This window comes from Streptomyces sp. NPDC039424, from assembly GCF_055639495.1.
Genome location: NZ_JBVKAI010000001.1, coordinates 984396 through 1041217, shown reverse-complemented (window position 1 = coordinate 1041217; position 56822 = coordinate 984396). Strand labels below are relative to the sequence as shown.

Genomic DNA, 56822 nt, shown 5'->3' with positions numbered 1-56822 from the left:
GCGGGCCCCAATCTGGGTTTCGTGCCTGGCCCGTCGTCGGTATGTCGGGCCATACCGATGGCGTACAAGGCCCCACCGCCCGGTTGCCCCACCCTTTCACACCCCTCCTAGACTGATCCTCCAGCACAGGTGGCTCAACGCTCGAAAGGCGCCCCCGTGTCCATCGGCAACTCTCCCGAAGACGAGCGTCCGTTCCCAGACGAGTCCCAGGAAGCCCGTACCTCCGTCGGCCGCGCCCTCAAACAGGCCCGTATCACCGCCGGGCTCACCGTCGACGACGTCAGCACCGCCACCCGGGTCCGCATCGCCATCGTGCACGCCATCGAGGCGGACGACTTCGGCCCCTGCGGCGGCGACGTCTACGCCCGCGGCCACATCCGGACCCTGGCCAAGGCCGTGCACCTCGATCCCGCCCCGCTGATCGCGCAGTACGACGCCGAGCACGGAGGGCGCCCCGCGCCGACCCCGGCCGCCCCCCTCTTCGAGGCGGAACGTATCCGCCCCGAGCGGCGCGGACCCAACTGGACCGCGGCCATGGTCGCCGCGATCGTCGCCGTGATCGGCTTCGTCGGGTTCACGGTCGTCAAGGGCGGCGACTCCGGCAACGACGCGAAGGCCCAGGTCGCCGAGGGGTCCACATCCACCACCGGCAAGCCCGCCTCGCCCACCCCCAAGAAGGACAAGCCCGCCGACCAGAAGGCCGAGCCGTCCGACAGCGCCATCGCCGCAGCACCCCAGGACAAGGTGACCGTCCAGGTCAGCGCCGTGAACGGGCGCAGCTGGATCTCCGCCAAGGACCACAATGGGCGCATGCTCTTCGACGGACTCCTGAAGAAGGGCGACTCCAAGACCTTCCAGGACAGCTCGAAGATCAATCTCATCCTGGGCGACGCCGGTGCCATCCAGCTCTACGTCAACGGCAAGAAGATCGAGGACGACTTCCAGCCCGGCTCCGTGGAACGGCTGACGTACACCAAGGGCGACCCCGAGGTGGGCTAGCGGCCACTGGGCACAAGCGGCCCGAAGGGGCGTCACCGTACGGGGTTGGCCAAGATCGGCCAACCCCGTCGACGTGGGGTGTCAGCGGGACGAAGTAGTCTTGAGCCCATGCCTGAACGCCGTACCGTCGCACTCGTCACTCTTGGCTGCGCCCGTAACGAGGTGGACTCGGAGGAGCTCGCAGGCCGTTTGGAGGCGGACGGCTGGAATCTCGTCGAGGACGCCGCGGACGCCGATGTCGCCGTGGTCAACACCTGTGGCTTCGTCGAGGCCGCCAAGAAGGACTCCGTGGACGCCCTCCTGGAAGCCAACGATCTCAAGGGGCACGGCAGAACCCAGGCCGTCGTGGCGGTGGGCTGCATGGCCGAGCGGTACGGCAAGGAGCTCGCCGAGGCCCTTCCCGAGGCCGACGGCGTGCTCGGCTTCGACGACTACACGGACATCTCCGACCGCCTGCAGACCATCCTGAGCGGCGGGATCCACGCCGCCCACACCCCGCGCGACCGGCGCAAGCTGCTGCCGATCAGCCCGGCCGAGCGGCAGTCCGCGACCGACGTGGCCCTGCCCGGGCACGGCGCCCCGACGGACCTTCCCGAGGGCCTGGCCCCGCAGTCGGGCCCCCGCGCGCCCCTGCGCCGCCGTCTGGACGGCTCGCCGGTCGCCTCGGTGAAGCTCGCCTCCGGCTGCGACCGGCGCTGCTCCTTCTGCGCCATCCCGTCCTTCCGCGGCTCCTTCATCTCGCGCCGCCCGAGCGACGTGCTGAACGAGACGCGCTGGCTGGCCGAGCAGGGCGTCAAGGAGATCATGCTGGTCTCCGAGAACAACACCTCCTACGGCAAGGACCTGGGCGACATCCGCCTGCTGGAGTCCCTGCTGCCCGAGCTGGCGGAGGTCGACGGCGTCGAGCGGGTCCGGGTGAGCTACCTCCAGCCGGCCGAGATGCGCCCCGGCCTGATCGACGTGCTGACCGCCACCCCGAAGGTCGTCCCGTACTTCGACCTGTCCTTCCAGCACTCCGCGCCCGGCGTGCTGCGCGCGATGCGGCGCTTCGGCGACACCGACCGCTTCCTGGAACTGCTCGACACCATCCGCGGCAAGGCCCCGCAGGCCGGCGTGCGCTCGAACTTCATCGTGGGCTTCCCCGGCGAGTCCGAGGCCGACCTGGCCGAGCTGGAGCGCTTCCTGAACGGCGCGCGCCTGGACGCCATCGGCGTTTTCGGCTACTCCGACGAGGAGGGCACGGAGGCGGCGACCTACGAGAACAAGCTCGATGAGGACGTCGTCGCCGAGCGGCTGGCGCACATCTCCCGGCTCGCCGAGGAACTGGTCTCGCAGCGGGCCGAGGAGCGCGTCGGTGAGACCGTGCACGTCCTCGTGGAGTCCGTGGACGATGAGGAGGGCGTGTACGGCCGTGCGGCGCACCAGGCCCCGGAGACGGACGGCCAGGTGCTGCTCACGAGCGGCGCGGGCCTGAGCGTCGGTCGTATGGTCGAGGCGAAGGTGGTCGGTACGGAAGGTGTCGACCTGGTGGCCGAGCCGCTCGAGGGCTCGCTCGCGTGTAGTGAGGAGGCGGGCAGATGACCGGAGTCCCGGCATCCGCCGCGGGCGGTTCCTCCGGCGCGCAGGGCGCCGCGGGCTCCGCCGGTGCTTCCGGTGCGGTGGGCGCTTCCGGGGCGGCGGCTGGTTCGGGATCCGGCTCCGCTTCCCGCGGGTCCGCTTCCGGTGACGGTTCCAGGCCGGCGCGGGGCGCGAAGCTGGCGGCAGCGGCCGTCAACCAGGCCAGCGTCTGGAACGTCGCCAATCTGCTGACCATGCTCCGGCTGCTGCTGGTGCCCGGCTTCGTGGCGCTGATGCTGGCCGACGGCGGGTACGACCCGGCGTGGCGCTCGCTCGCCTGGGCGGCCTTCGCCGTCGCCATGATCACCGACCTGTTCGACGGTCATCTGGCGCGTACGTACAACCTCGTCACCGACTTCGGGAAGATCGCCGACCCCATAGCCGACAAGGCGATCATGGGGGCGGCGCTGATCTGCCTCTCCTCGCTGGGCGATCTGCCGTGGTGGGTCACGGCCGTCATCCTCGGCCGGGAACTCGGGATCACACTGCTGCGTTTTCTGGTCATCCGGTACGGCGTCATTCCGGCGAGCCGGGGCGGCAAGCTGAAGACGCTCACCCAGGGCGTGGCCGTGGGGATGTACGTGCTGGCGCTGACGGGGTGGCTGGCGACCCTGAGGTTCTGGGTGATGGCGCTGGCGGTCGTTCTGACCGTGGTGACCGGTCTCGACTATGTGAGACAGGCCATTGTGCTGCGCCGACAGGGAATCGCCGAGCGACGGGCAGCGTTGGAGGAGACGGAAGCGTGAGTTCCACGGCCACTGAAGTGGTGCGACTACTGACGGTGACGGGTGAGACGCTCGCCGTCGCCGAGTCGCTCACCGGTGGCCTGGTCGCGGCGGAGATCACGACCGTTCCCGGGGCGTCCAAGGTGTTCCGGGGTTCGGTCACCGCCTACGCCACCGACCTCAAGCATGAGCTGCTGGGTGTCGACTCCGCGTTGCTGGCCCGGTGCGGGGCGGTGGACGCGCAGGTCGCGGCCCAGATGGCGGCCGGAGTCCGCAAGGCGCTGGGCGCCGACTGGGGACTCGCGACGACCGGAGTCGCGGGTCCGGACCCGCAGGACGGCCACCCCGTCGGGACGGTCTTCGTGGCCGTGGACGGGCCGTTCGGGACCGATTCCGGTTCCGCCGGTGGCGGAAAAGTCGCGGCTCTGAGGTTGAACGGCGACCGTGCGGAAATTCGTATGGAGAGTGTACGGAGCGTACTCGCACTGCTTCACGAGCGGCTTGCGAGCGAACAGACCGGGAATGAGCGGGCACAGGATACGGAACGGAACGGGGGGTTTTGATGTTTGCAGCCCTGAGTGAACACGACATCGCTCCCCGCACGGCCGCGGCGCAAGGCGGTACGGTGGGGCGAGAAGGATGCGGCTACGCGGTCCGAGGAGGGAGCCACCGATGATTCTGCTCCGTCGCCTGCTGGGTGACGTGCTGCGTCGGCAGCGCCAGCGCCAGGGCCGTACTCTGCGCGAAGTCTCCTCGTCCGCCCGAGTCTCGCTCGGCTATCTCTCCGAGGTGGAGCGGGGGCAGAAGGAGGCTTCCTCCGAGCTGCTCTCCGCCATCTGCGACGCGCTGGACGTACGGATGTCCGAGCTCATGCGGGAAGTGAGCGACGAGCTCGCCCTCGCCGAGCTGGCCCAGTCTGCTGCGGCCACCGAGCCCGTACCCACGCCGGTTCGCCCGATGCTGGGTTCCGTGTCGGTGACCGGTGTGCCACCGGAACGGGTGACCATCAAGGCGCCCGCCGAGGCGGTGGATGTCGTCGCCGCCTGACGCGACACGTGTGGGGCCCCGGCCGGGGCCGCCTTCGGGGAGACCCCGAGGAGCCCCGGCCGGGGCCTTCGTGCTTCCGCCTCCGTTTGCCGGTGCCCGGTGGCGCGGTCATGGTGGAGGGACGTGACGGGGCCGATGCATGGGAGGCTGCGCATGTCCGTCGTGAAGAGTCCATTGCCCGAGACGGCACTGAAGACCGTCTCGGGGGCGCTGCAGGGCGCCCTCGTGGACCTGCTGGACCTCTCGCTGGTCGCCAAGCAGATCCACTGGAACATCGTCGGCCCCAGGTTCCGCTCCATCCACCTCCAGCTCGACGAGGTGGTCGACACCGCCCGGACCTACTCCGACACCGTCGCGGAACGGGCCTCGACCCTGGGCGTCCCGCCCGACGGGCGGGCGGCGACCGTGGCCGCCGACAGCGGTATCGGGGCCGCTCCCTCGGGCTGGGTCAAGGACACGGACGCGGTGCGGGTGCTCGTGGACGCGCTGGGCGCGGTGATCATACGGATGCGGGAGCGGGTCGGGGCGACCGGGGACGCGGATCCGGTGTCCCAGGACATCTTCATCGCCATCACGGCGGATCTCGAGAAGCACCACTGGATGTTCCAGGCCGAGAACGCGTGAGCGTCGCGTCAGTGAGCTGTGGTGCGCCTCCTCAGCGGGTTCGGCGGCGTTCCGGCGTCCGGCTGGAGGTGGCGGGCCATGGTGGGGCGGATAGTGCGCTGGGGGGTCGTGCTGGCGTTCGGGACGGTGTGGTGGTGGGCCGTGCTGCGGGTCGCCGTGGGTGACGGAGGCGTACTGGAGGGGGCCGTCGCCGCCGGGGGCTGGGGGCTGAGTCTGCTGCCGGTGCACTGTGTGCCGAAGGCGCGGGCGGTGGGAGCCGTGGCCGTGGGGCGCTGGGTGGGCGCCTGGCGGGCGGGAGACGTCACCAGGGCATCGCCACACCGCCGTTGGGACGCAGGATCTGGCCCGTCGTGAAGGACGACGCGTCCGACGCCAGGTGCAGCACGGCGTGCGCGATGTCTTCGGCCTCGCCGACCCGGCCCAGCGGGGACATCCGGGCCATCAGGGACTCGGTGTGTGCCTGGGCCGCGTGGTCGTGGCGGTCGGTCATCGGTGTGCGGATCCAGCCGGGGGCGACCGCGTTGACGCGGATGCCGTGCCGGCCGACCTCGGTGGCCAGCGTCTTGGTCAGCTGCACCACGGCCGCCTTCGCGGCGCCGTAGCAGAGCAGCCCCGGTCCGCCGGTGTCGATCGCGCCCGAGGCCATGGTGATGATGCTGCCCCGGATGTTCCGGGCGAGCATCAGCCGGGCCGCCTCCTGGCAGGCGTACAGCACGCCCTTGAAGTTGACGTCCAGCACCCGGTCGAGGTCCTCGTCCCGGGTCTCCAGGACCGGGCTGCTGTGCATGATCCCGGCGACCGCCGCCATCACGTCCAGTCGCTCGCAGGAGCGGACCGCCTGCGCGAGCCGGGCGCGGTCGGTGACGTCGAGGGGGTGGACGCGGGCGGTGCCGCCACGTTCCTCGACGAGGGCCGCCGTCTCGTGCAGGCCCCGCGCGTCCCGGTCGGCGCAGTGCACCGTCGCACCCGCCTCGGCCAGCAGGACGGCCGAGGCCCGGCCGATGCCACTGGCGGCGCCGGTGACGAATGCGGTGCGTCCGGTGAGGTCGTACGCCTTGACGGGCATGCAGCGACGGTACGAGCGTTTCTGACGGGCCGTCAATTGGTCGTACGGGGGCGGATCCGCTGCTCCTGCGGGGAGCCCGGCGCCGGTGCGGGGCCCGGCTGGCAGGCCGGGCACCAGTAGGTGGGACGCTCGCGGGAGCCGTCGCCCTGGTCGGCCACCCGGACCGGGGTGTGGCAGCGCAGGCACGGGCGGGGCGCCCGGCCGTACACGAACAGATCCTGGCCGCGGTGGCCGGTGGTGCTGCGCAGCGGGCGGTCGCGGTTGGTCTCCAGCAGCTTCTTGGCGAGCGCGGGCAGCTTCGCGGCGCGGTCGGCGGGCAGGGCGCCCACGGGCAGCCACGGGCTGGCGCCGAGCAGAAAGCAGAGCTCGCACTTGTAGACGTTGCCGATGCCGGCCAGATTGCGCTGGTCGAGGAGGGCCTCGCCGAGCGGGCGGGCCGGGTCCGCGAGGAGGTTGGCGAGGGCGCGGTCCGGGTCCCAGTCCGGGCCGAGCAGATCGGGGCCGAGGTGGCCCACGGCGCGGTGTTCGTCGGTGGTGCGCAGGAGTTCGAGCACGGGGAGGCGGTAGCCGACGGCGGTGCGGTCCTCGGTGCCGAGGATCGCGCGGATCTGGTGGGCGGGGCCGCCGGTCCAGCGCCGACCGGGCTCGTACACCTTCCAGGAGCCGTCCATCCGCAGATGCGAGTGGAGCGTCAGGCCGCCCTCGATCCGGGTGAGCAGATGCTTGCCGCGCGGGGTGACGTCCAGGACCGTACGGCCGGTGAGGTCGGCCGTGGCGAACCGGGGCACCCGGAGGTCGCTGCGGGTCAGCACCCTGCCCGCGAGGGCGCCGTGCAGCCGCCTCGCGGTCTGCCAGACCGTGTCACCTTCGGGCATGCGTCAAGGGTGACACGGCGCCGTGAACCGCGGCGGACGGCGCTGTGCACCCGCGGATCATGCTCTGAGCCGCAGGCCGCGCGGGGTGGCGATGAATCCCGCTCCTTCCAGGAGGGCGCCGATGGGGGAGGTGAGGGCCGAGGCGCCGTTGACGCGCTCCACCGTGACCGTGCCGAGGGTGCCCGCGCGGGCCGCCGCCGCCAAGGCGTCCGCCGCGGCGCGCAGGCGGGGATCGTCGCTCGCCTCGGCGTCCGGCGCGGAGGGCCAGGCCAGCAGTGTCTTGCCGCCGCGTTCCATGTAGAGCGTCAGCTCGCCGTCGACGAGCACCACCAGCGACCCCGCCTTCCGGCCCGGCTTGTGCCCCGCCCCGGCCGGCGGCTCGGGCCAGGACAGGGCCGCGCCGTAGGCGTTCGCCGGGTCGGCGGCGGCCAGCACGACCGCCCGGGAGTCGGGAGCCGAGGGGGTACGGGTACGCGGCGTGCCGTAGCCGGATCCGTACGGGGAGGCGGGGCCGCTGCGGGGGCCGCCGTAGCCGGGCGAGGAGAAGTCGGCGGCGATGTCCCGGGGGGAGACGTAGTCGCCCGGGGCGGCGGGGTGGTCGGCCGGCCAGTCGAGGTCGGCGGTGAAGTCGGCGATGCCATGTTCGCCGTCGCCCTGGCCGAAGGGGTCGGGGAGTCCCGGGTGGCCGTCGGGCGCGCCGAAGGGCTGGGATCCGGCGCCGCCGAAGCCCGGGCCGGGCAGGCCGTCGCCCCGGTCGCGGGCGTTGGACACCGCTCGCAGGCGGTCCACGGCTCCGTCCATCGCGAACTGCGCGGCGCCGAGCCCCTCCACCACGTACCCACGCCGGGCCTGGCCGGTCTCCTCGAACGCGGACAGGACGCGGTACACGGCCGAGAAACCGCCCTCGACGCCCTCCGCGGCGACCGCGCCCCGGGTGACCACGCCGTGCCGGTCGAGGAGGGTGCGGGCCAGGGCGTGGGCGCGCACCGTCTGGTCCGCCTCGCGCCCGGGGAGCAGGGACCAGCGTCCCGCGACGGTCGGCGGCCCGCTGCGGGAGGCGGAGCGGGCGGCGGCCGTCAGGGAGCCGTAGCGCCCGCGGGGGACGGCGCGCTTGGCGCGGTGGGCCGTGGAACCGGCGGTGCGGCCGGACCCCAGCAGGGAGCGCATCGGGGCGAGGGTGTCGTTGGTGAGCCGTCCGGACCAGGCCAGGTCCCAGACGGCGTCGGCCAGTTGGGGATCGGTGACGTCGGGGTGGGTGGTGGCGCGCACCTGGTCGGCGATCTGACGGAAGAACAGGCCGTACCCCCCGGAGAGGGTGTCCATGACGGACTGGTGCAGGGCGGTCGGCTCCAGCGGGTGCGGTGGCGGCAGAAGCAGCGGGGCCGCGTCCGCCAGATAGAGGGAGACCCAGCCGTCCTTGCCGGGCAGCGCGCCCGCGCCCGCCCACACCACCTCACCGGCGGCGGTGAGCTCGTCCAGCATCGACGGGGTGTAGTTGGCCACCCGCGACGGCAGGACCAGCTTCTCCAGGGCGGACGCGGGCACGGACGCGCCCTGCAACTGCTCGACGGCACGCACCAGTCCGTCGACGCCACGCAGGCCGTGGCCCTTGCCGATGTGCTGCCACTGCGGCAGGAACTGCGCCAGCGCGGCCGGCGGCACCGGCTCCAGCTCGTGCCGCAGGGCGGCCAGCGACCGGCGGCGCAGACGGCGCAGGACCGTCGCGTCGCACCACTCCTGGCCGATGCCCGCCGGGTGGAACTCCCCTTGGACGACACGCCCGTTCGCGGCCAGCCGCTGCAACGCGCCCTCCGTGACCGCCACGCCCAGGCCGAAGCGGGCCGCCGCCGTGGCCGAGGTGAACGGGCCGTGGGTGCGGGCGTAGCGGGCGAGCAGGTCGCCGAGCGGGTCCTTGACCGGTTCGGTGAAGGCCTCGGGGACGCCGACCGGCAGCGCCGTGCCGAGGGCGTCGCGCAGGCGGCCCGCGTCCTCGATCGCCGCCCAGTGGTCGGCGCCGGCGATCCGGACCTGGATGGCACGGCGGGCCCCGGCCAGCTCCCGCGCCCACTGCGGTTCGGCGCCCCGCTCGGCCAGCTCGGCGTCGGTGAGCGGCCCGAGCACGCGCAGCACGTCCGCGACGCCTTCGACGTCCTTGACACGGCGGTCCTCGGAGAGCCACTGCAGCTCCCGCTCCAGCTCGGTCAGCACCTCCGCGTCGAGCAGTTCGCGCAGTTCCGCCTGGCCCAGCAGCTCGGCCAGCAGCCGTGAGTCCAGCGACAGGGCCGCGGCGCGGCGCTCGGCCAGCGGTGAGTCGCCCTCGTACAGGAACTGCGCGACGTACCCGAAGAGGAGGGAGCGGGCGAACGGGGAGGGCTCCGGTGTGGTGACCTCGACCAGGCGCACCTTGCGGGACTCGATGTCGCCCATCAGCTCGACGAGCCCGGGGACGTCGAAGACGTCCTGGAGGCATTCGCGGACCGCCTCCAGCACGATCGGGAAGGAGCCGAACTCGCTCGCGACCTGCAGCAGTTGGGCGGCGCGCTGGCGCTGCTGCCACAGCGGGGTGCGCTTGCCGGGGTTGCGGCGCGGCAGCAGCAGGGCGCGCGCGGCGCATTCGCGGAACCGGGACGCGAACAGCGCCGAGCCGCCGACCTGGTCGGTGACGACCTGGTCGACCTCGCCCTTGTCGAAGGCGACGTCCGCCGCACCGACGGGCGCCTGGTCGGCGTCGTACTCCGTGCCCGGCGAAGTGCCGGTCTTCACGGGTTCCTGGTCGAGCAGCTCCAGGCCCATCAGATCGGCGTCCGGCAGGCGCAGCACGATGCCGTCGTCGGCGTGCATGACCTGCGCGTCCATGCCGTACCGCTCGGACAGGCGGGAGCCGAGCGCCAGCGCCCACGGGGCGTGCACCTGGGCACCGAAGGGGGAGTGCACGACCACGCGCCAGTCGCCGAGCTCGTCGCGGAAGCGCTCCACGACGATCGTGCGGTCGTCCGGGACGTGGCCGCAGGCCTCACGCTGCTCGTCCAGGTACGACAGGACGTTGTCCGCCGCCCACGCGTCGAGGCCGGCCGCCAGGAGCCTGAGCCGGGCGTCGTCCTTGGGCAGCGAGCCGACCTCGCGCAGGAAGGCGCCCACCGCGCGGCCCAGTTCGAGCGGGCGGCCGAGCTGGTCGCCCTTCCAGAAGGGCAGCCTGCCCGGTACGCCCGGCGCGGGGGAGACCAGGACGCGGTCGCGGGTGATGTCCTCGATGCGCCAGGAGCTCGTGCCGAGCGTGAAGACGTCACCGACCCGGGACTCGTAGACCATCTCCTCGTCGAGTTCGCCGACCCGGCCGCCGCCCTTCTTGGGGTCGGAACCGGCGAGGAAGACCCCGAAGAGCCCGCGGTCGGGAATCGTGCCCCCGGAGGTCACGGCGAGGCGCTGGGCGCCCGGCCGGCCGGTGATCGTGCCGGTCACCCGGTCCCACACCACGCGCGGGCGCAGCTCGGCGAAGGCGTCGGACGGATAGCGGCCCGCGAGCATGTCCAGGACGGCCGTGAACGCGGACTCGGGCAGTGAGGCGAAGGGGGCGGCGCGGCGGACCGCGGCGAGCAGGTCGTCGAACTGCCAGCTGTCCAGCGCCGTCATCGCGACCACCTGCTGGGCGAGGACGTCCAGGGGGTTGGCCGGGACCTTCAGGGACTCGATCGAGCCGGAGCGCATCCGCTCGGTGACCACGGCGGCCTGGACGAGGTCGCCCCGGTACTTGGGGAAGACCACGCCGGTGGAGACCGCGCCCACCTGGTGCCCCGCGCGGCCGACGCGCTGGAGGCCGGAGGCCACGGAGGGCGGCGACTCGACCTGGACGACGAGGTCCACGGCGCCCATGTCGATGCCCAGTTCGAGGCTGGAGGTGGCGACCACGGCCGGGAGGCGGCCCGCTTTGAGGTCCTCCTCGACCAGGGCGCGCTGTTCCTTGGAGACCGAGCCGTGGTGGGCGCGGGCGATGACCGGGGGCGCGCCGTGGGCCGCGCCGGAGCCGCCCATCAGCTCGGCCGGCGAGTGGTGCTCGTCCAGGGGTTCGCCGGTCGCCCGCTCGTACGCGATCTCGTTGAGCCGGTTGCACAGGCGCTCCGCGAGCCGGCGGGAGTTGGCGAACACGATCGTGGAGCGGTGGGCCTGCACCAGGTCGGTGATCCGCTCCTCGACGTGCGGCCAGATCGACGGCCGCTCCGCGCCCTCGCCGCCTTCGGCGACCGGGGAGCCGCCCAGCTCGCCCAGGTCCTCGACCGGGACGACGACGGAGAGGTCGAACTCCTTGCCGGACTCCGGCTGGACGATCTCCACCTTGCGGCGCGGCGAGAGGTAACGGGCCACCTCGTCGACCGGGCGGACGGTCGCGGACAGGCCGATGCGGCGGGCCGGCCTCGGCAGCAGTTCGTCCAGGCGCTCCAGGGAGAGCGCGAGATGCGCGCCGCGCTTGGTGCCCGCCACCGCGTGCACCTCGTCCAAAATCACCGTCTCCACGCCGGTCAGCGCGTCCCGCGTGGCCGACGTCAGCATCAGGAACAGGGACTCCGGGGTAGTGATCAGGATGTCCGGCGGGCGGGTGGACAGGGCGCGGCGCTCGGCGGCCGGGGTGTCGCCGGAGCGGATGCCGACCTTGACCTCCGGCTCGGGCAGGCCCAGGCGCACGGACTCCTGGCGGATGCCGGTAAGGGGGCTGCGCAGATTGCGCTCCACGTCGACCGCGAGGGCCTTCAGCGGTGACACGTACAGCACACGGCAGCGCTTCTTCGGGTCGGCCGGAGGAGGTGCCGAGGCGAGCTGGTCCAGGGCGGCGAGGAACGCGGCCAGCGTCTTGCCGGAGCCGGTCGGGGCGACCACCAGCACGTCCGAGCCCTCCCGGATGGCCTGCCACGCGCCCGCCTGGGCCGCGGTGGGCGCGGAGAAGGCCCCCGTGAACCAGCCGCGGGTCGCGGGGGAGAAGCCGTCGAGGGCTCGGTGTGCGGAACTGACCATGCGTCCATCCTGCACCTCGCCTCTGACAATCGCGCTGACCTGGGCAAACGCGGGTCCCGTCGCGACCGGCACGGGGGTGCGGCGGTCGTGGCGGAGAATGGGCGTATGGCGGGATCGGGCGAGCTGGCGCGGCACTGGCGGTACGCGGAGCTGCCCGGTGTCGACCTGCTGCGGGCCCGGTACATCCGCAAGGCCTTCGTGCGGCACACCCACGAGAACTTCGTGATCGCGGCCATCGCCGACGGCGTCGAGGTCTTCCACCACCGAGGGGCCGACCAGTACGCCGGTGCGGGAGCCCTCGCGCTGGTCAATCCGGACACGCCGCACACGGGGCGGGCGGGGGTCCCGGAGGGGTGGCGGTACGGGGCGGTCTACCCGTCGCCCGAGGTGGTGGCCCAGATCGCGGCCGAGACGACGGCGATCCGGGGCACGCCCGGTTTCGTCAGCCCCGTGCTGGACGACCCGTACACCGTCCGCCTGGTCCACCAGGTGCTGCGCGCCGCCGAGGAGGGCAACGCGCTGGCCGCCGACACGCTGCTGCGGGTCGCGGTGACGCGGCTGCTGCGGCTGAACGGCGGGCCGGTGCCCCGCCGCGAGGTGCGGACGGCCGGGGACCGGATCGCGGCACGCGCGCGTGCCGTCCTGGAGGAGCGGATGGTCGATCCACCGACCCTGGAGCGGCTGGCCACCGAGCTCGGCACCAGCCCCTTCGCGCTGCTGCGGGCGTTCCGCGACGCCTACGGCATGCCGCCGCACGCCTGGCTGACCGACGCCCGGGTGCGCCGGGCCCGGCGTCTGCTCGACGGGGGGACCGTGCCCGCCGAGGCCGCCCTCGCCGTCGGATTCGCCGACCAGCCGCACCTCAACCGCCACTTCGCCCGGATCGTCGGCGTGCCACCGGGGGCGTACCAGCGGGAGCGCAAGAACGTACAAGACCTGTCGTAGCCGCTGCTCGTACCGTCCGTCGTGTGGAAGAACGTGTGGAAGAACGTGTGGAAGAGCCAGTGGAAGAGCGCGTGGAAGAACGCGTGGAAGAACAGACAGCTCCCGCAGACAGGGAAACCGACGGGCGCGGGAAGCCGGATGCCGCCGTCGTACGGGACGCCCTGGGGGTCGGGGTCGCCGTCGGACTGTCCGGGTTCGCCTTCGGGGTGACCTCGGCCGGCAGCGGGCTCGGACTGGCACAGACCTGTGCGCTCAGCCTCCTGGTGTTCACGGGCGCCTCCCAGTTCGCCCTGGTGGGGGCGCTCGCGGCAGGAGGCAACCCGTTCACGGCGGCTGCGGGCGCCTTCTTCCTGGGCGTGCGCAACGCCTTCTACGGGCTGCGTCTGTCGCAGCTGCTGGCCCTCCCGCGCGCGGTGCGGCCGTTCGCCGCCCAGTGGGTGATCGACGAGACCACGGCGGTGGCGCTGGCCCAGCCGACGCGGCGCGGCGCCCGCCTCGGGTTCACCGTCACCGGCCTCACCCTCTACCTGCTGTGGAACCTCACCACGCTGCTCGGCGCGCTGGGCGCCGAGGCCATCGGGGACACCGACGCCTGGGGCCTGGACGCGGCCGGGCCCGCCGTCTTCCTGGCGCTGCTCGCCCCCATGGTGCGGACCACCACCGAGCGGGCGGTCGCCGCGCTGGCGGTGCTCCTCGGACTCGGCCTGCTGCCCGTCCTGCCCGCCGGCGTCCCCGTACTGGTGGCCGCGCTCGCGGCACCGGCCGTCCTGTGGGCCCAGGGCCGCCGCAAGGGACGTACCCACGACGAAGCACCGCGGGAGAACCGTTGAACACCTGGATCGCGATCGGTGCCACCGCCCTCGGCTGCTACGCCGTCAAGCTCGCCGGGCTGCTCGTGCCCGCGAGCGCCCTCGAACGGCCGCTGGTGAGGCGGCTCGCGGCGCTGCTGCCCGTCGCCCTCCTGGCCGCCCTCACGGCCCAGCAGACGTTCGCGGACGGGCACGCGCTCGTGCTGGACGCACGGGCGGCGGGGCTCGCGGCGGCCGCCGCGGCGCTGCTGCTGAGGGCTCCGTTCCTGCTGGTCGTGGCGGCGGCCGTGGTGGTGACGGCCGGAATACGGGCCATGGGCGGGTGAACGGGACGCGGGTCAGCCCACGAAGCGGCCGTACGCCCTGAGCGTGCGCAGGGCGTCGATCGTCACCATGGGGCGCGCCTCCAGGGCGGTGCCCGGCGCCCACTGGCGCCACCGGACGGGCCAGCCGCCGTCCTCCCGCTGGGCGGCGGCGAGGAAGTCCAGGGAACGGGCCATCTCGTCGTCGGTGAACCACGCGCGCGCGAGGGACTGCGGGGTCCTGGCGAAGTCGTGCGGGAAGTGGTGCTCGCCCGGGGCGTAGCCCGGCGCCACCGGGTAGTCCTCGAGGTGCTCAGGGTCCAGTGCGGCGAGCCGGTGCTCGCGCACCAGGCGTCCGAGGCGGTCGGCGGCGGCCCGCGCGCGCGAGCGGTCGGGTGCCGCCTCCAGGAAGGCCAGGGCGGCCTCGATCTCGTAGGGGTGCGACTTCTCCAGGGACTCCACCGCCTGCCAGCAGAAGTCGGTGGCCCGGAACAGCCAGGCGTGCCACACGCCATTGCGGTGCAGCAGGCCCACCACCGGACCGGTGGCCAGCAGCTCGCTGGGCGGGTCGTCGACGATCGGAATGAACGGGGCCGCCGGATAGCCGCGCTGGCTGGGGTGGATGGCGGGCAGCGCGCCGTCCGCCGTGGAGACGGAGGTCAGATAGCGGCACACCCGCTCCACCCGCTGCCCGCCGCACCGCCCGATGGCATCCAGGACACGCAGCGCGTGGCCGGTGTGCAGCGGCTGGCTGACCGGGCCGCGCAGATCGGGCTCCAGCGCGTGGCCGTACCCGCCGTCCTCGTTGCGGTAGGCCTCCAGCGCCGTCTCCACCGGATCGGCGCCGCCGTTCAGGAAGTGGTACGCGAAGAGACGCTGTTCCAGCACGCGCGCGGTGAGCCAGACGAAGTGCTCGGCGCGGAAGAGCGGGGAGCGCGCCGGGGGCGTCGGGGGGAGTGGGGAAGCTCCTGTTTCGGGCATGCGTCAGACCGTAGGACGGAAAGCGGTCTCGGCAAGCGGTCCCCGGCGGGGCCCACCCCCAGGGGCGGGATACTGGAGTCATGCGGTTGACGGTCTTCTGGGAGCGGATGGCGGATCACTTCGGTCCGGGGTACGCCGACACCTTCGCGCGCGACCATGTGATGTCGGAACTCGGCGGGCGCACGGTGCACCAGGCGCTGGCGGAGGGCTGGGACGCCAAGGACGTGTGGCGCGTGGTCTGCGCCGTCATGAACGTTCCGGGGGAAAGGCACTGATCCGTCACGAAGACCGCAGGGTGGCGGCCGGTTGTCGGTGGCGTGGGCGAGACTTGCACCGTGGCACCCACTGACGACACAGGGCAGACCGCCCAGCACGCATCCCCGTTCGGTACGACGCCGCCCGCCCGGCCCCCGGCCGAGGGCGCCGCCGGGCCGGGCTCCCGCATGCCGCGCTGGCTGCCTCGCGCCATGGTGCTCGCGCTCGCGCTCGTCGCCGCCTTCCAGCTGGGAAGCTGGGCCTTCCACCAGCTGACCAACCTGCTGATCAACATACTCATCGCGTTCTTCCTGGCCCTCGCCATAGAACCCGCGGTGAGCCGGATGGCCGCCCGCGGCATGCGCCGGGGACTCGCCACCTTCCTGGTCTTCCTCGGCCTGATGATCGTGACCGCGGGGTTCGTCACGCTGCTCGGCTCGATGCTCGCGGGCCAGATCATCAAGATGGTCGAGGGATTCCCGCAGTACCTCGACTCGGTCATCCACTGGATCAACCAGACGTTCCACACCGATCTCAGACGGGTCGACGTCCAGGAGGGCCTGCTCCACTCCGACTGGCTGCGCAAGTACGCGCAGAACAGCGCGGCCGGCGTGCTCGACGTGTCCGCCCAGGTGCTCGGCGGCCTGTTCCAGCTGCTGACGGTCACGCTGTTCTCGTTCTACTTCGCCGCGGACGGTCCGCGGCTGCGGCGGACCATCTGCTCGGTGCTGCCGCCCGCCCGCCAGGCCGAGGTGCTGCGCGCCTGGGAGATAGCCGTCGACAAGACCGGCGGCTATCTGTACTCGCGCGGCCTGATGGCGCTCATATCCGGGATCGCGCACTACATCCTGCTGCAGGCCCTGGGCGTGCCGTACGCGCCCGTGCTCGGCGTCTGGGTGGGACTGGTCTCGCAGTTCATCCCCACCATCGGCACCTATCTCGCGGGCGCGCTGCCCATGCTGATCGCGTTCACCGTCGACCCCTGGTACGCGCTGTGGGTGCTGGTGTTCGTCGTGATCTACCAGCAGTTCGAGAACTACATGCTGCAGCCCAAGCTGACCTCGAAGACCGTCGACATCCACCCGGCCGTCGCCTTCGGCTCGGTCATCGCGGGCACCGCACTGCTCGGCGCCGTCGGCGCACTGGTCGCCATCCCCGCCGTCGCCACCCTCCAGGCCTTCCTGGGCGCCTATGTGAAGCGGTACGCCGTCACGGACGACCCCCGCGTTCACGGGCACCGCAGACGCGGGTCGGGCGGACCGGGCCCCCTCACGCGTGCGCGGCGGCTGTGGACGCGGCGACCGGAGACGGCATCCGGGGCGGAGGCGGGGCAGCCCGGTCCGGAGGTCGCCGAGGAGAGTGGCGGCTCTTCCGGCGGGCGGAGCGGGTAGCACGGCCCGTAGGCCGGATACGTCCCTCAGTACGTGAGGACCGCCCACACCCCCGCCCCGGCCACGGCGGCCGCGTAGCAGCCCACCGCCGCTGTCACGGCCCGTCGCCGGACCCGCTCGCTCCAGGAGGTGCGGGACAGCAGCCAGGCCAGCGCCGGAAGGACCAGGACGGCGTGCAGGCTCACGCCGTGCAGCGGCTTGAGCGGGGCCGTCGAGTGGTAGGCCGCCTCCTGGTGACCGGTGCGGGCCAGCACCACACCGCGCGCGATCATCGCCGCGCCCGAGGCCAGCGCCACGAGCAGGATCGCGAACCCGGACCGCACCGCGAGCGGCATTCCGGCGGGGCCCGTCGGCCGGTGACGGAAGGACGCGACCGCGAAGACGGTGAGCAGCGCCACGAGGACACCGCCGCCCACCGCGAGCGTCATGGACACCGCCGTGTCGAACGGGGTCTCCATGTCGAGGTGCGAGGGGACCCGGCGCCAGGCCTGGAGGGTGATGCCGCCGACCTCCACCACGCAGTCGGCGGCGAACACGACGAGCAGGACGGTGCGCAGCCGGGGGCCGACGCGCAGGTAGGACGTGACCCAGGTGACCGCGATCAGCGTCGCTCCGAAGGAGAGCCCGAAGGTGACGGGCTTGCGCCAGGAGACGGGACCCTCCCAGGGGCCGCGTCGACCGCGAACACCAGCAGGTGCGCGAGTCCGGAGAGGACGAGGATCGCACCGGTCGCGTGACAGAGGCGTTCGGCGGAGCGCGGATTCTTCATGCCCCAAGGCTCTCTGGGGCGCCCCGAGTGGTCGTCGTCCGGCCGGAGGCACCCCTCGTACGCCGTGGGGAGTAGCGGTGTCCCTGCCGTGGGCGCGCTTGACACGAAAATCGAACATCTATTCTTATGGAGGCTCAGGCAAGGCTCCAGGCGGGTATTTCGACACGGTTTGGGCGGAGAAGTGCCCGAGTTATCCACAGGCTGGGCCGGCGTCGGGGCGCATTGTCAGTGGCAGGCGTTAGCGTCTTTGACGTGAAGCGATCGACTCAAGCAAATCGGGTGGAACCCATGGCAGGAACCGACCGCGAGAAGGCGCTCGACGCCGCGCTCGCACAGATTGAACGGCAATTCGGCAAGGGCGCGGTCATGCGCATGGGCGAGCGGCCGAACGAGCCCATCGAGGTCATCCCGACCGGGTCGACCGCGCTCGACGTCGCCCTCGGCGTCGGCGGCCTGCCGCGCGGCCGAGTGGTGGAGGTGTACGGCCCGGAGTCCTCCGGTAAGACCACCCTGACCCTGCACGCGGTGGCGAACGCGCAGAAGGCCGGCGGCCAGGTGGCCTTCGTGGACGCGGAGCACGCCCTCGACCCCGAGTACGCGCGCAAGCTCGGCGTGGACATCGACAACCTGATCCTGTCCCAGCCGGACAACGGCGAGCAGGCCCTGGAGATCGTGGACATGCTGGTCCGCTCCGGCGCCCTCGACCTGATCGTCATCGACTCCGTCGCGGCGCTCGTCCCGCGTGCCGAGATCGAGGGCGAGATGGGCGACAGCCACGTCGGTCTGCAGGCCCGTCTGATGAGCCAGGCCCTGCGGAAGATCACCAGCGCGCTCAACCAGTCCAAGACCACGGCGATCTTCATCAACCAGCTCCGCGAGAAGATCGGCGTGATGTTCGGCTCCCCGGAGACCACGACCGGTGGCCGCGCGCTGAAGTTCTACGCCTCGGTGCGTATCGACATCCGCCGCATCGAGACCCTGAAGGACGGCACGGAGGCGGTCGGCAACCGCACCCGCTGCAAGGTCGTCAAGAACAAGGTCGCGCCGCCCTTCAAGCAGGCCGAGTTCGACATCCTCTACGGCCAGGGCATCAGCCGCGAGGGCGGCCTGATCGACATGGGCGTCGAGCACGGCTTCGTCCGCAAGGCCGGCGCCTGGTACACGTACGAGGGCGACCAGCTCGGCCAGGGCAAGGAGAACGCGCGCAACTTCCTGAAGGACAACCCCGACCTGGCCAACGAGATCGAGAAGAAGATCAAGGAGAAGCTGGGCGTGGGCGTGCGGCCGGAGGAGCCCGCCGCCGAGCCGAGCGCGGACGCGACGGCCGGTGCCGCCACGGACGACGCCGCCAAGACGGTGCCCGCCGCGGCGGCCACCAAGGCCACCAAGCCCAAGGCCGCCGCCGCCAAGAGCTGACCCGTGACACGACGAACCGACTGGGCCGAATACGAGTACGCCTCCCCCGGTGTCCCACGGGGGAGGGGCGCCGGGGGCGACACGGGCTCCGCCCCGGACGGTGACGACGGGTACGGGGGCGACCGGGTCCAGGAGAGCCACGGCTCGCGTGGCGCCGGGACCCGCGGTGGTCGCGGGCGCCGTCGGCGCGGCTTCGGGGAGCCGTCCGCGTCCAGGGAAGACGAAGGCGCCCCTTCCTCGTCGAGGGCCGAGCGGGGGGAGTCTTCAGGGGACCCGGTTGAGCGGGCGCGGGCGATCTGTCTGCGCCTGCTCACCGGGACCCCGCGCACCCGCAAGCAGCTCGCGGACGCCCTGCGCAAGCGGGAGATCCCGGACGACGTGGCGGAGGAGGTGCTGTCGCGGTTCGAGGAGGTCGGGCTGATCGACGACGGCGCATTCGCGGACGCCTGGGTGGAGTCCCGGCACCACGGCCGCGGGCTGGCCAGGCGCGCGCTCGTCCAGGAACTGCGGACCAAGGGCGTCGACCCGACGCTGATCGACGACGCGGTCGCCCAGCTCGACTCCGAGCAGGAGGAGGCCACGGCCCGCGAGCTCGTCGCGCGCAAGCTGCGGGCCACCCGCGGCCTCGACCGCGACAAGCGCATCCGACGCCTCGCCGGCATGCTCGCCCGCAAGGGATACCCCGAGGGCATGGCCCTCCGGGTGGTCCGACAGGCAATGGAGGAGGAGGGCGAGGACACGGAGTTCCTCGAGGGCGGGGGATTCTGACCGTCCGCGGCCCGGCTCCCGCCGCGGTCCCCGCAGGCGCCGGCCGGAAGCGGCGTTACGGACCGAGCGCGGGCGGCGACAGCAGCGCCACGCCGTGCGAGTGGTTGCCTCGGCGCTGACGGAGGCCCGTCCATCTGCTCGTTCGCGGCGACGCTCGCGGTCACCCCGGCCACACGGACCGACCGCCACGGGGGTCACGGCACCACCGGCAACCCCGCCGCCTTCCACGCCTGGAACCCGCCGACCAGGTCGGTGGCCCGATGCAGCCCCAGCTGGTGCAGGGAGGCGGCGGCCAGGCTGGACGCGTAGCCCTCGTTGCAGATCACCACGATGTTCAGGTCGTGGCCGGTCGCCTCGGGGACGCGGTGGCTGCCTCGTGGGTCGAGGCGCCACTCGAGCTCGTTGCGCTCGATGACCAGGGCGCCGGGAATCACGCCGTCCCGGTCGCGCAGGGCGGCGTACCGGATGTCGACCAGCAGCGCCTCACCCGCCTGCGCCGCCTCGTACGCCTCCCGTGCCTCGATCCGCCGGTAACCCGAGCGCACCCGCTCCAGCAACTCGTCGATGCCCGGCGGCTGTTCGACCGCGCCGCTCACTGCCAGTCCTCCGGGCGCTCGACCTGCTCCAGTCGCAGCACCTGGCCGGTCCGGCTGTAGCGGCGGATCTGCGGCAGCGGCGGGTAGTAGGCGTGGACGGAGATCGCGTGCCGCTCGGACTCGTTGAACACCTCGTGGACGTGGTGGTGGCCGAAGGAGCGGCCCTTGCCGGCCGGCAGCCGCCGCTCGCGGTCCACGCCGTCGGTGAGCTCCAGGGTCTTCCAGCCGTCGGTGGGCAGCCGGGCGGCGAGCGAGTTCTCGGTCAGCTCGCCGGACGCGGTCAGGAACGCGCCGACCGAGTCGGCGTGGTCGTGCCAGCCGGTGCCGGTGCCCGGCGGCCAGCCGATCAGCCAGGCCTCGCTGCCGCCGGGGCCTTCGAGCCGCACCCAGGTGCGGCCCTCCGGGTCGAGCGGGAGCGAGGCGATGAGATCCGCGTCGGCGGCCGTACGCCGTACGAAGTCGAGGAGGTCCGCCTGCGTGGGTGCCGAAACGGCCGCGGACACGGAGGAAGAGACAGACACGTGCACCGTCCTGAGGAGCGTTCGCCGAAGGGGCGCCCGAGGACGCCCGGAGAGAAAGGGGATGCGAATTCAGCAGGACGGACGACACACGCAGCCCGCATAGCGGACGAGGTCCATATGGACCCTCCGCCACAGGCGCACATCGGTGTCGGTCACGATCCGGAGTACACCATGGCGGTCCACACCGGTCAACTCTGAGTCACTATGTGGACCACAGTGTGACTGTAGGTACGCTCAACGCACGCCAAAGCCGGCCTCGGCCTGCGCCCCCGCAGTGGCTTCCGCCTCCGCTTCCGCTTCCGCCTCCGGGCCGCCCACCGTCGCCTCCGCCGCCGCGTACAGGTCGGCCGCGCGGACCCCGCTCAGCGCGGTGACCAGATGGCCGTCGGGGCGCACGAGCAGCACGCTGTGCGCCGGCGCGCCCGGATAGCTCTCGGCGACCAGCAGCTCGGCGGGGTGCGGCAGCGCGGCCACCGCGGCCGCGAGACGGGGCATGACCCCGGCGGTCACCCAGTGCTTGCGGTCCCACACGCCCGTACCCGGCGCGATCAGCACGACCAGCAGCGCGCCGCGGCCGAGCCGGTCCCGGAGCCGGACGAACGAGCCGTCCTCGGCCGTGACCCGTACGTCGCTCACCTGGGCGCCGGGCGGGGTGTCGACGGGGACCTCGCCCTCGAGGTGCCGGGGTGCGAGCGGCGAGTCGGCGTACGCCCCGGGCGCCCCGAGCGGTCCGCGCCCCAGATGACCGTCCGTGAGCAGCGCGTCGTGTCCCCGGGCCGTGCCGGGGACGTACGCGCGCAGCCCACCGCCGCCGCGCAGCACCGGCAGCACCTGGTCGGCGGCGCGCAGCCGGGCGGCGATCACCCCGCGCCGCTCGGCCTGATAGCTGTCGAGCAGCGGCTCGTGCGGGCCGTGGTGCCAGACCCGGGCCAGCTTCCAGGCTAGGTTGTCGGCGTCCCGGAGCCCCTCGTCCAGGCCCTGCGTGCCCAGCGCGCCGAGCAGATGGGCCGCGTCCCCGGCGAGGAAGACCCGGCCGACGCGCCACCGGCGGGCCAGCCGGTGGTGCACCGTGTGGACTCCGGTGTCGAGCAGTTCGTACGGCGGGGTGGTGCCGTCGGTCCAGCCCGCGAGGGTCTCGCGGACACGGGCCACCAGCAGCTCGGGCGTGACCAGGTCCTTGCCCGGTGGCAGCAGCCAGTCCAGGCGCCACACCCCGTCCGGGAGGGGGCGGGCGGTCACCTCCCCGGCCGAGGGCCCGGACGTCCGCCATGGCGGCATCCGATGGAGCAACGCCCGGCCGGGCCGCGGAAGTTCCGCGCGCAGCGCGGCGACGGCGTGTCGCTCCACCGCCGTACGTCCCGGGAAGCGGATGTCCTGAAGCTTGCGCACCGTCGAGCGCGGGCCGTCGCAGCCGACCAGGTAACTGCCGCGCCACCAGGTGCCACCGGGGTCCCGGGTGTGCGCGGTGACGCCGGAGCGTTCCTGCTCGATGGCGTCGAGGCGGCTGTCCACGGCGACGTTGACGAGCGGCTCGCGGGCGAGGGCGGCGCGCAGCGCGCCGGTCAGCACGTGCTGGGCGAGGTGCAGCGGGGCGGGCCCGGCGCCGGCGTTCCGGGAGTCGGGGTCCTCCGTGCCCGCCGTGTCCTCCGCGTCCGTCGCGTACCCGGCCGGGAGGTCGAAGTCGATATCGCGCATCACCTGCTTGCGCCGCAGAGACCGCCATCCGGCCCAGTGGACACCCAGCTCGCCGAGCGGGGCGCCGGTCAGCCGCTCCATCAGCGCGGCGGTGTCCTCGCGCAGCACGACGGTGCGTGCGAGGCGTGGTTCGTCCTTGCCCGGTCCCTCGTCGAGGACGACGGACGGCACCTCCTGGCGGGCCAGCGCCAGGGCGAGCGTGAGCCCGACGGGCCCCGCTCCGACGATGATCACCGGATCCACGACGTGGCGCCCCCTGCCCGCGACTGTGCCCTGACGGGCCTAGGTGAACAGGATGGTGGAGCGGGGTGCACGATCACAGAACGTATGCAACCCATTGGCGGTGTTTGCGTCAAGCGACCGGAGGCAGTGGCGATCATGCCACTGCCTCCGGCGGGGTAGTCCTACTGTCCGACAATCCGTCAGGGAGCCTTCCGCAGGTCCTCGTGCTCACCGGGGGCGGCCAGTTCGGCGACCGCGTCGGCCCCGACCACCGCGCCCGTGGACTTCTTGCCGCGCCGCAGCCGGCCCTCCAGCCAGCTCGCGAAGCTCGTGAGAGAGAAGTTGAGCACCAAGAAGATCACGGCCACGACGGTGAAGGAGGCGATGGTGTTGGCGCCGTAGTAGCCGCTCATCGTGCTGGCTGAGGCCAGCAGCTCGGGGAAGGTGAGGACCGCGCCGCCCAGAGCCGTGTCCTTCACGATCACCACGAGCTGGCTGACGATCGCCGGGAGCATCGCGGTGACCGCCTGCGGCAGCAGGATGAGCCGCATCACCTGGTTCTTGCGCAGCCCGATGGCCATCGCGGCCTCGGACTGGCCCTTGGGCAGCGAGAGGATGCCCGCCCGGACGATCTCCGCGAGCACCGACGCGTTGTACAGCACGAGGCCCGTGACGACTGCATACAGTGGACGGTCGTCCGAACTGACGTTGGTGTAGTCGGCGTACAGGGCGTTCCCGAAGATCATCAGGACCAGCACCGGGATCGCCCGGAAGAACTCGACCACGACCGAGGCCGGAACCCGGATCCAGACGTGGTCCGAGAGCCGGGCTATGCCGAAGACGGCACCCAGCGGCAGCGCGATGACCACGGAGAGCACCGCGGCCTTCAGCGTGTTCTGCAGGCCGGGCCAGATGTAGGTGGAATAGGCCTCGCTGCCGAAGAAGGGCTTCCACAGCACCCACTCCAGCTGTCCCTTGTCGGAGAGGGCGCTGAAGACCCACCACAGGACGGCCGCGAAGCCGACCAGGAAGCCCGCCGTGTACAGGACGTTGCGCCGCTTGGCGCTGGGGCCCTGGGCGTCGTACAGGACCGAGCTCATCGCTTCACCGCCACCTTCTTGCCCACCCAGCCGAGGATCAGACCGGTCGGCAGCGTCAGGCAGCAGAAGCCGAACGCGAAGATCCCGGAGATCAGCAGCAGCTGCGCCTCCTTGTCGACCATGTCCTTCATCAGGTGCGCCGCCTCCAGCACGCCGATCGCGGCGGCCACCGTCGTGTTCTTCGTCAGCGCGATCAGGACGTTGGTCAGCGGACCGACGGCCGCCCGGAAGGCCTGCGGCAGCACGACCAGCCCGAGTACCTGTGTGAAGCTCAGGCCGATGGCCCGGGCCGCCTCCGCCTGCCCGACCGGGACGGTGTTGATGCCCGAGCGCAGCGCCTCGCACACGAAGGCCGAGGTGTAGACGATCAGACCGAGCACGGACAGCCGGAAGTTGATCGTGCTGAAGTCGCTCGCGCCGAGGTTGACGCCCAGCGTCTGACTCAGGCCGAGCGAGGTGAACAGAATGATCACCGTGAGCGGGATGTTCCGCACGATGTTCACGTAGGCGGTTCCGAAACCGCGCATCAGCGGCACCGGGCCCACCCGCATGGCGGCCAGCACGGTGCCCCAGATCAGGGAGCCCACGGCGGACAGCAACGCCAGCTGCACCGTCGTCCAGAAGGCTCCCAGCAGGTCGTAACCTTCAAGAAAGTCGAACACGATCTCCCGCGCTTCCGCGTGTAGGGATGCCCCGGTGCGCCGCCGCCGGACGGCGCACCGGTGGGCGCTGCCTCAGCTCTTGATGTCGCCGATCTTCGGAGCGGGCTCGTTCTTGTAGCCGGCCGGGCCGAAGTTCTTGTCCACGGCCTTCTGCCAGGCACCGTCGGAGACCATCTCCTCCAGCGCCTTGTTGATCTTGGCCTTGAGGTCGCTGCCCTTCTTGACGCCGATGCCGTAGTTCTCGTTGGTCATCTTCAGGCCGCCGAGCTTGAACTTGCCCTTGAACTGCGCCTGCGAGGCGTAACCGGCGAGGATCGAGTCGTCGGTGGTCAGGGCGTCGATGGCCTTGTTCTGCAGACCGGTCAGGCACGCGGAGTAGGTCGGGTACTCCTGCAGCTGGGCCTTGGGCGCCAGCTTGTCGTGGACGTTCTGCGCCGACGTGGAGCCGGTCACGGAACAGAGCTTCTTCTTGTTGAGGTCCGAAGGCGACTTGATGCTGTTGTCGTCCGCGCGGACCAGTACGTCCTGGTGGGCCAGCAGGTACGGGCCGGCGAAGTCGACCAGCTTCTGGCGCTCCGGGGTGATCGAGTAGGAGGCGGCGATGAAGTCGACGTCACCGCGCTTGAGCATGGTCTCGCGGTCGGCGCTCTTCGACTCCTTCCACTCGATCTGGTCCGCGCTGTAGCCGAGCTTCTTGGCCACGTACGTGGCCACGTCGACGTCGAAGCCCGCGTAACCCTGCGGCGTCTTCTGGCCGATGCCGGGCTGGTCGAACTTGATGCCGATGGTGATCGTCTTGCCGCCGCCCGAGGAACCGCTGTCGTCCTTCTTGTTCGAGTCGCACGCGGTGGCGGCCACGGCGAGGGCGAGCACGGCGGCCGAGGCAGCGGTGACCTTGCGGAGCTTCATGGTGAACATCCTTTGTCCGGTGTGGAGATGCGGCCCCGTGGGCCGGTGAAGCAGGTCGTGGAGGGCGCGACGGGCGCCGTCAGTGATGCAGGATCTTCGACAGGAAGTCCTTGGCGCGGTCGCTGCGCGGATTGCTGAAGAACTGCTCGGGCGCAGCCTGTTCGACGATGCGACCGTCCGCCATGAAGACCACGCGGTTTGCAGCCGATCGTGCGAAACCCATCTCATGGGTGACGACGATCATCGTCATGCCGTCCCGGGCGAGCTGCTGCATGACCTCGAGGACCTCGTTGATCATCTCGGGGTCGAGGGCCGACGTCGGCTCGTCGAAGAGCATGACCTTGGGGCCCATCGCCAGTGCCCGGGCGATCGCGACGCGCTGCTGCTGGCCGCCGGAGAGCTGCGCGGGGTACTTGTCGGCCTGGGTGCCCACGCCGACCCGGTCGAGCAGGGCGCGGGCCTTGTCCTCGGCCTGCTTCTTGTCGGTCTTGCGAACCTTGATCTGGCCCAGCATCACGTTCTCGAGCACGGTCTTGTGCGCGAAGAGGTTGAAGGACTGGAACACCATGCCGACGTCCGCCCGCAGCCGGGCCAGCTCCTTGCCCTCCTGGGGCAGCGGCTTGCCGTCGATCGTGATGGCGCCCGAGTCGATGGTCTCCAGACGGTTGATGGTGCGGCACAGGGTGGACTTGCCGGACCCGGAGGGTCCGATGACCACGACGACCTCGCCGCGAGTGATCGTCAGATCGATGTCCTGGAGTACGTGCAACGCGCCGAAGTGCTTGTTGACGCTCTTCAGGACGACCAGATCGCCGGTCGCGGCCGAGTCTTCCTTGGCCACCGATACTTCGGTCATCGCTTTCGGGCTCCGTCCTCCTCGGTTTCGGAGGAATGTAGTAACCCCGCATGACCAGCGTCATTACATCTGAGGGGAATCTGAGCATCACGATCCGATAGCAATCGGACACGTGTCGTAGCAGTTGTCGCCCACCCGCGTATCGGCCGGGTAACGGAAGCCGCGGGCAACCGGAACCCTCTTGACGCGGTTGTCGTCCATCAGCGTGACTGCCATGGTGCACGCGCGCGTGCACACGTTTTTCACAAGCCGAGAGTACGACCGTTCGAACCGGAGGGGGCCGGGATGAGACTGCTGCTCGTCGAGGACGACAACCACGTGGCCGCCGCCCTGTCCGCGGTCCTCAAGCGGCACGGGTTCGACGTCACCCACGCGCGCAGCGGCGAGGAGGCACTCCAGGCCCTCGTCCCCGAGGGCGCCGGCTTCGGCGTCGTCCTGCTCGACCTGGGCCTGCCCGACCAGGACGGCTACGAGGTCTGCGGCAAGATCCGCAAGCGCACCAGCACGCCGGTGATCATGGTCACGGCGCGCTCCGACGTCCGCTCCCGCATCCACGGGCTGAACCTCGGCGCCGACGACTACGTGGTGAAGCCGTACGACACCGGGGAACTGCTCGCCCGGATCCACGCCGTCAGCCGGCGCACCGTCCCCGAGGACGCCGGGCCGGGCGGCGAGAGCGCCCTGCGGCTCGGGCCCGTACACATCGAGCTGCCCACCCGCCAGGTCAGCGTCGACGGTTCGGTTGTCCAACTGACCCGCAAGGAGTTCGACCTCCTCGCGCTGCTCGCCCAGCGTCCCGGAGTGGTCTTCCGGCGGGAACAGATCATCAGCGAGGTGTGGCAGACCAGTTGGGAGGGCACGGGACGCACCCTGGAGGTGCACGTCGCCTCCCTGCGCGCCAAGCTGCGCATGCCCGCGCTGATCGAGACCGTACGCGGCGTCGGCTACCGCCTCGTCGCCCCGGCCGCCTAGCGGGGACGGGTGCGCACACGGCTCCTTCCGCTGCTCATCGTCCTGATGGCGGCCGTACTGCTCGCGCTGGGCTTTCCGCTCGCCGTCAGCGTGGCCGCGGCCCAGCAGCAGCGCGTGGTCGTCGACCGGATCGACGACACGGCCCGCTTCGGGGCGCTCGCCCAGTTCGTCACCGACGGGCCCAGTGGATCCCGCCGTACGACCAAGGACGAGCGCCAGGAGACCCTCCGCCGCGAACTCGCCAGCTACTACGGGGTCTACGGCATCCGCGCGGGCGTCTTCTACCGCAACGGCGCTGCGATGGCCAACGCGCCCGACGACTGGATCCTGCCGCCGAAGGGCGAGATGCGGGACGCGTTCCAGGAGGCGCTGCTCAGCCGGCGCAGCCACGACCCGCGGCAGGTGTGGCCCTGGCAGCGCACCCGCCTCCTGGTCGCCTCCCCGGTGATCCGGGACGGCGACGTGGTGGCGGTCGTGATCACCGACTCGCCCACCGGCGCCATGCGCTCGCGGACCCTGCACGGCTGGCTGCTGATCGGCGCCGGCGAGGCCGCCGCGATGCTGCTGGCCGTGGGCGCCGCGCTGCGGCTGACCGGCTGGGTGCTCAGGCCCGTACGGATCCTCGACGCCACCACTCACGACATCGCCACCGGGCGCCTGAAGTCCCGGGTCGCGGTGGCCGGGGGACCGCCGGAACTCAGACGGCTGGCCCGGTCGTTCAACGAGATGGCGGACAACGTCGAGGACGTGCTGGAGCAGCAGCGCGCCTTCGTCGCGGACGCCTCGCACCAGCTGCGCAACCCCCTCTCGGCGCTGCTGCTGCGCATCGAACTGCTCGCCCTCGAACTGCCCGAGGACAACGAGGAGATCGCCTCGGTCCGCACCGAGGGCAAGCGCCTGGCGCAGGTCCTCGACGACCTGCTCGACCTGGCGCTGGCCGAGCACGCCGAGGCGGACGTCCGGCTGACCGACATCGGCCTGCTGGCCGCCGAGCGGGTGGCAGCCTGGTCACCGGCCGCCGAGGCCAAGGGCGTCCGGCTGACCGGCGACTGCCCGGCGACCACCGGGTGGGCCGACCCGATCACCCTGTCCAGCGCGCTGGACGCGGTGATCGACAACGCGGTGAAGTTCACCCCTGAGGGGGGCACGGTCGAGCTGACCGTCACCTCGAACGGCGACACCTCGACGGTCGTGGTCACCGACACCGGCCCCGGCCTCACCGACGAGGAACTCGCCCGCGTCGGCGACCGCTTCTGGCGCAGCGCCCACCACCAGAACGTCAAGGGCTCCGGCCTGGGCCTGTCCATCACCCGCGCCCTCCTCACGGCGGCCGGCGGCTCGATCACGTACGCCCACCACGAGCCGCGGGGCCTGAGGGTCACGGTGACGGTGCCGAGGACCGGGTCCGCGCTGGACCCGGTCGACTACGGCTTCACCGACCGGTAGTAGCGCCGCGCGCCCTCGTGGAGGGTGAGGGGATCGGTGTAGATCGCCGTCCGCAGGTCGACGAGCTGGGCGGAGTGGACATGGGCCCCGATGCCGTCACGGCTCTTGATCACGGTGCGGGTGATCCACTCGGTGAGCCGGGGATCCATGTCCTTGCGGGTCATCAGCAGGTTGGACACGGCGATCGTCGCCACGGTGCGGCCCTGCTGGACGGCAGGGTAGGCCGACTCGGGCATGTTGGTCGCCCGGTAGTACCGGGCGGCGTCCCCCTGGGCGTGCAGCCTGGTGACCAGGTCGCCCTCGATCGGGATGAACCGGAAGGCGAACTTCTGGGCCAGGTCGGCCAGCCCGTTCGTGGGCAGCCCGCCCGACCAGAAGAACGCGTCGATACCGCCGTGCCGCAGCCGGTCGGGTCCGGTGTCGATGCCGTCGGACATCGGGGTGATGTCCTTCCCGGGGTCGATCCCCGCCGCTTCGAGCACCCGTCCGGCGATCAGCCGCACACCCGACTTCGGCAGCCCTATGGCCACCCGCTTGTGCCGCAGGTCCGACACGGTCTTGATGTCCGAGTCGCGCGGCACGACGAGCTGCACGTAGTCGTCGTAGAGCCGCGCCACGCCCCGCAGCTGCCGTGCGCCGCCGCGGTCGCCGAGCTCGTACGTCTCCACCGCGTCGGCCGCCGCGATGGTGAAGTCGGCCTTCCCGGTCGCCACGCGCCGTACGTTCTCCTGCGAACCGGCGCTGTTCAGCAGCTTCACCTTCAGGCCCGGCATGTCCTTGCCGAGCTCGTTGCGCAGCCGCTCGCCGTAGTCCTGGTAGACGCCCAGGGGCGTGCCGGTGCTGAAGGTGATCGTCCCGCCCGGCGGCTCCTCGCCCAGGGGCAGCAGCCACCACAGCAGCAGCCCGAAGAACACGAAGCCGGCGACCGCGCCCTGGAGGGCCCGGCGCCTGCCGATACGGGGGAACAGCTTTGGCATGCGCGCGATCCTGCCAGGCCGTCCGCGGTGCTGACCAGGGCGGGGCGCTCGGCGGGGACTGTCAGAGGCGGCCGTTACAGTCGCCGTATGAGCTCTTCGCCCGCCGACCTCGTCCGTGAGTTCCACCTCGCCTTCGGCCTCGACGCCCGCAGTACGCCGACGGAGGTGGCCCCCGAACTGGCCGCACACCGGGGGGAACTGCTCGCCGAGGAGGCCTCCGAGGTCGCCGAGGTGGCGGTCACCGGCCCGCTGGACCGGCTCGCGCACGAACTGGCCGACGTGGTCTACGTGGCGTACGGCACGGCGCTGGTGCACGGGATCGACCTCGACGCGGTGCTCGCCGAGATCCACCGCTCCAACATGAGCAAGCTGGGGCCCGAGGGGCAGATAGCCCGCCGGGCCGACGGCAAGGTCCTCAAGGGCGAGCACTACCGGGCGCCGGACGTGTCGGCGGTGCTGCGCCGCCAGGGCTGGCTGCCCGGCGGCGCCTGAGGTCCTATGGAGCCGCGGCGCCCGCCAGTGTCCACTCGCGGTGCAGCGAGCCCAGCGGGACGCTCTTCTGGAGAACGGGGGTACCGAAGATCGACAACTGGATCCGCAGGGTCCCGGACAGGTCCACGCCGCCGTACACACCCCATGTGCCGTCCGTCTGCGCGCCGGCCGTGCCGGTCGAGGCGGTGACCGTCCCCGAGGCCTCGCCGCGCAGGTACGGCGCCAGGTCGGCGGTGACGCCCACGGTGCCGTAGAGCCCGACGGAGGCCTCCGCGCCGAGCGCCGCCTTGACGCTTCCCGCGGTGGTCAACGAAGCCCGCACCGGCGTTCCGGTCATGTCGGAGGCGCTGACCGGGGTCCACCCCTGGCCGGCGCCGAAGGTGCCGCCCGCTTTGAAGTCGCCCTTCAGGCTCTGCTCCACGTCGACGGTGATCCGTCCGTCGCCGCTGATCTGGAAGTAGCAGGTCAGGTCGAGGTTGACGACGACCGGGACCGGACCGACCTGGAGGACGGGGTCGGCGTGCAGTTTCGCGAAGGGAATCCGCAGCGGTGTGGCGGAGGCGGCGGCGCGGCCCTTGACGGACCAGCCCGAGGTCCAGTCGCCGGAGACGCCCAGGTACGCGCTGCCCGGCGCGGCGTCGGTGCCCGTGCCGCCGTACCGGAAGTCGACCTGCGGGGCGACCTGTACGAAGCCGGACACCGAGGCCGCGGCCGACACCGGGGCACCCTCGGGCGTCGGCACGTCGGCGGAGACGTCGAGCCGCAGGCTGCCGAGCGGCACCGTGGCTCCCTTGGGGCCGACGTGCACGTCACCGGCCTTGGACCAGGAGACCTTGACGTCGGGCAGCAGCTTGTCGACGGCGAAGGAGGCGGGGTCGACCGGCACGGTGCCCTTGGCCGTGTCGTCGCCGAGCAGGGCGTTGAGCTGGGCGGGCTCGGTCTGCACCTCGGTGCCCCGGTCGGTCTCGCCGATCACCTTGGTGACCTTGGCCAGGAGCCCGTGCGGCGCACCGGGTGCGGGAGCGCTCGCGATGACGTCACCGACGGCGGTGCCGCCCGGGGACGCGGAGGGGCCCGCGGAAGGCGAACTCGCGCCCTTGCCGGGCGAGATGACGGCCCGTCGGGTCTTGGTGTCGTACGAACTGACGGCGAGCGTGGTCTTGTGGGCCCGCCTGCCCGAACCGGCGGGGCCCGCCGAGGCGGTCGCGGTGGCCGCGGGGGCGGCGGCGACGGTGAGCGAGCGGTCCGCCGCGGCGGTGGTGGTGCTGTTGGAATCACGGGCCGCCCGGTCGGTAGCGGCGGCGGGCTGTTCGGCCCGTGGCGCGGGCGAGGCGCAGCCGGCGGCGAGGAGGAGGGCGGTCACGGCGAAGGCGGGCAGGAGGGCATGGGCGCGCCCCGTGCGTCTGCGCAAGATCGGTCCTTCAGGGGGTGGGGGGTGGCAGGGAGCACCGGCGGACGCTGGCCCACGGGCCTACTGGCCGGTAACTCGGTGACGGCTCATGAGCATGCCAGGCCGCAGTCACCGGATCCGCCCATTCCGGCCACTTCCCAACGTGACCTGACACACGGCGAGTTCAGGCCAGCGCACGACGTCCCCGCGTGAGCCGTTCCGCCCGCAACCGCCTGCTCGACCTCACGATCGAACAGAGCACCGGATCACCATTGCCCTGTATCCCGCGTGCCTGGCGGACACCTCGCAGGCTCCCCACGCGGACGAGCCGTGACGCGGCCCTCGGTGCGATGCCGCCGGAAGCTCCGGGCCGGGGCTCTCCCGGGACCGCCTACCCTTGTCGCATGAGCAGCAACGACCGGAGCCAGGCAGTGGGCGTCAAGACATACGAGGTTCGCACCTACGGGTGCCAGATGAACGTCCACGATTCCGAGCGATTGTCCGGACTGCTCGAAGAGGCCGGTTACGTGCGCGCGCCCGAAGGGGCGGACGGGGACGCGGACGTCGTCGTCTTCAACACCTGCGCGGTTCGTGAGAACGCCGACAACCGGCTGTACGGCAACCTGGGCCGGCTCGCGCCGAAGAAGGCCACACGACCCGGGATGCAGATCGCGGTCGGCGGCTGCCTGGCGCAGAAGGACCGGGACACCATCGTGAAGAGGGCGCCCTGGGTGGACGTCGTCTTCGGCACGCACAACATCGGCAAGCTGCCCGTCCTGCTGGAACGCGCCCGCGTGCAGGAGGAGGCGCAGGTCGAGATCGCCGAGTCGCTGGAGGCGTTCCCCTCCACGCTGCCGACCCGGCGCGAGAGCGCGTACGCGGCCTGGGTCTCCATCTCCGTCGGCTGCAACAACACCTGCACCTTCTGCATCGTCCCGGCGCTGCGCGGCAAGGAGAAGGACCGCCGTCCCGGCGACATCCTCGCCGAGGTCGAGGCCCTGGTCGCCGAGGGCGTCTCCGAGATCACCCTGCTCGGCCAGAACGTCAACGCCTACGGCTCCGACATCGGCGACCGCGAGGCCTTCAGCAAGCTCCTGCGGGCCTGCGGGAACATCGAGGGCCTGGAGCGCGTGCGCTTCACCTCCCCGCACCCGCGCGACTTCACCGACGACGTCATCGCCGCCATGGCCGAGACGCCGAACGTGATGCCGCAGCTCCACATGCCGATGCAGTCCGGCTCGGACACGGTCCTGAAGGCGATGCGCCGCTCCTACCGCCAGGAGCGCTACCTCGGGATCATCGAGAAGGTCCGCGCCGCCATCCCGCACGCCGCGATCACCACCGACATCATCGTGGGCTTCCCCGGCGAGACCGAGGAGGACTTCGAGCAGACGCTGCACGCCGTCCGCGAGGCACGGTTCGCGCAGGCGTTCACCTTCCAGTACTCCAAGCGCCCCGGCACCCCGGCCGCCACCATGGACGACCAGATCCCCAAGGAGGTCGTCCAGGCGCGGTACGAGCGTCTCGTCGCCCTCCAGGAGGACATCTCCTGGGCGGAGAACAAGAAGCAGGTCGGCCGCACGCTGGAGCTCATGGTCGCCGAGGGCGAGGGCCGCAAGGACGGCGCCACCCACCGCCTCTCCGGCCGCGCTCCCGACAACCGCCTGGTCCACTTCACCAAGCCGGAGCAGCAGGTGCGCCCCGGCGACGTGGTCACGGTCGAGGTGACGTACGCCGCCCCGCACCACCTGCTCGCCGAGGGCCCCGTCCTCGCCGTGCGCCCCACGCGCGCGGGCGACGCCTGGGAGAAGCGCAACGCCGCCGAGGCCGCCAAGCCGGCGGGCGTGATGCTCGGTCTGCCGAAGATCGGCGTGCCGGCCCCGCTGCCGGTCGCGACGAGCGGCTGCGGCTGCGACTGACGTCCCGCGGTGAGGGGGCGCGGGGCGGGGGAGTCACGGTCGGCGCGCCCCCGGCGTTACCCTGCCGATCATGCTTGTCGCCGCCGCAGTCTGCCCCTGCCCGCCGCTGCTCGTGCCCGACCTCGCCGCGGGCGCCGCGCACGAGCTGGACGCCGCGCGTGCCGCGTGCGTGGACGCGCTCGGCGTGCTCGCCGCCGCCCGCCCCGACCGGCTGGTGGTCGTCGGGGCCGCCGAGCCGAGCGGGCGCGGACCGCACCCGCAGGGCACCCGGGGCTCCTTCCGCGGTTTCGGGGTGGACCTCGACGTACGGCTCGGCCCCGGCGAGGCGACGGCGCCCGACCGCACACTGCCCTCGTCGCTCGCCGTCGCCGCCTGGCTGCTGGAGCGCACGGACTGGGCCGCCGCCCCGGTCGAGGGACTCGGTGTGGGGGAACCCGTCGCGCCCGAGCGGTGTGCCGAAGCCGGAAGGGAGATCGCCGCTCGGACCGAGCGGACGGCCCTGCTGGTGATGGGCGACGCCAGCGCCTGTCGCACCGTCAAGGCGCCCGGCTACCTCGACGAGCGCGCCGCGCCCTTCGACGCCGAGGTCGCGCGTGCCCTGGGCGCGGCGGACGGGCCGGCCCTGATGGCACTGGACCCCGAGCTCGCGCACCAGCTCAAGGCCTCCGGCCGCGCCCCCTGGCAGGTCCTGGCAGGCGCCGCCGAGGACGTGAACCTGACCGGCACTCTGCTGTACGAGGACGCGCCGTACGGCGTGGGGTACGTGGTCGCGGCCTGGTCCTGACAGGGCCATAGATAGGGCCTGTCCGGCGGATCATGCCGCAGACGCGGGGCTCGGCACGCCCCCTACGGCGTTGTCGTCGGTGGCCGACGCCGGACAGGCCCTGGCCGCGACGACGGCGGACGGCCGGGAGCGGTCCGCTCCACGGCCGTCCACCGGTCGGCGGGGCGGCGTTCGCTTCAGGACATGGGCGGGGGCCCGTCCGGCCGCGTGCCGGTCGTGTCGCGGGCCGCCTCGGGACCACCCTCAGTACCGCCCCGGTGCGCGAGCCGGTCCATGGCGTGCTTGGCCTTCCCGGTGCCGCTCTGGATCCTGTCGCTGTACTTGCCCTTGGTCCGCTCGTCGACGACCCTCGCGGCCCTGTCGATGCCGTGCTGGATCTTGCCTCCGTGCTGATGCGCGAGGCCCGACACCTTCTCCTTGGCCGGGGCGAGCTTGGCCTTCACATTGTTCAAAAGACCCATGATCCACCTTCCCTCACGGGCCGGTCAGGTGCGGGCGCCCTCACCGGCCTCGTTGTCGGCGGCCTCCTCGGCGGACTGCTGCTTGGGAATCTCGGTGTTCTCGGCGGCAGCGGCCTCGCCGGCCTCCGTGGCCTCGGCGGCGGCACCCTCCGTCCGCGCCGCCGCGGCGGTGTCCCCGGCCGCCGGCCCCTGCTCCTGCGCCACTGTCTCCGCCTCGGCCCCTTCCGGTTCCGTGCCGGCCTGCGTCTCGACGGCGGACGCCTCCTCCGCTGCCTTCGACCTCCGAAAAATTCGCGCAAAAACGCCCATATCCACTCCATAGATTACTCGTGCGGGGGAAATCCCGCGTAGCCCGGTGCGCCCGTTCGCGCCACCCGGCTCACCGCCCCCGGAAGCAGGCGGCAGGTACCTCGCAACGGGCAACGACCCCGAACCCGGGTCGTCACGTAACTCGTTCGAGGCGCGGCCGTGATGTTTGCGAGACTGGTGCGGTGAGCAGCGCACCCCCCGCCCCCCGCGTCATCGCCGTCGTCGGACCCACCGCGGCCGGAAAGTCCGATCTGGGCGTTTTCCTGGCCCGGCAGCTCGGCGGCGAGGTCGTCAACGCCGACTCCATGCAGCTCTACCGAGGGATGGACATCGGCACAGCCAAGCTGACGCCCGAGGAGCGCGGCGGCGTCCCGCACCACCTGCTGGACGTCTGGGACGTGACCGTCACGGCCTCCGTGGCCGAGTACCAGAAGCTGGCCCGCGCCCGCATCGACGCACTGCTCGCCGAGGGGCGCTGGCCGATCCTGGTCGGCGGCTCCGGTCTGTACGTGCGGGGAGCGGTCGACAACCTGGAGTTCCCCGGCACCGACCCCGAAGTCAGGGCCCGTCTGGAGGACGAGCTCACACTGCGCGGCTCCGGGGCGCTGCACGCCCGCCTGACCGCCGCCGATCCCGAGGCCGCGCGCGCGATCCTGCCCAGCAACGGCCGTCGCATCGTCCGGGCCCTGGAGGTCATCGAGATCACCGGCCGGCCCTTCACCGCCAACCTCCCCGGCCACGACTCGGTCTACGACACGATCCAGATCGGCGTCGACGTGGCCCGCCCCGAGCTCGACGAGCGCATCGCGCGCCGGGTCGACCGGATGTGGGAGGCGGGTCTCGTGGACGAGGTGCGCGCACTTCAGGCGCAGGGCTTGCGCGAGGGGCGTACGGCGTCGCGCGCACTCGGCTACCAGCAGGTCCTCTCGGCGCTCGCCGGGGAATGCACCGACGACGAGGCGCGGGCCGAGACGGTACGTGCCACCAAACGCTTCGCGCGCCGCCAGGATTCGTGGTTCAGGCGCGACCCCCGGGTGCACTGGTTGAGTGGGGCCGCCGCGGACCGCACCGAACTTCCGGGGCTCGCTCTGGCGTTGGTCGAACGACCGGTCACAGCCTGATCACGTCATGGCATCGGGATGCGCCGCCGGTCATCCCGGCCTCCGGCGCCGTGCCATCATCGAGCTTCGATCGACCAAGTGGAGTCCTAGTTGGGAGGGCGCGTGGCGATGGAGGCCGGCCCTCGCGACACCGCAAGCAGCACCGAGTACGTCACCATCGACGGCGGTGAACCGGAACAGGGCGAGGACCGACTCAGCCCCGACGGACCGGACGAGACGCCGGTCGGCGTGACCGACGACGGCCCCGAGCCCGAGGAGATGTTCGCGGGCGGCCCGGAGGTGGAGGTCGAGCTGCGCCCGCAGCGCCGGCTGCGCATCTGGCAGCTGGCCCCCATCGTGGGCCTGGCCGCGGGCGGCTCCCTGATGTTCGCCTTCCCGCTGGCCTTCGACTTCGGCGACAGCGGCGCCGTGATCGCGATGCTGGGGCTGCTGATCTGCTCCTGCGCCGCGGGCTGGGGCATGATGGCCGCGCGCCGCGTCGGCTACACCTGGCCGGGCCTGCCGGCCCGGGGCTCCGGCCGCCGCCCCGACTGGCGGGTCGTCCTCGGCTACGTCCTGCTGGTGGCCGTGGTGGCCGTCCTCGCCGTGTGGCGCGTGGCCCGGCTGCGCTAGGGCCTGTCCGGCGGATCGTGCCGCAGACGCGGGGCTTGGCACGCCCATCTGCGGCGATGAGGCGCCGCCCGTCTCCTGCGACCTGATCCGCCGGACAGGCCTTAGCCCCGTGGTCGCGGGGATGTCGTAGCCACCCCGTACGATCGAGGAATGAGCACGCGGATCGCCTTCCTCAAGGGTCACGGCACGGAGAACGACTTCGTGATCGTCCCGGACCCCGAGAACGCCATCGACCTGACCCCGGCCGCCGTGGCCGCCCTGTGCGACCGCCGCGCCGGCATCGGCGGCGACGGCGTGCTGCACGTCGTGCGGTCCGCCGCCCACCCGGAGGCCGGGCACCTGGCGGCCGAGGCGGAGTGGTTCATGGACTACCGCAACGGCGACGGCTCCATCGCGGAGATGTGCGGTAACGGAGTCCGTGTGTTCGCGCGCTACCTCCAGCATGCCGGGCATGTGGCCGAAGGGGATATCGCGGTCGCCACGCGCGCGGGCGTGAAGAGTGTCCACATCGCCAAGGACGGTGCCATCACCGTCGGCATGGGCAGCGCGCGCCTGCCCGAGGGCGAGGTCGCGGTGAGCGTCGGCGAGCGCAGCTGGCCCGCCCGCAACGTGAACATGGGCAACCCGCACGCGGTCGCCTTCGTCGAGGACCTCGCGCACGCCGGGAACCTGTTCGCCCCGCCGTCCTGCAGCCCGGGTGCCGCCTACCCGGACGGGGTGAACGTCGAGTTCGTGGTCGACCGCGGCCCCCGCCACGTCGCGATGCGCGTCCACGAGCGCGGCTCCGGCGAGACCCGCTCCTGCGGCACGGGCGCGTGCGCCGTCGCCGTGGCCACCGCGCGCCGGGACGGCGCCGACCCGGCGGTCACCGGCGCCCCGGCGACCTACACCGTCGATGTGCTCGGCGGACAGCTGGTGATCACCGAGCGGCCGGACGGCGAGATCGAGATGACCGGCCCGGCCGTGATCGTCGCCGAGGGCGAGATCGACGCCGAGTGGCTGGAAAACGCGGTCCGCTGATCACACGAACCGTGGCCCCGACCGGCACGGACGCCGGGATCCATGGATTCCGGCACCGGGAGCGATGCGAAACCGTGGCCGGTCCCGGAACGCGTGGCGCAAAACCGTAAACCTCTCCGCGGTCGCTCGAAGGGGTGATCCGTTTCACGCTCGGCGAGAGGCGGTCAGTTGGGCGTGATGGGCTCGGTAGCATCAAGCACCGGCACGGACGGGGGAACGTCGCCAACCCTGAGCCGCGTACGCCCTGGGGCCCCGTCCGCCGGTCACGAGCCGGAGGTGCCCATGAGTGCGGAGGCCACGAACCCTGCGACCCCTGGCCCTGTAGCCCCTACAGTGCCCCGCAGGAAGGCCCGCCCCCGGATCGACCTGCGCCGACTCGGCCGGGCCGCGCTGCTCGGCCCCGCCGCCCGCGGCAAGCTGCCCGACGCGATCGGCCATGTCGCCGAGGCGCACCGCGCCCACTACCCCGACGCGGACCTCGAACCACTGCGCCGCGCCTACGTCCTGGCCGAGTCCTCGCACCGCGGCCAGATGCGCAAGAGCGGCGAGCCGTACATCACCCACCCGCTCGCCGTCACCCTGATCCTCGCCGAACTCGGCGCCGAGACCACCACCCTGACGGCCTCTCTGCTCCACGACACCGTCGAGGACACCGACGTGACGCTCGATCAGGTGCGGGAACAGTTCGGCGAGGAGGTCCGTTATCTCGTCGACGGGGTCACCAAGCTGGAGAAGGTGGACTACGGCGCGGCCGCCGAGTCCGAGACCTTCCGCAAGATGCTGGTCGCCACCGGCAACGACGTCCGCGTGATGTCGATCAAACTCGCCGACCGGCTCCACAACATGCGCACCCTCGGCGTGATGCGTCCCGAGAAGCAGGCGCGCATCGCCAAGGTGACCAGGGACGTCCTGATCCCGCTCGCCGAACGCCTCGGTGTCCAGGCGCTGAAGACCGAGATGGAGGACCTCGTCTTCGCGATCCTCCGCCCCGAGGAGTACGCGCACACACGGCAGCTGATCGTCGACAACGCGGCCCGCTCCGACGATCCCCTCGCGGAGGTCGCCGACGAGGCCCGCGCGGTCCTGCGCGAAGCCGACATCCAGGCAGAAGTCCTGATCCGGCCCCGGCACTTCGTCTCCGTCCACCGCGTGGCGCGCAAGCGCGGGAAGCTGCGCGGCGCCGACTTCGGCCGTCTGCTGGTGCTGGTCAACGAGGACGCGGACTGCTACGGCGTCCTGGGGGAGCTGCACACCTGCCTGACACCCGTGGTCTCGGAGTTCAAGGACTTCATCGCCGTACCCAAGTTCAACCTGTACCAGTCGCTGCACACCGCCGTCGCCCGGGCGGACGGGCAGGTCGTCGAAGTCCTCATCCGCACCCACCAGATGCACAAGGTCGCCGAGGCCGGAGTCATCGCGCTCGGCAACCCGTACGCGCCGCCCGCCGAGGAACAGGCCGCGAGTGACGGCGAGCGCGCCGACCCCACCCGGCCCGGGTGGCTCTCCCGCCTCCTCGACTGGCAGCGGGCGGCACCCGACCCCGACACCTTCTGGTCCACCCTGCGCGAGGACCTCGCCCAGGACCGGGAGATCACCGTCTTCCGGCCCGACGGCGGCACGCTGGGCCTGCCCGAGGGCGCCACCTGCGTGGACGCCGCCTACGCGCAGTACGGCGAGGACGCGCACGCCTGTATCGGTGCCCGTGTCAACGGCCGGCTCGCGACCCTGAGCACCGTCCTGAGAGATGGCGACACCGTCCAGCTCCTCATGGGCCAGGACCCCGCCTCCGAGCCCTCCCGGGAGTGGCTGGAGCACGCCCACACCCCGGCCGCCCGGATCGCCATCCAGCGGTGGCTGGCGACCCATCCGGAGAGCGGCGACACGGCGACGGGGGAGACCGGGGAGGACGGCTGGAGCGGTGGCTCCGGTGCCGCGGACGGCACCACGGACCACTCCGCGGCGGCGGCCGACGGGAACTCCCGCTCCGGGACCGGTCCCGTCACCGACGCCCCTTCCGCCCGCCCCGGAGCGGCCAACGCCGTCGTCGACCTGCCGGGGGCGACCGTGCGGCTCGCCGGGTGCTGTACGCCCGTACCGCCCGACGAGGTCACCGGCTTCGCCGTGCGCGGCGGGGTGGTGACCGTGCACCGCGTGGAGTGCGCCGGGGTGGGGCGCATGAAGGGCGCGGGGCGTGCGGAGGTCGGCGTGCGCTGGGGCGACACCACCGAGTGCCGGGTCACCCTGGTCGCCGAATCGTTCGGCCGCCCCCATCTGCTCGCCGACCTCACCGAGGCGATGGCCCTGGAAGGCGCCGAGATCGTCTCCGCGACCGTCGCCCCGCCGAGCCAGCAGCGCGTCCGCCACACCTACACCGTCCAGCTCCCCGACGCGGCCCACCTCCCGGCCCTCATGCGGGCGATGCGGAACGTGCCCGGCGTGTACGACGTGGGCCGGGCGCAGCACCAGGGGGCCGATTCCTGAGGGCGCGTCAGGCAACCCGTTCGGGTGGGCCGGTCGCACTTCGCTGCATGAGGGCGCGCGCGTGCTGGTAGCGGTGGATGCATGCTGCTCACGCCTCGCATGCCGAATCGGCGAACTGGCTCCGCCGCCGCCACCGACACGGACACCGACACCGACAGCAACACCGCCACCGACACCGCACGGCTCCGGGGGAAGGCTCTCGGCCGCCGGAGGAAGGCCGCCGCCCTCCTCGCCTGCGCCGTCTCCGGCTGCCTCCTCGCCGCGAGTGCCCCCGCCGCCCCGCTGGGCATCGGCGACCGGCTCTTCCCGTACCTGGGCAACCCCGGGTACGACGTGGCGTCGTACGACCTCTCCTTCACCTATCCCGGCGACCACGACGACCCCCTCCGGGCCGTCACCAGGATCGACGCCCGGACGACCACCCGGCTGGAGCGGCTCAACCTCGACTTCGCGCACGGCACGGTCGAGTCCGTCCAGGTCGACGGCAGGACCGCCGCCTTCACCAGCGCGGGCGACGACCTGGTGGTCACGCCGAGAACGCCGTTGCCCAAGGGCAGCCGGACACGGATCACCGTGCGGCACACCAGTGACCCGAGGCCCGCCGCGGGCCGGGACGGCGGCTGGGTGCGGACCGCCGACGGGCTCGCCATGGCCAACCAGGCCGACGCCGCGCACCTGGTGTTCCCGTGCAACGACCACCCCTCCGACAAGGCGCTGTTCACCTTCCGGATCACCGCGCCCGACAGCTACACGGCCGTCGCCAACGGGCTGCCGGCCGGGGTGAGGCGGGCGGACGGCTCGACCACCTGGACGTACCGGAGCGAGCACCCCATGGCCACCGAGCTCGCACAGGTGTCCATCGGGCGCTCCGAGGTGGTGCACCGCGGCGGACCGCACGGACTGCCGCTGCGCGACGTGATCCCCGCCGGGTACCGCAGGACGCTCGAACCCTGGCTGGCGAAGACCCCCGGCCAGATCACCTGGATGGAGAGCAAGGTCGGGGCCTACCCCTTCGAGACGTACGGCCTGCTCATGGCCCGGGCCTCCACCGGCTTCGAACTCGAGACGCAGACCCTCTCCCTCTTCGAGAAGAGCCTGTTCACCGAGCGCTCCTACCCCAGGTGGTACGTCGAGTCGATCATGGTGCACGAGCTGTCCCACCAGTGGTTCGGCGACAGCGTGAGCCCGCGTACCTGGTCCGACGTGTGGCTCAACGAGGGGCACGCCACCTGGTACGAGGCCCTCTACGCGGAGGAGAAGGCCGGCAAGTCCCTGACCGACCGGATGAAGGCGGCCTACAAATCCTCCGACCGCTGGCGGGCGTCCGGCGGGCCGCCCGCACTGCCCAAGCCGCCCAGCCCCGGCCAGAAGATCGACATCTTCCGGCCCATCGTCTACGACGGCTCCGCCCTGGTCCTCTACGCCCTGCGCCAGGAAATCGGCCGCACCGCCTTCGAACGCCTGGAGCGGACCTGGGTGAGCCGGCACAGCGACGGCACGGCGAGCACGGCCGACTTCACCCGCCTCGCCTCGACCGTCGCGGGCCGCGACCTGACAGCCTTCTTCCAGGGCTGGCTGTACAGCGGCAAGACCCCGCCCATGCCGGGCCACCCCCGCTGGCGGTCGGCGCCCCCGCGCGGCCGGTGACGAAGCGGACACCGGGAAATAAGGCGGTGACGAGACGGCCCGTTCCGTGCGACCATCTTCGGGTCGGCGCGACGCGGGACACGGACACGGGAATCTCCCGGGGCGCTCGCGCGTTGTGGAGAGTGACGGACCGGATCCGAAGCCGATCCGAAGCCTCCGAAGGCCCCCGCGGCCTCCGGAGACCCGCACCGCTCCGTCGCCGCCCATCCGATTCCTCTTCGACGTAAGGATCAAATGACCTCCTCTTCTTCCCCTTCCCAGGACACCAAGCGCCGCGCGCACGCCTATCCCGAAGGTTTTCGGGCCGATGCCCTGATGGAAGAGGACGTCGCCTGGAGCCACGAGATCGACGGAGAGCGGGACGGCGACCAGTTCGACCGCTCCGAACGCGCGGCCCTGCGCCGCGTGGCGGGCCTCTCCACCGAGCTCGAGGACGTCACCGAGGTCGAGTACCGCCAGCTCCGCCTGGAGCGCGTCGTACTCGTCGGGGTGTGGACCTCGGGCACCGTGCAGGACGCGGACAACTCCCTCGCGGAGCTCGCCGCGCTCGCGGAGACCGCCGGCGCGCTGGTGCTCGATGGCGTGATCCAGCGCCGCGACAAGCCCGACGCGGCCACCTACATCGGCTCCGGCAAGGCCGAGGAGCTGCGCGACATCGTCATCGAGACGGGCGCGGACACCGTCATCTGCGACGGTGAGCTGAGCCCGGGCCAGCTGATCCATCTCGAGGACGTCGTCAAGGTCAAGGTCATCGACCGTACGGCCCTGATCCTGGACATCTTCGCCCAGCACGCCAAGTCCCGCGAGGGCAAGGCGCAGGTGGCGCTCGCCCAGATGCAGTACATGCTGCCGCGACTGCGCGGCTGGGGTCAGTCCCTGTCCCGCCAGATGGGCGGCGGCAAGGGCGGCGGCCTCGCCACCCGTGGTCCCGGTGAGACCAAGATCGAGACGGACCGGCGCCGGATCCGCGAGAAGATGGCGAAGATGCGCCGGGAGATCGCGGAGATGAAGACGGGCCGCGAGATCAAGCGCCAGGAGCGCCGCCGCAACAAGGTGCCCTCCGTCGCCATCGCCGGCTACACCAACGCCGGCAAGTCCTCCCTGCTCAACCGCCTCACGGGCGCGGGCGTGCTGGTGGAGAACGCCTTGTTCGCGACCCTCGACCCGACCGTGCGCCGGGCCGAGACCCCGAGCGGCCGGCTGTACACCCTGGCCGACACGGTCGGCTTCGTCCGGCACCTGCCGCACCACCTGGTCGAGGCGTTCCGCTCCACCATGGAGGAGGTCGGCGACTCCGACCTGATCCTGCACGTGGTGGACGGCTCGCATCCGGTGCCGGAGGAGCAGCTGGCCGCCGTGCGCGAGGTGATCCGGGACGTCGGCGCCACCGACGTACCCGAGATCGTCGTGATCAACAAGGCGGACGCGGCCGACCCGCTGGTGCTCCAGCGGCTCATGCGGAACGAGAAGCGCTCCATCGCCGTCTCGGCCCGCACCGGCCAGGGCATCACCGAGCTGCTCGCGCTCATCGACAACGAGCTGCCCAGGCCGTCCGTCGAGATCGAGGCGCTGGTGCCGTACACCCACGGCAAGCTGGTCGCCCGTGCCCACACCGAGGGCGAGGTGATCTCCGAGGAGCACACCGCGGAGGGCACGCTGCTCAAGGTGCGGGTGCACGAGGAACTGGCGGCGGACCTGGCACCTTACGTGCCCGCTCCCGCGCTCTGACCCGCGACGCCCGAAGGCCCGCCCCCGCTCTGCCGCGGGGGCGGGCCTTCGTCATGCCCGGCTGAGCTCTACTGACCGGCGAACTTCTTGCTGACCGAGTCGTACACGCCCTTGGCCACCTCACCAAGGCGCGGACCCGCCAGCCAGCCCGCGGTCACCGGGCCGATGGAGGTGTTGGAGACCAGCGCCGGCTTGCCGTCGGAGCCCGTCTCCACCCAGCCGCCGCCGGACGAACCGCCCGTCATCGTGCAGCCGATGCGGTACATCGTCGGGTCCGACTTCTCGATCGACAGCCGTCCCGGCTTGTCCTGGCACTGGTACAGCAGCTGACCGTCGAACGGGGCCGCGGCCGGGTAGCCGGTCGCCGTGATGCTCTGCACCTTCGGCACCGCCGGGGCGTCGAAGTTCACCGGGAGGGCCGAACCGACCGTCTCCTCCAGAGACTTCCCGCCGTTGCCCTGCTCCGGCGTGACATGGATGACGGAGAAGTCGTACGACGCACCGTTCCCGCCCGTCTCACCGCCCTGCTCGATCCACTGCTGCGAGGTCTGCGCCGCGTCGGCCCACCAGACGCCGTACGGAGCGACCTCGTCCTTGCCGGCGTTCTGCAGCTGCTCGGCCGTCTTGCCCCCGTTGTTGTACGACGGCACGAAGGCGATGTTGCGGTACCAGCCGCCCTTCTTGCCGGCGTGCACACAGTGGCCCGCCGTCCAGATGAGGTTGGACTTGCCCGGGTGCGCGGGGTCCTTCACGACCGTCGCCGAGCAGACCATCGTGCCCTCGGGGGAGTCGAAGAACACCTTGCCGGCCGTGGCCGCGTTGGAGTGGTACGGCGACCGCACCGCCTGCGCCTTGACCGGCGCCGGCGTCGGGTCCGTCACGCCCTGGTCACCGGAGATGTCGTTGTCGTCGACGCCCTTGTCCGGGTCGTCGGCGTCCCGCATGCGGTCCGGGTCCCACAGGCCCTTGATGATCGGGTTGATGAAGTCGTTGGCCTCGCGGAGCCAGTCGTCCCTGTCCCAGTTCTTCCAGGCGCCGTCCTTCCACTTGTCGATGTCGATCCCGTGCTCTTTGAGCTTGTTCCTGATGTCGTCCGGGATCTTGATCTTGCCGTCACTGCTGGTCGCCGTGGCGGAGGGCTTGCTGTCGGCGTTGTCGTCGCCGTTGCAGGCGGTGGCGGTCAGCGCCAGCGCCGAGGCGAGAGCGACGGCCGCCAGCGCGGGGGAGGTTCTGCGGGACGCGCTCCTCCTTCGGCGAACGGTGAAGGACGGGCGTATGGATCGCATGGTTCTGACTCCCCCTGCTGTAAAGGAACTCGGTGCTGCGCCCGTGGGAACCCGGCTGAAACTCATGAGGAGTTCACGCCGGTTTCACGGACGTCTGGGAACGGCATCACACACTATGCGCTCGCAGTGGGGGACTTCCGACGGAACGGCAACGGTTCCGTCACGGCAAGGATCTTGAAGCAACCCGTAACCGGTCGGCCGGTCCGCGGTTGGTAGGGGTGGGGGGCCTGCTGCCTGTGCCCGGTCCCCGTGCGGGAGCAACTCGCCTCTGGACAGCGGGAGGACAAGGCCGTGGCCGTGACGGAATCGGCGTCCGGGGGAGCGCGCGGGGCGCACGAGGGGATCCTGAGGCGTCAGTCGGCGCGCGAGTCGGCGGCTCGCACCTACGCCCGCGCCCTGCCCATCGTGCCGGTCCGGGCGCGCGGGCTGACCATCGAGGGCGCCGACGGCCGCCGTTACCTCGACTGCCTCTCCGGTGCGGGAACCCTCGCCCTCGGCCACAACCACCCGGTCGTGCTGGAGGCGATCCGCAAGGTCCTCGACTCGGGCGCCCCGCTGTCCGTCCTCGACCTGGCGACCCCGGTCAAGGACGCCTTCATCACCGAACTGTTCCGCACCCTGCCACCCGGCCTCGCCGACCGGGCCCGCGTCCAGTTCTGCGGACCGGCCGGCACGGACGCCGTGGAGGCCGCGTTCAAGCTGGTGCGCGCCGCGACCGGGCGCACCGGCATCCTCGCCTTCACCGGCGCCTACCACGGCATGACCACCGGGGCCCTGGCCGCGTCCGGCGACGCCTGCGACGTACGGGTCGCCCGCCTGCCGTATCCGCAGGACTACCGCTGCCCGTTCGGCGTCGGCGGCCCGCGCGGCGCCGAACTCGCCGCCCGCTGGACCGAGTCCGTCCTCGACGACCCCAAGTCGGGCGTACCGCTGCCCGCCGGGATGATCCTCGAACCCGTCCAGGGGGAGGGCGGGGTGATCCCCGCCCCGGACGACTGGATGCGCCGTATGCGGCTGATCACGGCCACCCGCTCCGTCCCGCTGATCGCCGACGAGGTCCAGACGGGAGTCGGACGGACCGGCACCTTCTGGGCCGTGGAGCACAGCGGTGTCACGCCCGACGTGATGGTCCTGTCCAAGGCCATCGGCGGCAGCCTCCCGCTGGCCGTCGTCGTCTACCGCGACGACCTCGACGTGTGGGAGCCCGGCGCCCACGCGGGCACCTTCCGCGGCAACCAGCTCGCCATGGCCGCGGGCACGGCCACCCTCGCCCACGTACGCGAGAACGGCCTCGCCGCACGCGCGGCCCTGCTCGGCTCCCGCATGCTCGCCCAACTGGACCCGCTCAGCCGGGAGTTCGCCTGTATCGGTGACGTACGGGGCCGTGGGCTGATGATCGGCGTCGAGGTGGTGGACCCGGAAGGAGACGGGGCAGCGGGCTCCCGCACCCCACGCCCGGCCGCCCCCGAACTCGCCGCCGCCGTCCAGCGGGAGTGCCTGGCCCGTGGCCTGATCGTCGAACTCGGCGGCCGCCACGCCAGCGTCGTACGGCTCCTGCCGCCCCTGACGATCAGCGACGAACAGGCCGCTGCCGTACTCGACCGCCTGGCCGACGCGGTCGCGGCGGTGGCCCGCGGTCTCTCCCCTGCCAGCGCCCCCTGAACGAACCCCGAGGACCAGCCTTGAACGCCACCCCCGCACCGGACGGCCTTTCCCCCGTCCCTCACCTCCAAGCCCACCGCGTCCTTTCCGCTCCCGTACCGGTGGCCGAGTCGCTGCCCCGGCAGAAGCCGCGCTCCCCGGAAGCCGAGCCGACGTACGGCGCCGCCGACCTCCTGGAACACCCCGACCCCCACACCGCCGCCCAGGCCGCCGCCGTGGAGAACCTGCTCCGCTGCTGGGTGCGGGAGACGAACCTCGCCGCACCCGGCACCGGCACCCTCCGTATCCCGCTGCCCAGCAGCGGTACGGCCCTGCTCGCACCGGTCCGCCACTGGTCGCCGACCGGCTGGCACCGCTTCGGCCCGGCCCGGCCGGCCGACGCCCCCGGCGCCCCACCGCTCGACGCGGTCACTCTCGCGGCCCTGCTCAGCAGGGAGGCGCATGCGCGGACCGACCACACCAGCATCAGCCCGGCCCCCCTCCCCACCGACGGCGCCGACCTCGTCGCCCGCGTGGCCGACTCCCTCCGCCGCACCGCCACCTTCATCAGCGCCCGGCGCGCACACCCCGCCGACGGCCCCGACCTCTTCCTCGCCGCCGAACAGGCACTCCTGCTCGGCCACCCCCTGCACCCGACCCCGAAGAGCCGCGAGGGCCTGACCGAATCCGAAGCCCGCCTGTACTCCCCGGAGCTGCGCGGCTCCTTCCCCCTGCACTGGATCGCCGTCGCCCCCTCCCTGCTCGCGACCGACTCTGCCTGGACCGAACGCGGCCGTCCCGTACCGGCCGACCGGATCACCGCACGGCTGGCCGGTTCAGGGCCGGCCCTGCCCGACGGATACGCCGCCCTTCCCCTGCACCCCTGGCAGTGGCGCGAGGTCCGGCACCGCGACACGACCGCGGCCCTCCTCGAAGCCGGGCTGCTCAAGGAACTCGGCCCCCACGGCTCCCCGTGGCACCCCACCTCCTCCGTACGCACCGTCCACCAGCCCGGTGCCCCCGCCATGCTCAAGCTCTCCCTCGGCCTGCGCATCACCAACTCCCGTCGCGAGAACCTCCGCAAGGAACTCCACCGTGGCGTCGAGGTGCACCGCCTGCTGCGCGGCGGCCTGACCCAGCGGTGGCAGGCCGCGCACCCGGGCTTCGACATCGTCCGCGATCCGGCCTGGCTCGCCGTCGACGACCTCGACGGCCTGCCCGTGCCCGGACTCGACGTGGTGATCCGGCACAACCCGTTCACACCGTCCGACGACGTCTCCTGCGTCGCCGGACTCGTCTCGCTCCGGCCCCACGCCCATCCGGCCACCACCGACGACCGCCCGCCCGCCGAGGCGCCGCCCCTGCGCTCCCGGCTGGCCGTGCTCGTCACACGGCTCGCCGAACGCACCGGCCGGCCCCGTGGCGCTGTCGCCACCGAGTGGTTCCTGCGCTACCTGGAACAGGTCGTGCGTCCCGTCCTGTGGCTGGACGGCGAGGCGGGCATCGCCCTCGAAGCGCACCAGCAGAACACGCTGCTCCTGCTCGACGGCGAAGGCTGGCCCGCGGGCGGCCGCTACCGCGACAACCAGGGCTACTACTTCCGCGAGTCCCGGCGTGCCGAACTCGACGCGCGCCTGCCCGGCATCGGCGTGCGCAGCGACACCTTCGTCTCCGACGAGGTCACCGACGAGCGCTTCGCGTACTACCTCGCCATCAACAACGTACTCGGCCTCATCGGCGCGTTCGGATCCCAGCACCTGGCCGACGAACACCTGCTGCTCGCCGCCTTCCGCCGATTCCTCGGCGACGTCGCCTCCGGCCCCGCCCCGCTGCGCACCTCGCTGCCCGCCCTCCTGCTCGACTCGCCCGTGCTGCGCTGCAAGGCCAATCTGCTGACCCGGCTGCACGGCCTCGACGAGCTGGTCGGCCCGGTCGACACCCAGTCCGTCTACGTCACCATCGCCAACCCCCTCCACTCCTGAACCCGCAGTACCGACTTCATCCCCTTCTGAGGAACATGACCCACCTCGTCTCCTGAGAGGAGCGCGCCGTGCCTCCCACCGACGCGAGCGCCGACGCCGGCCCTGTTCAGCCGAGCCGACCCGACCCGGGCGTGGACGGCGAGGACACACTGGACCTGCGGCTGCCCGACGAACTCCTCGCCCTCTTCGCCAAGGAGACACCGGACGCCGAGGAGGCACCGGACGCCGAGGAGACCGCGGATGCCTGGGAGACCGCGGTTCCCGCACCCGCCGACGACCTCCTCGACGGAGTCGGCGCCTGGGGCCCGACCGCCACGCCCATGGGCAAGTTCCAGCTGACGCCGGTCCGTGGCGAGCGTGACCTGGCGCTCATCAGCCGCTGGATGAACGACCCCGCAGTCTCGGCGTTCTGGGAGCTGGCCGGCTCCCCGGCGCGGACCGCGGACCACCTGCGCGCCCAGCTCGACGGCGACGGACGCAGCGTCCCCTGTCTCGGCATGCTGGACGGCACGCCGATGAGCTACTGGGAGGTCTACCGGGCCGACCTGGACCCGCTGGCCCGCCACTACCCGGCCCGCCTGCACGACACGGGCATCCACCTCCTCATCGGCCCGGTCGCCGACCGAGGACGGGGGCTGGGCTCGGCCTTGCTCAGGGCCGTCGCCGACCTGGTCCTGGACCGCCGTCCCGCCTGCGCACGCGTCGTCGCGGAACCCGACCTTCGCAACACCCCCTCCGTAGCCGCTTTCCTGACTGCCGGCTTCCGGTTCGGCGCCGAGGTCGACCTGCCCGCCAAGCGGGCCGCCCTCATGATCCGAGACCGGTCCCTGCGTCACCTGATGTAGCACTGTGTAATGACGTCGTCACTATGGGAACGCGGCGCGAGCCGAGCCGGTTCCCGGTCGGCCGGACGACTTCGAAAAACACGGACCTCATCCGAGACCCCCCACCCGAGGTGCCCAGCCGTGGTCCCATCCCTCGTCCCCGACCTCGTTCCGGACCTCGTTCCGGACCTTCCGGGCCTCGTTCCGGACTTGATCGCCCGTTTGTCAGTGCCGGGCCGTAGGGTTGACGCGCTATGACAAAGCCCTCCCTCCCCGAACTCCTGCATTCCGCCGTCACAGCCGTCGGCGGCACGGAGCGCCCTGGCCAGGTCACCATGGCCGAAGCGGTCGCCGAGGCGATCGACGACGGATCGCATCTGCTGGTCCAGGCCGGCACCGGCACCGGAAAGTCGCTGGGTTACCTCGTGCCCGCGCTCGCGCACGGGGAGCGTGTCGTCGTGGCGACGGCCACCCTGGCCCTGCAGCGCCAGCTCGTGGAACGCGATCTGCCACGCACCGTCGAGGCGCTGCATCCGCTGCTGCGCCGCCGCCCGGAGTTCGCGATGCTCAAGGGCCGGTCGAACTACCTGTGCCTGCACCGCCTGCACGAGGGTATGCCGCAGGACGAGGAAGAGGGCCTGTTCGACCAGTTCGAGGCCGCCGCCCCCACCAGCAAGCTGGGCCAGGACCTGCTGCGGATGCGTGACTGGGCGGACGAGACCGAGACCGGCGACCGCGACGACCTCACGCCCGGCGTCTCCGACCGCGCCTGGGCGCAGGTGTCGGTGTCCTCCCGGGAGTGCCTGGGCGCCACGAAGTGCGCGTACGGCGCCGAGTGCTTCGCCGAGATGGCCCGCGAGCGCGCCAAGCTCGCCGAGGTCGTCGTCACCAACCACGCCCTGCTCGCCATCGACGCGATCGAGGGTGCGCCGGTGCTTCCGCAGCACGAGGTGCTGATCGTGGACGAGGCGCACGAGCTGGTCTCGCGCGTCACCGGGGTCGCCACCGGAGAGCTCACGCCCGGCCAGGTCAACCGCGCGGTCCGCCGCGCCGCGAAGCTGGTCAACGAGAAGGCAGCCGACCAGCTCCAGACCGCCGCCGAGGGCTTCGAGCGGCTGATGGAGCTGGCCCTGCCGGGCCGCCTGGAGGAGATCCCGGAGGACCTCTCCTACGCCCTGATGGCCCTGCGGGACGCGGCGCGCACCGTCATCTCGGCGATCGGCGCGACCCGCGACAAGTCGGTCCAGGACGAGGACGCGATCCGCAAGCAGGCCCTCGCCTCCGTGGAGACGGTGCACGACGTGGCGGAGCGCATTGTGAACGGCTCCGAGTGGGACGTCGTGTGGTACGAGCGCCACGACCGCTTCGGCGCCTCGCTGCGCGTCGCCCCCATGTCCGTCTCCGGCCTGCTCAGGGAGAAACTCTTCGCGGACCGCTCCGTCGTCCTGACCTCCGCGACGCTGAAGCTGGGCGGCGACTTCAACGGCGTCGGCGCCTCCCTGGGGCTCGCCCCCGAAGGCACCGAGGGGGATGACGTCCCCCAGTGGAAGGGCGTCGACGTCGGCTCCCCGTTCGACTACCGCAAGCAGGGCATCCTGTACGTGGCCAAGCACCTGGCCCGTCCCGCGCGCGACGGCGACCGCGCCGACATGCTCGACGAGCTGACCGAGCTGATCCAGGCGGCGGGCGGCCGAACGCTCGGCCTGTTCTCCTCGATGCGGGCCGCCCAGCTCGCGGCCGAGGAGCTGCGCTCGCGGATCCCGGAGTTCCCGATCCTCCTCCAGGGCGAGGAGACCCTCGGCGAACTGATCAAGAACTTCGCGGCGGACCCCGGGACCTGCCTGTTCGGCACGTTGTCGCTGTGGCAGGGCGTCGACGTCCCCGGCCCCAGCTGTCAGCTGGTCGTCATGGACAAGATCCCGTTCCCGCGCCCCGACGACCCGCTGATGAGCGCCCGCCAGAAGGCGGTGGAGGACGCCGGAGGCAACGGCTTCATGGCGGTCGCCGCCACCCACGCCGCGCTCCTGATGGCCCAGGGCGCCGGCCGTCTCGTACGGGCGTCCGGGGACCGGGGCGTGGTGGCGGTACTGGACCAGCGGCTGGCCACCGCACGGTACGGCGGCTATCTCAAGGCGTCACTGCCCGACTTCTGGTTCACCACGGACCGCAACCAGGTGCGCAAGTCGCTCGCGGCGATCGACGCGGCGGCGAAGCAGGCGGAAGCACAGTGATCGGGGGTCCGTCCCGGCCGGGACGGACCCCCGATGCAAGCGGACCGGGCTTCCGGATATCGGTTCCGGCTTCCGGGTCCGCACAGCGCAGGGCCCCGGAACCGGCGCAGGGGTTCCGGGGCCCGGTCAGTGGACGAACCTGATCCGGCCGTCCGCCGCAGCCGTCACACGCGCCGCAGCACCGCGACGACCTTGCCCAGGATGGTGGCGTCGTCGCCGGGGATCGGCTCGTAGGCCGAGTTGTGGGGGAGGAGCCAGACATGGCCGTCCTCCCTCTTGAACCGCTTGACGGTGGCCTCGCCGTCGAGCATGGCGGCCACGATGTCGCCGTTCTCGGCCACCGGCTGGCGGCGCACGGTGACCCAGTCGCCGTCGCAGATCGCGGCCTCGATCATGGAGTCGCCGACGACCTTCAGCACGAAGAGCTCGCCGTCACCGACCAGCTGCCGGGGGAGCGGGAAGACGTCCTCGACCGACTCCTCGGCGAGGATCGGGCCACCGGCGGCGATGCGGCCGACCAGCGGAACGTACGACGCGGCAGGCTTGCCCGCGGTGTCGGTGGGCTGCACCGTCACCGCCTGGTCGGAGCCCCGCACCTCGTAGGCGCGAGGGCGGTGCGGGTCGCGGCGCAGGAAGCCCTTGCGTTCGAGCGCCATCAGCTGGTGCGCGACCGAGGACGTGCTGGAGAGGCCGACGGCCTGTCCGATCTCCCGCATCGACGGCGGATAGCCCCGCCGCTGCACGGAGTCCCTGATGACCTCGATCACCCGGCGCTGCCGGTCGGTGAGTCCGGAGCTGTCCGCCCGGATGCCTGGAGGTCGGCCCGGCAGGGAGCGCTTTTGTCCCTCGGGATTCGTGGCTTCGTTCATCGCGTGCACCGGCTCGAGTCGGCCCTGGGAGCGGTCCTGGGCAGTGATGGTGGCGCTGTCTGCGGTGGTGGTCACGTCGGCCCCTCTCGATGGTCTCCCTGCTGGACAACGGTAGTTGCTTTCGAAAGGTTGCGCCAAACACACGTTCGAGTGAAAAATCGCGATTAACCTGACGCGCTCATGTGTCTGGGTGTATGGCTAACGCGGCACCTGGCGGACAAAAGGGCTCATTGTTGTACTCTTCGCCGCCGGGGTGATGGCCTCGTGGGTTGGGTTCCCAGTCTGCCATCCGGAATCCCGTCAACCGGGTACCGACCCCCTCCTGCGCCGGAGTCCTACGTGTCCTCCGTGCGGCGCCCACGGTATCTCCGTAACCGCCCCCGCGATACGTGTGCGACACGCGCGGGTGTTGGTGTATGAGCCAATCCCCACATCTAGTGGTTGGATTGCTACAGCTGCCCACAAGTTGTGGTCCCCGGGGTCTGTGGTGCTTCTGCGATCGCCTATGCTTGTGGCTGCTTCGAGGGGCCCGTGAGGTCTCTTGGGGCTGTTCAGTCTGCTGTGAGGAGGGTTGGAGATCATGCACTGCCCCTTCTGCAGGCACCCCGACAGCCGTGTGGTCGACAGTCGTACGACCGACGACGGCACGTCGATCCGCAGGCGCCGCCAGTGCCCCGACTGCTCCCGTCGTTTCACGACTGTGGAGACGTGCTCGCTCATGGTGGTCAAGCGGTCCGGAGTCACCGAGCCTTTCAGCCGTACCAAGGTCATCAACGGCGTGCGCAAGGCGTGCCAGGGACGGCCTGTCACCGAGGACGCACTCGCCCAGCTCGGCCAGCGGGTCGAGGAGGCGGTGCGGGCCACCGGAAGCGCCGAGCTGACCACCCATGACGTGGGGCTGGCCATACTCGGCCCGTTGCAGGAGCTCGACCTCGTCGCCTATCTGCGATTCGCCTCGGTCTACCGGGCGTTCGACTCGCTCGATGACTTCGAGGCCGCCATCGCGGAACTCAGGCAGACGACGCGAGGCCCCGACGCGGACGAAGACGACGCGGGAGCGGGGAGCAAGGAAGGCGACCGCGGGCCCGGAGGGACTTCCCACGTCCCCGTGCCCGCCCACGCCGCCGACTGACCGGCGGGCGGGTACCGGGCGGAGGCCCCGGTCCCGGCCGGGCGGCGGCGACCAGAGACCTGTTGCGGGCGGCAGCGTGAGGGTGCCCGCAGCACAAGACAGAACACCGTGCCACGGGAACAACGGGGCACTTCAGGGCGTTTTCGCCCGTACAGGGAGGCGGCATGACAGAGACGGCGAGCGGTCCGGCACGAGGGTCCCGGTCCAAGGGCACCAAGGCCACCAAGGGACTGCGGATCGAGCGCATCCACACCACCCCTGGCGTACACCCGTACGACGAGGTGAGCTGGGAGCGCCGTGACGTCGTCATGACCAACTGGCGCGACGGCTCGGTCAACTTCGAGCAGCGTGGCGTCGAGTTCCCCGACTTCTGGTCGGTGAACGCGGTCAACATCGTCACCAGCAAGTACTTCCGCGGTGCCGTCGGCACCCCGCAGCGCGAGGTCAGCCTCAAGCAGCTGATCGACCGCATCGTGAAGACGTACCGGAAGGCCGGCGAGGACTACAAGTACTTCGCCTCGCCCGCCGACGCCGAGATCTTCGAGCACGAGCTGGCGTACGCCCTCCTGCACCAGGTCTTCAGCTTCAACAGCCCCGTCTGGTTCAACGTCGGCACCCCGCAGCCCCAGCAGGTCTCCGCCTGCTTCATCCTGTCCGTCGACGACTCCATGGAGTCGATCCTCGACTGGTACAAGGAAGAGGGCATGATCTTCAAGGGCGGCTCCGGCGCCGGCCTGAACCTCTCCCGCATCCGCTCCTCCAAGGAGCTGCTGTCCTCCGGCGGCAACGCCTCCGGCCCCGTCTCCTTCATGCGCGGCGCCGACGCCTCGGCCGGCACGATCAAGTCCGGCGGTGCCACCCGCCGCGCCGCCAAGATGGTCATCCTGGACGTCGACCACCCCGACGTCGAGGACTTCATCGAGACCAAGGTCAAGGAGGAGGAGAAGATCCGCGCCCTGCGTGACGCGGGCTTCGACATGGACCTCGGCGGCGAGGACATCACCTCCGTCCAGTACCAGAACGCCAACAACTCGGTCCGTGTCAACGACGAGTTCATGAAGGCCGTCGAGCAGGGCGGCAAGTTCGGCCTGCGCGCCCGGATGACCGGCGAGGTCATCGAGGAGGTCGACGCCAAGTCCCTCTTCCGCAAGATGGCCGAGGCCGCCTGGGCCTGCGCCGACCCGGGCATCCAGTACGACGACACGATCAACCACTGGCACACCTGCCCGGAGTCCGGCCGTATCAACGGCTCGAACCCCTGCAGCGAGTACATGCACCTGGACAACACGTCCTGCAACCTCGCCTCGCTGAACCTGATGAAGTTCCTCAAGGACGACGGCAAGGGCCACCAGTCCTTCGAGGTCGAGCGCTTCGCCAAGGTCGTCGAGCTCGTCATCACCGCGATGGACATCTCCATCTGCTTCGCGGACTTCCCGACCCAGAAGATCGGTGAGAACACGCGCGCGTTCCGCCAGCTCGGCATCGGCTACGCCAACCTCGGCGCGCTGCTGATGGCGACCGGCCACGCCTACGACTCCGACGGCGGCCGCTCGCTGGCCGGTGCGGTCACCTCCCTCATGACCGGTACCGCGTACAAGCGCTCCGCCGAGCTCGCCGCGGTCGTCGGTCCGTACGACGGCTACGCCCGCAACGCCGACGCCCACAAGCGCGTCATGAAGCAGCACTCCGACGCCAACGCCGTGGCCGTCCGGATGGACGACCTGGACACCCCGGTCTGGGCCGCCGCCACGGAGGCGTGGCAGGACGTCCTGCGCATCGGCGAGCAGAACGGTTTCCGTAACTCCCAGGCGTCCGTCATCGCGCCGACCGGCACCATCGGTCTCGCGATGTCCTGCGACACCACCGGCCTCGAGCCCGACCTCGCCCTGGTCAAGTTCAAGAAGCTGGTCGGCGGCGGCTCGATGCAGATCGTCAACGGCACCGTCCCGCAGGCCCTGCGCCGCCTGGGCTACCAGGAGGAGCAGATCGAGGCGATCGTCGCCCACATCGCCGAGCACGGCAACGTGATCGACGCCCCCGGCCTCAAGCCCGAGCACTACGAGGTGTTCGACTGCGCGATGGGCGAGCGCGCCATCTCCCCGATGGGCCACGTCCGCATGATGGCCGCGATCCAGCCGTGGATCTCCGGCGCCCTGTCCAAGACGGTCAACATGCCGGAGTCGGCGACCGTCGAGGAGGTCGAGGAGATCTACTTCGAGGCCTGGAAGCTGGGCATCAAGGCCCTCGCCATCTACCGCGACAACTGCAAGGTCGGCCAGCCGCTCTCCGCCAAGACCAAGGAGAAGGAGAAGGCCGAGGTCACGGAGAAGACCGAGACGACCATCCGCGAGGCGGTCGAGAAGGTCGTCGAGTACCGCCCGGTCCGCAAGCGCCTCCCCAAGGGACGTCCCGGCATCACCACCTCCTTCACCGTCGGCGGCGCCGAGGGCTACATGACCGCCAACTCCTACCCGGACGACGGTCTCGGCGAGGTCTTCCTGAAGATGTCCAAGCAGGGCTCGACCCTCGCGGGCATGATGGACGCCTTCTCCATCGCCGTCTCGGTGGGCCTGCAGTACGGCGTGCCCCTGGAGACCTACGTCTCGAAGTTCACCAACATGCGCTTCGAGCCGGCCGGCATGACGGACGACCCGGACGTGCGGATGGCGCAGTCGATCGTCGACTACATCTTCCGCCGCCTGGCGCTCGACTTCCTGCCCTTCGAGACGCGCTCCGCGCTCGGCATCCACTCCGCCGAGGAGCGCCAGCGTCACCTGGAGACGGGCTCCTACGAGCCCGCCGACGACGAGGTCGACGTGGAGGGCCTGGCCCAGTCGGCGCCGCGCCAGACCGACCTGAAGGCCGTCGCCCCCCCGAAGGCCGAGGTCGAGGCGGCTCAGCCCGCCCCCAAGCAGGCCCACACCAGCGCCGAACTGGTGGAGATGCAGCTGGGCATCCAGGCCGACGCCCCGCTGTGCTTCTCCTGCGGTACGAAGATGCAGCGGGCCGGTTCCTGCTACATCTGCGAGGGCTGCGGCTCGACCAGCGGCTGCAGCTGATGACGGGAAGTTCCTGAGGTAAGGGGCGCCGGCCATGGGCCGGCGCCCCTTACCGTCGTACGGTTCCGGCGAGCGCGAGCGCGGCGTCAGGGCTGGTGCATCGCGCCCATGGACCTGGTGAAGGTCGCGGGATCGTCCTCGAAGCCGTGGACGCCGGGGTGGAAGTTCCATCCGCCGGACTCGTCGCGCACGAACTCCCCCACCGTCGCCGCGGTGGCCCCGAGCACCGAGCCGAAGTCGTCCTCGGCCAGCACCTGGTAGCCCTCCCGGATACGCACGGCCGGG

General features: G+C 71.7%; 50 protein-coding genes and 1 pseudogene (1 of these 51 only partly in view). 31 read left to right on the top strand and 20 right to left on the bottom strand.

The window, feature by feature from the left end; genetic code table 11:
* Positions 1-156: 156 nt before the first annotated feature.
* The 7 genes from ACZ7L0_RS04735 (at position 157) to ACZ7L0_RS04705 (ending at position 5366) form a co-directional block, all read left to right on the top strand.
* On the top strand, positions 157-999 hold the full coding sequence (locus ACZ7L0_RS04735) for a helix-turn-helix domain-containing protein (RefSeq protein WP_471240946.1): 843 nt from the start codon (positions 157-159) through the stop codon (positions 997-999).
* A gap of 108 nt (positions 1000-1107) precedes the next feature.
* Positions 1108-2580, top strand: coding sequence for a 30S ribosomal protein S12 methylthiotransferase RimO (rimO, locus tag ACZ7L0_RS04730; protein ID WP_471240945.1), 1473 nt, complete (start codon positions 1108-1110; stop codon positions 2578-2580).
* Complete coding sequence (pgsA, locus tag ACZ7L0_RS04725) at positions 2577-3362, top strand: CDP-diacylglycerol--glycerol-3-phosphate 3-phosphatidyltransferase (protein ID WP_471240944.1); 786 nt, start codon at positions 2577-2579, stop codon at positions 3360-3362. The genes rimO and pgsA overlap by 4 nt, the downstream gene beginning before the upstream one ends.
* On the top strand, positions 3359-3904 hold the full coding sequence (locus ACZ7L0_RS04720) for a CinA family protein (RefSeq protein ID WP_471240943.1): 546 nt from the start codon (positions 3359-3361) through the stop codon (positions 3902-3904). The genes pgsA and ACZ7L0_RS04720 overlap by 4 nt, the downstream gene beginning before the upstream one ends.
* Before the next feature lie 109 nt (positions 3905-4013).
* Positions 4014-4388: a helix-turn-helix domain-containing protein gene (locus tag ACZ7L0_RS04715; protein WP_030178264.1), complete on the top strand. Its 375-nt coding sequence runs from the start codon at positions 4014-4016 to the stop codon at positions 4386-4388.
* A gap of 153 nt (positions 4389-4541) precedes the next feature.
* A complete protein-coding gene (locus tag ACZ7L0_RS04710; RefSeq protein WP_471240942.1) occupies positions 4542-5012 on the top strand; it encodes a Dps family protein in 471 nt (156 codons plus the stop codon).
* 78 nt (positions 5013-5090) lie between these two features.
* A complete protein-coding gene (locus tag ACZ7L0_RS04705; RefSeq protein WP_471240941.1) occupies positions 5091-5366 on the top strand; it encodes a hypothetical protein in 276 nt (91 codons plus the stop codon).
* Here the strand turns inward: ACZ7L0_RS04705 and ACZ7L0_RS04700 are convergent.
* From ACZ7L0_RS04700 to ACZ7L0_RS04690, 3 genes are read right to left on the bottom strand one after another with little or no spacing between them, the layout of a single operon-like run.
* Positions 5314-6078: an SDR family NAD(P)-dependent oxidoreductase gene (locus ACZ7L0_RS04700; RefSeq protein WP_471240940.1), complete on the bottom strand. Its 765-nt coding sequence runs from the start codon at positions 6076-6078 to the stop codon at positions 5314-5316. The genes ACZ7L0_RS04705 and ACZ7L0_RS04700 overlap by 53 nt on opposite strands.
* 32 nt (positions 6079-6110) lie before the next feature.
* Positions 6111-6953 (bottom strand): Fpg/Nei family DNA glycosylase, encoded by an 843-nt coding sequence (locus ACZ7L0_RS04695; protein WP_471240939.1) that lies wholly within the window; start codon positions 6951-6953, stop codon positions 6111-6113.
* A gap of 57 nt (positions 6954-7010) precedes the next feature.
* Entirely contained in the window at positions 7011-11957 is a 4947-nt protein-coding gene (locus tag ACZ7L0_RS04690) for an Lhr family ATP-dependent helicase (protein WP_471240938.1), read from the bottom strand.
* A gap of 105 nt (positions 11958-12062) precedes the next feature.
* Here ACZ7L0_RS04690 and ACZ7L0_RS04685 point away from each other — a divergent pair, with 105 nt between their 5' ends.
* The 3 genes from ACZ7L0_RS04685 (at position 12063) to ACZ7L0_RS04675 (ending at position 14037) form a co-directional block, all read left to right on the top strand.
* The gene (locus tag ACZ7L0_RS04685; protein ID WP_471240937.1) at positions 12063-12902 is read left to right on the top strand and encodes an AraC family transcriptional regulator; all 840 of its coding nucleotides are present in this window, start codon (positions 12063-12065) and stop codon (positions 12900-12902) included.
* 83 nt (positions 12903-12985) lie between these two features.
* A complete protein-coding gene (locus tag ACZ7L0_RS04680) occupies positions 12986-13732 on the top strand; it encodes an AzlC family ABC transporter permease (protein ID WP_471240936.1) in 747 nt (248 codons plus the stop codon).
* Positions 13729-14037 (top strand): AzlD domain-containing protein, encoded by a 309-nt coding sequence (locus tag ACZ7L0_RS04675; RefSeq protein ID WP_471240935.1) that lies wholly within the window; start codon positions 13729-13731, stop codon positions 14035-14037. The genes ACZ7L0_RS04680 and ACZ7L0_RS04675 overlap by 4 nt, the downstream gene beginning before the upstream one ends.
* A gap of 12 nt (positions 14038-14049) precedes the next feature.
* Here ACZ7L0_RS04675 and ACZ7L0_RS04670 read toward each other — a convergent pair whose 3' ends face one another.
* Positions 14050-14994, bottom strand: a complete 945-nt coding sequence (locus ACZ7L0_RS04670) for a hypothetical protein (RefSeq protein WP_471240934.1) — start codon at positions 14992-14994, stop codon at positions 14050-14052.
* A gap of 80 nt (positions 14995-15074) precedes the next feature.
* On the opposite strand from ACZ7L0_RS04670, the gene ACZ7L0_RS04665 reads away from it, so the two are divergent.
* Positions 15075-15269, top strand: a complete 195-nt coding sequence (locus tag ACZ7L0_RS04665; RefSeq protein WP_471240933.1) for a DUF3046 domain-containing protein — start codon at positions 15075-15077, stop codon at positions 15267-15269.
* A 60-nt stretch (positions 15270-15329) separates the two neighbouring features.
* Positions 15330-16640, top strand: coding sequence for an AI-2E family transporter (locus ACZ7L0_RS04660; protein WP_471240932.1), 1311 nt, complete (start codon positions 15330-15332; stop codon positions 16638-16640).
* A gap of 26 nt (positions 16641-16666) precedes the next feature.
* On the opposite strand, the pseudogene ACZ7L0_RS04655 reads toward ACZ7L0_RS04660, so the two are convergent.
* Positions 16667-17409, bottom strand: a pseudogene (locus tag ACZ7L0_RS04655) (hypothetical protein).
* Positions 17410-17697: 288 nt separating this feature from the next.
* On the opposite strand from ACZ7L0_RS04655, the gene recA reads away from it, so the two are divergent.
* Together recA and recX are read left to right on the top strand one after the other, a co-directional pair.
* A complete protein-coding gene (gene recA, locus ACZ7L0_RS04650) occupies positions 17698-18825 on the top strand; it encodes a recombinase RecA (RefSeq protein WP_471240931.1) in 1128 nt (375 codons plus the stop codon).
* Between the two features lie 3 nt (positions 18826-18828).
* The gene (gene recX / locus ACZ7L0_RS04645; RefSeq protein ID WP_471240930.1) at positions 18829-19593 is read left to right on the top strand and encodes a recombination regulator RecX; all 765 of its coding nucleotides are present in this window, start codon (positions 18829-18831) and stop codon (positions 19591-19593) included.
* 194 nt (positions 19594-19787) lie between these two features.
* Here recX and ACZ7L0_RS04640 read toward each other — a convergent pair whose 3' ends face one another.
* The 8 genes from ACZ7L0_RS04640 to ACZ7L0_RS04605 all read right to left on the bottom strand — a co-directional run bounded on the left by ACZ7L0_RS04640 (position 19788) and on the right by ACZ7L0_RS04605 (position 26154).
* Positions 19788-20189 (bottom strand): rhodanese-like domain-containing protein, encoded by a 402-nt coding sequence (locus ACZ7L0_RS04640; RefSeq protein ID WP_471240929.1) that lies wholly within the window; start codon positions 20187-20189, stop codon positions 19788-19790.
* Positions 20186-20716, bottom strand: a complete 531-nt coding sequence (locus ACZ7L0_RS04635; RefSeq protein ID WP_471240928.1) for a cupin domain-containing protein — start codon at positions 20714-20716, stop codon at positions 20186-20188. Before ACZ7L0_RS04635 ends, ACZ7L0_RS04640 begins: the two co-directional genes overlap by 4 nt.
* A gap of 63 nt (positions 20717-20779) precedes the next feature.
* Entirely contained in the window at positions 20780-20827 is a 48-nt protein-coding gene (locus ACZ7L0_RS04630) for a hypothetical protein (protein WP_309506048.1), read from the bottom strand.
* 117 nt (positions 20828-20944) lie between these two features.
* Positions 20945-22648, bottom strand: a complete 1704-nt coding sequence (locus ACZ7L0_RS04625; RefSeq protein ID WP_471240927.1) for an FAD-dependent monooxygenase — start codon at positions 22646-22648, stop codon at positions 20945-20947.
* 179 nt (positions 22649-22827) lie between these two features.
* Positions 22828-23727 carry an amino acid ABC transporter permease gene (locus ACZ7L0_RS04620; protein ID WP_471240926.1) on the bottom strand — a complete coding sequence of 300 codons (900 nt, stop codon included), beginning with the start codon at positions 23725-23727 and terminating at the stop codon, positions 22828-22830.
* On the bottom strand, positions 23724-24389 hold the full coding sequence (locus ACZ7L0_RS04615; RefSeq protein WP_471240925.1) for an amino acid ABC transporter permease: 666 nt from the start codon (positions 24387-24389) through the stop codon (positions 23724-23726). Before ACZ7L0_RS04615 ends, ACZ7L0_RS04620 begins: the two co-directional genes overlap by 4 nt.
* Before the next feature lie 72 nt (positions 24390-24461).
* Positions 24462-25298 carry a glutamate ABC transporter substrate-binding protein gene (locus ACZ7L0_RS04610; RefSeq protein WP_471240924.1) on the bottom strand — a complete coding sequence of 279 codons (837 nt, stop codon included), beginning with the start codon at positions 25296-25298 and terminating at the stop codon, positions 24462-24464.
* Between the two features lie 79 nt (positions 25299-25377).
* Positions 25378-26154 carry an amino acid ABC transporter ATP-binding protein gene (locus tag ACZ7L0_RS04605; RefSeq protein ID WP_471240923.1) on the bottom strand — a complete coding sequence of 259 codons (777 nt, stop codon included), beginning with the start codon at positions 26152-26154 and terminating at the stop codon, positions 25378-25380.
* A gap of 285 nt (positions 26155-26439) precedes the next feature.
* On the opposite strand from ACZ7L0_RS04605, the gene ACZ7L0_RS04600 reads away from it, so the two are divergent.
* Both ACZ7L0_RS04600 and ACZ7L0_RS04595 read left to right on the top strand, forming a co-directional pair.
* On the top strand, positions 26440-27126 hold the full coding sequence (locus ACZ7L0_RS04600) for a response regulator transcription factor (protein ID WP_471240922.1): 687 nt from the start codon (positions 26440-26442) through the stop codon (positions 27124-27126).
* 9 nt (positions 27127-27135) lie between these two features.
* Positions 27136-28572: a sensor histidine kinase gene (locus ACZ7L0_RS04595; protein ID WP_471240921.1), complete on the top strand. Its 1437-nt coding sequence runs from the start codon at positions 27136-27138 to the stop codon at positions 28570-28572.
* On the opposite strand, the gene ACZ7L0_RS04590 is transcribed toward ACZ7L0_RS04595, so the two are convergent.
* Positions 28551-29549, bottom strand: coding sequence for a TAXI family TRAP transporter solute-binding subunit (locus ACZ7L0_RS04590; protein ID WP_471240920.1), 999 nt, complete (start codon positions 29547-29549; stop codon positions 28551-28553). The genes ACZ7L0_RS04595 and ACZ7L0_RS04590 overlap by 22 nt on opposite strands.
* 87 nt (positions 29550-29636) lie before the next feature.
* Here ACZ7L0_RS04590 and ACZ7L0_RS04585 point away from each other — a divergent pair, with 87 nt between their 5' ends.
* Positions 29637-30041, top strand: a complete 405-nt coding sequence (locus ACZ7L0_RS04585) for a pyrophosphohydrolase domain-containing protein (protein WP_471240919.1) — start codon at positions 29637-29639, stop codon at positions 30039-30041.
* A 4-nt stretch (positions 30042-30045) separates the two neighbouring features.
* On the opposite strand, the gene ACZ7L0_RS04580 is transcribed toward ACZ7L0_RS04585, so the two are convergent.
* Positions 30046-31452 carry a hypothetical protein gene (locus tag ACZ7L0_RS04580; protein ID WP_471240918.1) on the bottom strand — a complete coding sequence of 469 codons (1407 nt, stop codon included), beginning with the start codon at positions 31450-31452 and terminating at the stop codon, positions 30046-30048.
* Between the two features lie 383 nt (positions 31453-31835).
* Here ACZ7L0_RS04580 and miaB point away from each other — a divergent pair, with 383 nt between their 5' ends.
* Together miaB and ACZ7L0_RS04570 are read left to right on the top strand one after the other, a co-directional pair.
* Complete coding sequence (gene miaB, locus ACZ7L0_RS04575) at positions 31836-33350, top strand: tRNA (N6-isopentenyl adenosine(37)-C2)-methylthiotransferase MiaB (RefSeq protein WP_471240917.1); 1515 nt, start codon at positions 31836-31838, stop codon at positions 33348-33350.
* Positions 33351-33420: 70 nt separating this feature from the next.
* Positions 33421-34134: a class III extradiol dioxygenase subunit B-like domain-containing protein gene (locus tag ACZ7L0_RS04570; RefSeq protein WP_471240916.1), complete on the top strand. Its 714-nt coding sequence runs from the start codon at positions 33421-33423 to the stop codon at positions 34132-34134.
* A gap of 176 nt (positions 34135-34310) precedes the next feature.
* Here the strand turns inward: ACZ7L0_RS04570 and ACZ7L0_RS04565 are convergent, their stop codons facing one another.
* Positions 34311-34595 carry an antitoxin gene (locus tag ACZ7L0_RS04565; RefSeq protein WP_471240915.1) on the bottom strand — a complete coding sequence of 95 codons (285 nt, stop codon included), beginning with the start codon at positions 34593-34595 and terminating at the stop codon, positions 34311-34313.
* Between the two features lie 24 nt (positions 34596-34619).
* Positions 34620-34904, bottom strand: coding sequence for a hypothetical protein (locus ACZ7L0_RS04560; RefSeq protein WP_471240914.1), 285 nt, complete (start codon positions 34902-34904; stop codon positions 34620-34622).
* Between the two features lie 182 nt (positions 34905-35086).
* Here ACZ7L0_RS04560 and miaA point away from each other — a divergent pair, with 182 nt between their 5' ends.
* From miaA to hflX, 6 genes are all read left to right on the top strand, one after another.
* A complete protein-coding gene (miaA, locus tag ACZ7L0_RS04555; RefSeq protein WP_471240913.1) occupies positions 35087-36025 on the top strand; it encodes a tRNA (adenosine(37)-N6)-dimethylallyltransferase MiaA in 939 nt (312 codons plus the stop codon).
* 108 nt (positions 36026-36133) lie between these two features.
* Entirely contained in the window at positions 36134-36637 is a 504-nt protein-coding gene (locus ACZ7L0_RS04550; RefSeq protein WP_471240978.1) for a hypothetical protein, read from the top strand.
* Between the two features lie 150 nt (positions 36638-36787).
* Positions 36788-37657 carry a diaminopimelate epimerase gene (dapF, locus tag ACZ7L0_RS04545; RefSeq protein WP_471240912.1) on the top strand — a complete coding sequence of 290 codons (870 nt, stop codon included), beginning with the start codon at positions 36788-36790 and terminating at the stop codon, positions 37655-37657.
* A 282-nt stretch (positions 37658-37939) separates the two neighbouring features.
* Entirely contained in the window at positions 37940-40138 is a 2199-nt protein-coding gene (locus ACZ7L0_RS04540) for a RelA/SpoT family protein (protein WP_471240911.1), read from the top strand.
* An 81-nt stretch (positions 40139-40219) separates the two neighbouring features.
* Positions 40220-41785 carry a M1 family metallopeptidase gene (locus ACZ7L0_RS04535; RefSeq protein WP_471240910.1) on the top strand — a complete coding sequence of 522 codons (1566 nt, stop codon included), beginning with the start codon at positions 40220-40222 and terminating at the stop codon, positions 41783-41785.
* A gap of 234 nt (positions 41786-42019) precedes the next feature.
* Complete coding sequence (gene hflX, locus ACZ7L0_RS04530) at positions 42020-43513, top strand: GTPase HflX (protein WP_471240909.1); 1494 nt, start codon at positions 42020-42022, stop codon at positions 43511-43513.
* A gap of 68 nt (positions 43514-43581) precedes the next feature.
* On the opposite strand, the gene ACZ7L0_RS04525 is transcribed toward hflX, so the two are convergent.
* Positions 43582-44799: a trypsin-like serine peptidase gene (locus tag ACZ7L0_RS04525; RefSeq protein WP_471240908.1), complete on the bottom strand. Its 1218-nt coding sequence runs from the start codon at positions 44797-44799 to the stop codon at positions 43582-43584.
* A 291-nt stretch (positions 44800-45090) separates the two neighbouring features.
* On the opposite strand from ACZ7L0_RS04525, the gene ACZ7L0_RS04520 reads away from it, so the two are divergent.
* The 4 genes from ACZ7L0_RS04520 to ACZ7L0_RS04505 all read left to right on the top strand — a co-directional run bounded on the left by ACZ7L0_RS04520 (position 45091) and on the right by ACZ7L0_RS04505 (position 51477).
* Positions 45091-46461, top strand: coding sequence for a diaminobutyrate--2-oxoglutarate transaminase family protein (locus ACZ7L0_RS04520; RefSeq protein WP_471240907.1), 1371 nt, complete (start codon positions 45091-45093; stop codon positions 46459-46461).
* 20 nt (positions 46462-46481) lie between these two features.
* Positions 46482-48422 (top strand): IucA/IucC family protein, encoded by a 1941-nt coding sequence (locus ACZ7L0_RS04515; protein ID WP_471240906.1) that lies wholly within the window; start codon positions 46482-46484, stop codon positions 48420-48422.
* Between the two features lie 68 nt (positions 48423-48490).
* A complete protein-coding gene (locus tag ACZ7L0_RS04510) occupies positions 48491-49267 on the top strand; it encodes a GNAT family N-acetyltransferase (protein ID WP_471240905.1) in 777 nt (258 codons plus the stop codon).
* 233 nt (positions 49268-49500) lie between these two features.
* Complete coding sequence (locus ACZ7L0_RS04505; RefSeq protein ID WP_471240904.1) at positions 49501-51477, top strand: ATP-dependent DNA helicase; 1977 nt, start codon at positions 49501-49503, stop codon at positions 51475-51477.
* Between the two features lie 164 nt (positions 51478-51641).
* Here the strand turns inward: ACZ7L0_RS04505 and lexA are convergent, their stop codons facing one another.
* The gene (lexA, locus tag ACZ7L0_RS04500) at positions 51642-52421 is read right to left on the bottom strand and encodes a transcriptional repressor LexA (RefSeq protein WP_132850736.1); all 780 of its coding nucleotides are present in this window, start codon (positions 52419-52421) and stop codon (positions 51642-51644) included.
* A gap of 505 nt (positions 52422-52926) precedes the next feature.
* Here lexA and nrdR point away from each other — a divergent pair.
* Positions 52927-53478, top strand: coding sequence for a transcriptional regulator NrdR (gene nrdR, locus ACZ7L0_RS04495; RefSeq protein WP_471240903.1), 552 nt, complete (start codon positions 52927-52929; stop codon positions 53476-53478).
* 164 nt (positions 53479-53642) lie between these two features.
* The gene (locus tag ACZ7L0_RS04490) at positions 53643-56537 is read left to right on the top strand and encodes a vitamin B12-dependent ribonucleotide reductase (protein ID WP_471240902.1); all 2895 of its coding nucleotides are present in this window, start codon (positions 53643-53645) and stop codon (positions 56535-56537) included.
* An 86-nt stretch (positions 56538-56623) separates the two neighbouring features.
* Here ACZ7L0_RS04490 and ACZ7L0_RS04485 read toward each other — a convergent pair whose 3' ends face one another.
* A protein-coding gene (locus ACZ7L0_RS04485) for a TerD family protein (protein ID WP_471240901.1) crosses the window boundary here: on the bottom strand, positions 56624-56822 show its end. 335 nt of this gene lie beyond the right edge of the window; the window shows 199 of its 534 coding nt (coding positions 336-534); its start codon lies beyond the right edge, outside the window; it ends in the stop codon at positions 56624-56626.

What these genes read in the sequence shown, in the direction of transcription:
- ACZ7L0_RS04610 (WP_471240924.1), bottom strand. Translation starts at nt 25,298, where the DNA reads ATGAAGCTCCGCAAGGTCACCGCTGCCTCGGCCGCCGTGCTCGCCCTC.
- ACZ7L0_RS04590 (WP_471240920.1), bottom strand. Translation starts at nt 29,549, where the DNA reads ATGCCAAAGCTGTTCCCCCGTATCGGCAGGCGCCGGGCCCTCCAGGGC.
- ACZ7L0_RS04560 (WP_471240914.1), bottom strand. Translation starts at nt 34,904, where the DNA reads ATGGGCGTTTTTGCGCGAATTTTTCGGAGGTCGAAGGCAGCGGAGGAG.
- recA (WP_471240931.1), top strand. Translation starts at nt 17,698, where the DNA reads ATGGCAGGAACCGACCGCGAGAAGGCGCTCGACGCCGCGCTCGCACAG.
- ACZ7L0_RS04550 (WP_471240978.1), top strand. Translation starts at nt 36,134, where the DNA reads ATGGAGGCCGGCCCTCGCGACACCGCAAGCAGCACCGAGTACGTCACC.
- ACZ7L0_RS04665 (WP_471240933.1), top strand. Translation starts at nt 15,075, where the DNA reads ATGCGGTTGACGGTCTTCTGGGAGCGGATGGCGGATCACTTCGGTCCG.
- ACZ7L0_RS04700 (WP_471240940.1), bottom strand. Translation starts at nt 6,078, where the DNA reads ATGCCCGTCAAGGCGTACGACCTCACCGGACGCACCGCATTCGTCACC.
- ACZ7L0_RS04505 (WP_471240904.1), top strand. Translation starts at nt 49,501, where the DNA reads ATGACAAAGCCCTCCCTCCCCGAACTCCTGCATTCCGCCGTCACAGCC.
- ACZ7L0_RS04710 (WP_471240942.1), top strand. Translation starts at nt 4,542, where the DNA reads ATGTCCGTCGTGAAGAGTCCATTGCCCGAGACGGCACTGAAGACCGTC.
- ACZ7L0_RS04620 (WP_471240926.1), bottom strand. Translation starts at nt 23,727, where the DNA reads ATGAGCTCGGTCCTGTACGACGCCCAGGGCCCCAGCGCCAAGCGGCGC.
- ACZ7L0_RS04695 (WP_471240939.1), bottom strand. Translation starts at nt 6,953, where the DNA reads ATGCCCGAAGGTGACACGGTCTGGCAGACCGCGAGGCGGCTGCACGGC.
- ACZ7L0_RS04670 (WP_471240934.1), bottom strand. Translation starts at nt 14,994, where the DNA reads ATGCCCGAAACAGGAGCTTCCCCACTCCCCCCGACGCCCCCGGCGCGC.
- dapF (WP_471240912.1), top strand. Translation starts at nt 36,788, where the DNA reads ATGAGCACGCGGATCGCCTTCCTCAAGGGTCACGGCACGGAGAACGAC.
- ACZ7L0_RS04600 (WP_471240922.1), top strand. Translation starts at nt 26,440, where the DNA reads ATGAGACTGCTGCTCGTCGAGGACGACAACCACGTGGCCGCCGCCCTG.
- ACZ7L0_RS04535 (WP_471240910.1), top strand. Translation starts at nt 40,220, where the DNA reads ATGCTGCTCACGCCTCGCATGCCGAATCGGCGAACTGGCTCCGCCGCC.
- ACZ7L0_RS04525 (WP_471240908.1), bottom strand. Translation starts at nt 44,799, where the DNA reads ATGCGATCCATACGCCCGTCCTTCACCGTTCGCCGAAGGAGGAGCGCG.
- ACZ7L0_RS04565 (WP_471240915.1), bottom strand. Translation starts at nt 34,595, where the DNA reads ATGGGTCTTTTGAACAATGTGAAGGCCAAGCTCGCCCCGGCCAAGGAG.
- nrdR (WP_471240903.1), top strand. Translation starts at nt 52,927, where the DNA reads ATGCACTGCCCCTTCTGCAGGCACCCCGACAGCCGTGTGGTCGACAGT.
- ACZ7L0_RS04490 (WP_471240902.1), top strand. Translation starts at nt 53,643, where the DNA reads ATGACAGAGACGGCGAGCGGTCCGGCACGAGGGTCCCGGTCCAAGGGC.
- ACZ7L0_RS04705 (WP_471240941.1), top strand. Translation starts at nt 5,091, where the DNA reads ATGGTGGGGCGGATAGTGCGCTGGGGGGTCGTGCTGGCGTTCGGGACG.
- pgsA (WP_471240944.1), top strand. Translation starts at nt 2,577, where the DNA reads ATGACCGGAGTCCCGGCATCCGCCGCGGGCGGTTCCTCCGGCGCGCAG.
- ACZ7L0_RS04685 (WP_471240937.1), top strand. Translation starts at nt 12,063, where the DNA reads ATGGCGGGATCGGGCGAGCTGGCGCGGCACTGGCGGTACGCGGAGCTG.
- hflX (WP_471240909.1), top strand. Translation starts at nt 42,020, where the DNA reads ATGACCTCCTCTTCTTCCCCTTCCCAGGACACCAAGCGCCGCGCGCAC.
- ACZ7L0_RS04570 (WP_471240916.1), top strand. Translation starts at nt 33,421, where the DNA reads ATGCTTGTCGCCGCCGCAGTCTGCCCCTGCCCGCCGCTGCTCGTGCCC.
- ACZ7L0_RS04690 (WP_471240938.1), bottom strand. Translation starts at nt 11,957, where the DNA reads ATGGTCAGTTCCGCACACCGAGCCCTCGACGGCTTCTCCCCCGCGACC.
- rimO (WP_471240945.1), top strand. Translation starts at nt 1,108, where the DNA reads ATGCCTGAACGCCGTACCGTCGCACTCGTCACTCTTGGCTGCGCCCGT.
- ACZ7L0_RS04715 (WP_030178264.1), top strand. Translation starts at nt 4,014, where the DNA reads ATGATTCTGCTCCGTCGCCTGCTGGGTGACGTGCTGCGTCGGCAGCGC.
- miaB (WP_471240917.1), top strand. Translation starts at nt 31,836, where the DNA reads ATGAGCAGCAACGACCGGAGCCAGGCAGTGGGCGTCAAGACATACGAG.
- ACZ7L0_RS04605 (WP_471240923.1), bottom strand. Translation starts at nt 26,154, where the DNA reads ATGACCGAAGTATCGGTGGCCAAGGAAGACTCGGCCGCGACCGGCGAT.
- ACZ7L0_RS04540 (WP_471240911.1), top strand. Translation starts at nt 37,940, where the DNA reads ATGAGTGCGGAGGCCACGAACCCTGCGACCCCTGGCCCTGTAGCCCCT.
- ACZ7L0_RS04585 (WP_471240919.1), top strand. Translation starts at nt 29,637, where the DNA reads ATGAGCTCTTCGCCCGCCGACCTCGTCCGTGAGTTCCACCTCGCCTTC.